The 55,888-nt window shown below is 46.8% G+C and carries 62 protein-coding genes, 1 tRNA gene and 6 pseudogenes (2 of these 69 only partly in view); 58 read left to right on the plus strand and 11 right to left on the minus strand.

All coding sequences use genetic code 11. The annotated features are described in order from the left end of the window. From ACFQ0N_RS19470 to ACFQ0N_RS19490, 5 genes and pseudogenes are all read left to right on the plus strand, one after another. Nucleotides 1–83 carry the 3' portion of a hypothetical protein gene (locus ACFQ0N_RS19470; RefSeq protein WP_379329183.1) on the plus strand. It extends 130 nt beyond the left edge of the window, so 83 of the gene's 213 nt are visible here — the last part of the coding sequence; the start codon falls outside the window, past its left edge; the stop codon is at nt 81–83. A gap of 138 nt (nt 84–221) precedes the next feature. Further along, nucleotides 222–575 (plus strand): TFIIB-type zinc ribbon-containing protein, encoded by a 354-nt coding sequence (locus ACFQ0N_RS19475; protein WP_379329185.1) that lies wholly within the window; start codon nt 222–224, stop codon nt 573–575. Nucleotides 576–720: 145 nt separating this feature from the next. Next, nucleotides 721–807 (plus strand) — tRNA-Leu (locus ACFQ0N_RS19480). Nucleotides 808–1,030: 223 nt separating this feature from the next. Further along, a pseudogene (locus ACFQ0N_RS19485) lies at nt 1,031–1,177 on the plus strand (12-oxophytodienoate reductase); the annotation flags it as partial. Nucleotides 1,178–1,326: 149 nt separating this feature from the next. Further along, nucleotides 1,327–1,806 carry a VOC family protein gene (locus ACFQ0N_RS19490; RefSeq protein WP_379329187.1) on the plus strand — a complete coding sequence of 160 codons (480 nt, stop codon included), beginning with the start codon at nt 1,327–1,329 and terminating at the stop codon, nt 1,804–1,806. 145 nt (nt 1,807–1,951) lie between these two features. Here the strand turns inward: ACFQ0N_RS19490 and ACFQ0N_RS19495 are convergent, their stop codons facing one another. After that, nucleotides 1,952–2,401, minus strand: coding sequence for an MFS transporter (locus ACFQ0N_RS19495; RefSeq protein WP_379329189.1), 450 nt, complete (start codon nt 2,399–2,401; stop codon nt 1,952–1,954). A 359-nt stretch (nt 2,402–2,760) separates the two neighbouring features. Here ACFQ0N_RS19495 and ACFQ0N_RS19500 point away from each other — a divergent pair, with 359 nt between their 5' ends. Both ACFQ0N_RS19500 and ACFQ0N_RS19505 read left to right on the plus strand, forming a co-directional pair. Then, complete coding sequence (locus ACFQ0N_RS19500) at nt 2,761–3,126, plus strand: transposase (protein ID WP_379329191.1); 366 nt, start codon at nt 2,761–2,763, stop codon at nt 3,124–3,126. 70 nt (nt 3,127–3,196) lie between these two features. Next, nucleotides 3,197–3,727, plus strand: a complete 531-nt coding sequence (locus tag ACFQ0N_RS19505) for a hypothetical protein (RefSeq protein WP_379329193.1) — start codon at nt 3,197–3,199, stop codon at nt 3,725–3,727. A 232-nt stretch (nt 3,728–3,959) separates the two neighbouring features. On the opposite strand, the gene ACFQ0N_RS19510 is transcribed toward ACFQ0N_RS19505, so the two are convergent. Continuing rightward, nucleotides 3,960–4,199, minus strand: coding sequence for a hypothetical protein (locus ACFQ0N_RS19510; RefSeq protein WP_379329337.1), 240 nt, complete (start codon nt 4,197–4,199; stop codon nt 3,960–3,962). Nucleotides 4,200–4,607: 408 nt separating this feature from the next. Between ACFQ0N_RS19510 and ACFQ0N_RS19515 the strand changes: the two genes are divergently transcribed. From ACFQ0N_RS19515 to ACFQ0N_RS19645, 27 genes and pseudogenes are all read left to right on the plus strand, one after another. Beyond that, complete coding sequence (locus tag ACFQ0N_RS19515; protein WP_379329195.1) at nt 4,608–5,540, plus strand: ABC transporter ATP-binding protein; 933 nt, start codon at nt 4,608–4,610, stop codon at nt 5,538–5,540. A gap of 23 nt (nt 5,541–5,563) precedes the next feature. Next, on the plus strand, nt 5,564–6,676 hold the full coding sequence (locus ACFQ0N_RS19520; RefSeq protein ID WP_379329197.1) for an ABC transporter permease: 1,113 nt from the start codon (nt 5,564–5,566) through the stop codon (nt 6,674–6,676). Continuing rightward, nucleotides 6,673–7,764, plus strand: coding sequence for an ABC transporter permease (locus tag ACFQ0N_RS19525; RefSeq protein WP_379329199.1), 1,092 nt, complete (start codon nt 6,673–6,675; stop codon nt 7,762–7,764). Before ACFQ0N_RS19520 ends, ACFQ0N_RS19525 begins: the two co-directional genes overlap by 4 nt. Nucleotides 7,765–7,812: 48 nt before the next feature. Continuing rightward, the gene (locus ACFQ0N_RS19530) at nt 7,813–8,913 is read left to right on the plus strand and encodes a sensor histidine kinase (protein WP_379329201.1); all 1,101 of its coding nucleotides are present in this window, start codon (nt 7,813–7,815) and stop codon (nt 8,911–8,913) included. Then, on the plus strand, nt 8,891–9,511 hold the full coding sequence (locus ACFQ0N_RS19535) for a response regulator (RefSeq protein WP_379329203.1): 621 nt from the start codon (nt 8,891–8,893) through the stop codon (nt 9,509–9,511). The genes ACFQ0N_RS19530 and ACFQ0N_RS19535 overlap by 23 nt, the downstream gene beginning before the upstream one ends. A gap of 12 nt (nt 9,512–9,523) precedes the next feature. Beyond that, the gene (locus tag ACFQ0N_RS19540) at nt 9,524–9,736 is read left to right on the plus strand and encodes a hypothetical protein (RefSeq protein WP_379329206.1); all 213 of its coding nucleotides are present in this window, start codon (nt 9,524–9,526) and stop codon (nt 9,734–9,736) included. Further along, a complete protein-coding gene (locus tag ACFQ0N_RS19545) occupies nt 9,733–9,924 on the plus strand; it encodes a hypothetical protein (RefSeq protein WP_379329208.1) in 192 nt (63 codons plus the stop codon). Before ACFQ0N_RS19540 ends, ACFQ0N_RS19545 begins: the two co-directional genes overlap by 4 nt. Before the next feature lie 43 nt (nt 9,925–9,967). Next, nucleotides 9,968–10,150 (plus strand): annotated as a pseudogene (locus tag ACFQ0N_RS19550) (MFS transporter); the annotation flags it as partial. A gap of 61 nt (nt 10,151–10,211) precedes the next feature. Beyond that, the gene (locus ACFQ0N_RS19555; RefSeq protein WP_379329210.1) at nt 10,212–11,036 is read left to right on the plus strand and encodes an SDR family NAD(P)-dependent oxidoreductase; all 825 of its coding nucleotides are present in this window, start codon (nt 10,212–10,214) and stop codon (nt 11,034–11,036) included. Between the two features lie 31 nt (nt 11,037–11,067). Beyond that, a complete protein-coding gene (locus tag ACFQ0N_RS19560) occupies nt 11,068–11,646 on the plus strand; it encodes a TetR/AcrR family transcriptional regulator (protein WP_379329212.1) in 579 nt (192 codons plus the stop codon). Nucleotides 11,647–11,716: 70 nt separating this feature from the next. Next, nucleotides 11,717–12,880: an MFS transporter gene (locus ACFQ0N_RS19565; RefSeq protein ID WP_379329214.1), complete on the plus strand. Its 1,164-nt coding sequence runs from the start codon at nt 11,717–11,719 to the stop codon at nt 12,878–12,880. A 247-nt stretch (nt 12,881–13,127) separates the two neighbouring features. Beyond that, nucleotides 13,128–13,700: a dihydrofolate reductase family protein gene (locus tag ACFQ0N_RS19570; RefSeq protein ID WP_379329216.1), complete on the plus strand. Its 573-nt coding sequence runs from the start codon at nt 13,128–13,130 to the stop codon at nt 13,698–13,700. A gap of 271 nt (nt 13,701–13,971) precedes the next feature. Then, nucleotides 13,972–14,784: an alpha/beta fold hydrolase gene (locus tag ACFQ0N_RS19575; RefSeq protein WP_379329219.1), complete on the plus strand. Its 813-nt coding sequence runs from the start codon at nt 13,972–13,974 to the stop codon at nt 14,782–14,784. A 103-nt stretch (nt 14,785–14,887) separates the two neighbouring features. Further along, complete coding sequence (locus ACFQ0N_RS19580) at nt 14,888–15,541, plus strand: DUF998 domain-containing protein (protein WP_379329221.1); 654 nt, start codon at nt 14,888–14,890, stop codon at nt 15,539–15,541. A 191-nt stretch (nt 15,542–15,732) separates the two neighbouring features. Then, the gene (locus ACFQ0N_RS19585) at nt 15,733–16,167 is read left to right on the plus strand and encodes a YciI family protein (RefSeq protein ID WP_379329223.1); all 435 of its coding nucleotides are present in this window, start codon (nt 15,733–15,735) and stop codon (nt 16,165–16,167) included. After that, nucleotides 16,164–17,429 (plus strand): RNA polymerase sigma factor, encoded by a 1,266-nt coding sequence (locus tag ACFQ0N_RS19590; protein WP_379329225.1) that lies wholly within the window; start codon nt 16,164–16,166, stop codon nt 17,427–17,429. Before ACFQ0N_RS19585 ends, ACFQ0N_RS19590 begins: the two co-directional genes overlap by 4 nt. Nucleotides 17,430–17,552: 123 nt before the next feature. Then, complete coding sequence (locus ACFQ0N_RS19595) at nt 17,553–17,975, plus strand: YciI family protein (RefSeq protein ID WP_379329339.1); 423 nt, start codon at nt 17,553–17,555, stop codon at nt 17,973–17,975. Nucleotides 17,976–18,012: 37 nt separating this feature from the next. After that, on the plus strand, nt 18,013–18,354 hold the full coding sequence (locus ACFQ0N_RS19600) for a DUF1801 domain-containing protein (protein WP_379329227.1): 342 nt from the start codon (nt 18,013–18,015) through the stop codon (nt 18,352–18,354). Between the two features lie 147 nt (nt 18,355–18,501). Further along, nucleotides 18,502–18,900 (plus strand): VOC family protein, encoded by a 399-nt coding sequence (locus ACFQ0N_RS19605; protein WP_379329229.1) that lies wholly within the window; start codon nt 18,502–18,504, stop codon nt 18,898–18,900. Nucleotides 18,901–18,973: 73 nt separating this feature from the next. Then, the gene (locus ACFQ0N_RS19610) at nt 18,974–20,164 is read left to right on the plus strand and encodes an MFS transporter (protein WP_379329231.1); all 1,191 of its coding nucleotides are present in this window, start codon (nt 18,974–18,976) and stop codon (nt 20,162–20,164) included. A 7-nt stretch (nt 20,165–20,171) separates the two neighbouring features. Then, entirely contained in the window at nt 20,172–20,714 is a 543-nt protein-coding gene (locus tag ACFQ0N_RS19615) for an AAA family ATPase (protein ID WP_379329233.1), read from the plus strand. Nucleotides 20,715–21,063: 349 nt separating this feature from the next. Next, nucleotides 21,064–21,654: an HAD family hydrolase gene (locus tag ACFQ0N_RS19620; protein ID WP_379329235.1), complete on the plus strand. Its 591-nt coding sequence runs from the start codon at nt 21,064–21,066 to the stop codon at nt 21,652–21,654. After that, the gene (locus ACFQ0N_RS19625) at nt 21,546–21,854 is read left to right on the plus strand and encodes an HAD-IA family hydrolase (protein ID WP_379329237.1); all 309 of its coding nucleotides are present in this window, start codon (nt 21,546–21,548) and stop codon (nt 21,852–21,854) included. Before ACFQ0N_RS19620 ends, ACFQ0N_RS19625 begins: the two co-directional genes overlap by 109 nt. 4 nt (nt 21,855–21,858) lie before the next feature. Beyond that, nucleotides 21,859–22,308, plus strand: a complete 450-nt coding sequence (locus ACFQ0N_RS19630; protein WP_379329239.1) for a metallophosphoesterase family protein — start codon at nt 21,859–21,861, stop codon at nt 22,306–22,308. Between the two features lie 71 nt (nt 22,309–22,379). Next, nucleotides 22,380–23,345, plus strand: a complete 966-nt coding sequence (locus ACFQ0N_RS19635; protein ID WP_379329241.1) for a glycerol-3-phosphate responsive antiterminator — start codon at nt 22,380–22,382, stop codon at nt 23,343–23,345. A gap of 378 nt (nt 23,346–23,723) precedes the next feature. Continuing rightward, nucleotides 23,724–23,898 (plus strand): annotated as a pseudogene (locus tag ACFQ0N_RS19640) (MFS transporter); the annotation flags it as partial. A gap of 221 nt (nt 23,899–24,119) precedes the next feature. Next, the gene (locus ACFQ0N_RS19645) at nt 24,120–24,572 is read left to right on the plus strand and encodes a GNAT family N-acetyltransferase (RefSeq protein WP_379329243.1); all 453 of its coding nucleotides are present in this window, start codon (nt 24,120–24,122) and stop codon (nt 24,570–24,572) included. A 236-nt stretch (nt 24,573–24,808) separates the two neighbouring features. Here the strand turns inward: ACFQ0N_RS19645 and ACFQ0N_RS19650 are convergent. Then, nucleotides 24,809–24,986: pseudogene (locus ACFQ0N_RS19650) on the minus strand (PD-(D/E)XK nuclease family transposase); the annotation flags it as partial. Continuing rightward, nucleotides 24,944–25,381, minus strand: coding sequence for a helix-turn-helix domain-containing protein (locus tag ACFQ0N_RS19655; RefSeq protein WP_379329245.1), 438 nt, complete (start codon nt 25,379–25,381; stop codon nt 24,944–24,946). The gene ACFQ0N_RS19655 and the pseudogene ACFQ0N_RS19650, both read right to left, overlap by 43 nt. 196 nt (nt 25,382–25,577) lie before the next feature. Between ACFQ0N_RS19655 and ACFQ0N_RS19660 the strand changes: the two are divergent. The 5 genes and pseudogenes from ACFQ0N_RS19660 to ACFQ0N_RS19680 all read left to right on the plus strand — a co-directional run. Beyond that, nucleotides 25,578–26,300 (plus strand): annotated as a pseudogene (locus tag ACFQ0N_RS19660) (SDR family NAD(P)-dependent oxidoreductase); the annotation flags it as partial. 607 nt (nt 26,301–26,907) lie between these two features. Further along, a complete protein-coding gene (locus tag ACFQ0N_RS19665) occupies nt 26,908–28,290 on the plus strand; it encodes a hypothetical protein (RefSeq protein WP_379329247.1) in 1,383 nt (460 codons plus the stop codon). 349 nt (nt 28,291–28,639) lie between these two features. After that, complete coding sequence (locus ACFQ0N_RS19670) at nt 28,640–29,041, plus strand: Rrf2 family transcriptional regulator (protein ID WP_379329249.1); 402 nt, start codon at nt 28,640–28,642, stop codon at nt 29,039–29,041. A gap of 132 nt (nt 29,042–29,173) precedes the next feature. Beyond that, on the plus strand, nt 29,174–29,644 hold the full coding sequence (locus ACFQ0N_RS19675) for a DinB family protein (protein WP_379329251.1): 471 nt from the start codon (nt 29,174–29,176) through the stop codon (nt 29,642–29,644). A gap of 195 nt (nt 29,645–29,839) precedes the next feature. Continuing rightward, a complete protein-coding gene (locus tag ACFQ0N_RS19680; protein WP_379329253.1) occupies nt 29,840–30,757 on the plus strand; it encodes an NAD(P)/FAD-dependent oxidoreductase in 918 nt (305 codons plus the stop codon). A 237-nt stretch (nt 30,758–30,994) separates the two neighbouring features. On the opposite strand, the gene rplD is transcribed toward ACFQ0N_RS19680, so the two are convergent. The 4 genes from rplD to ACFQ0N_RS19700 form a co-directional block, all read right to left on the minus strand. Beyond that, complete coding sequence (gene rplD, locus ACFQ0N_RS19685; RefSeq protein WP_379329255.1) at nt 30,995–31,618, minus strand: 50S ribosomal protein L4; 624 nt, start codon at nt 31,616–31,618, stop codon at nt 30,995–30,997. Nucleotides 31,619–31,935: 317 nt separating this feature from the next. Then, nucleotides 31,936–32,199 carry a CD3324 family protein gene (locus ACFQ0N_RS19690; protein WP_379329257.1) on the minus strand — a complete coding sequence of 88 codons (264 nt, stop codon included), beginning with the start codon at nt 32,197–32,199 and terminating at the stop codon, nt 31,936–31,938. A gap of 157 nt (nt 32,200–32,356) precedes the next feature. Continuing rightward, nucleotides 32,357–33,391, minus strand: a complete 1,035-nt coding sequence (locus ACFQ0N_RS19695; RefSeq protein ID WP_379329259.1) for a Cfr family 23S rRNA (adenine(2503)-C(8))-methyltransferase — start codon at nt 33,389–33,391, stop codon at nt 32,357–32,359. A gap of 259 nt (nt 33,392–33,650) precedes the next feature. Next, complete coding sequence (locus ACFQ0N_RS19700; protein ID WP_379329262.1) at nt 33,651–35,129, minus strand: Lsa family ABC-F type ribosomal protection protein; 1,479 nt, start codon at nt 35,127–35,129, stop codon at nt 33,651–33,653. Between the two features lie 360 nt (nt 35,130–35,489). Here ACFQ0N_RS19700 and ACFQ0N_RS19705 point away from each other — a divergent pair, with 360 nt between their 5' ends. From ACFQ0N_RS19705 to ACFQ0N_RS19720, 4 genes are all read left to right on the plus strand, one after another. Continuing rightward, the gene (locus tag ACFQ0N_RS19705) at nt 35,490–35,777 is read left to right on the plus strand and encodes a DUF2512 family protein (RefSeq protein ID WP_379329341.1); all 288 of its coding nucleotides are present in this window, start codon (nt 35,490–35,492) and stop codon (nt 35,775–35,777) included. Nucleotides 35,778–36,023: 246 nt separating this feature from the next. After that, complete coding sequence (locus ACFQ0N_RS19710; RefSeq protein WP_379329264.1) at nt 36,024–36,284, plus strand: WGxxGxxG family protein; 261 nt, start codon at nt 36,024–36,026, stop codon at nt 36,282–36,284. A gap of 331 nt (nt 36,285–36,615) precedes the next feature. After that, entirely contained in the window at nt 36,616–37,122 is a 507-nt protein-coding gene (locus ACFQ0N_RS19715; RefSeq protein WP_379329266.1) for a hypothetical protein, read from the plus strand. 273 nt (nt 37,123–37,395) lie between these two features. Continuing rightward, nucleotides 37,396–37,959, plus strand: a complete 564-nt coding sequence (locus ACFQ0N_RS19720; protein ID WP_379329268.1) for a spore coat protein — start codon at nt 37,396–37,398, stop codon at nt 37,957–37,959. 142 nt (nt 37,960–38,101) lie between these two features. Here ACFQ0N_RS19720 and ACFQ0N_RS19725 read toward each other — a convergent pair. Continuing rightward, nucleotides 38,102–38,170, minus strand: a pseudogene (locus ACFQ0N_RS19725) (excalibur calcium-binding domain-containing protein); the annotation flags it as partial. 479 nt (nt 38,171–38,649) lie between these two features. Here ACFQ0N_RS19725 and ACFQ0N_RS19730 point away from each other — a divergent pair. From ACFQ0N_RS19730 to ACFQ0N_RS19745, 4 genes are all read left to right on the plus strand, one after another. Continuing rightward, nucleotides 38,650–39,186 (plus strand): pyridoxamine 5'-phosphate oxidase family protein, encoded by a 537-nt coding sequence (locus ACFQ0N_RS19730; protein ID WP_379329270.1) that lies wholly within the window; start codon nt 38,650–38,652, stop codon nt 39,184–39,186. 647 nt (nt 39,187–39,833) lie between these two features. Beyond that, nucleotides 39,834–41,426: a phosphoglycerate dehydrogenase gene (gene serA, locus ACFQ0N_RS19735; RefSeq protein ID WP_379329272.1), complete on the plus strand. Its 1,593-nt coding sequence runs from the start codon at nt 39,834–39,836 to the stop codon at nt 41,424–41,426. A gap of 34 nt (nt 41,427–41,460) precedes the next feature. Beyond that, nucleotides 41,461–42,204 carry a YggS family pyridoxal phosphate-dependent enzyme gene (locus tag ACFQ0N_RS19740; RefSeq protein WP_379329274.1) on the plus strand — a complete coding sequence of 248 codons (744 nt, stop codon included), beginning with the start codon at nt 41,461–41,463 and terminating at the stop codon, nt 42,202–42,204. Nucleotides 42,205–42,225: 21 nt separating this feature from the next. Next, the gene (locus ACFQ0N_RS19745) at nt 42,226–43,458 is read left to right on the plus strand and encodes a benzoate/H(+) symporter BenE family transporter (RefSeq protein ID WP_379329276.1); all 1,233 of its coding nucleotides are present in this window, start codon (nt 42,226–42,228) and stop codon (nt 43,456–43,458) included. Between the two features lie 77 nt (nt 43,459–43,535). On the opposite strand, the gene pdxR is transcribed toward ACFQ0N_RS19745, so the two are convergent. Next, a complete protein-coding gene (pdxR, locus tag ACFQ0N_RS19750) occupies nt 43,536–44,966 on the minus strand; it encodes a MocR-like pyridoxine biosynthesis transcription factor PdxR (protein ID WP_379329278.1) in 1,431 nt (476 codons plus the stop codon). Nucleotides 44,967–45,112: 146 nt separating this feature from the next. Here pdxR and ACFQ0N_RS19755 point away from each other — a divergent pair, with 146 nt between their 5' ends. From ACFQ0N_RS19755 to ACFQ0N_RS19770, 4 genes are all read left to right on the plus strand, one after another. Further along, nucleotides 45,113–46,357: a serine hydroxymethyltransferase gene (locus ACFQ0N_RS19755; RefSeq protein ID WP_379329280.1), complete on the plus strand. Its 1,245-nt coding sequence runs from the start codon at nt 45,113–45,115 to the stop codon at nt 46,355–46,357. A 43-nt stretch (nt 46,358–46,400) separates the two neighbouring features. Continuing rightward, nucleotides 46,401–46,628, plus strand: a complete 228-nt coding sequence (locus ACFQ0N_RS19760; RefSeq protein ID WP_379329282.1) for an aminotransferase class V-fold PLP-dependent enzyme — start codon at nt 46,401–46,403, stop codon at nt 46,626–46,628. Further along, entirely contained in the window at nt 46,625–46,822 is a 198-nt protein-coding gene (locus tag ACFQ0N_RS19765; RefSeq protein WP_379329284.1) for a hypothetical protein, read from the plus strand. Before ACFQ0N_RS19760 ends, ACFQ0N_RS19765 begins: the two co-directional genes overlap by 4 nt. A 153-nt stretch (nt 46,823–46,975) precedes the next feature. Continuing rightward, entirely contained in the window at nt 46,976–47,311 is a 336-nt protein-coding gene (locus tag ACFQ0N_RS19770) for a dihydrofolate reductase family protein (RefSeq protein WP_379329286.1), read from the plus strand. Between the two features lie 100 nt (nt 47,312–47,411). On the opposite strand, the gene ACFQ0N_RS19775 is transcribed toward ACFQ0N_RS19770, so the two are convergent. Further along, complete coding sequence (locus tag ACFQ0N_RS19775) at nt 47,412–48,425, minus strand: helix-turn-helix domain-containing protein (protein ID WP_379329288.1); 1,014 nt, start codon at nt 48,423–48,425, stop codon at nt 47,412–47,414. Nucleotides 48,426–48,741: 316 nt separating this feature from the next. Here ACFQ0N_RS19775 and ACFQ0N_RS19780 point away from each other — a divergent pair, with 316 nt between their 5' ends. The 7 genes from ACFQ0N_RS19780 to ACFQ0N_RS19810 form a co-directional block, all read left to right on the plus strand. Next, nucleotides 48,742–50,199: an MFS transporter gene (locus ACFQ0N_RS19780; RefSeq protein WP_379329290.1), complete on the plus strand. Its 1,458-nt coding sequence runs from the start codon at nt 48,742–48,744 to the stop codon at nt 50,197–50,199. 476 nt (nt 50,200–50,675) lie between these two features. Beyond that, nucleotides 50,676–51,152: a GNAT family N-acetyltransferase gene (locus ACFQ0N_RS19785; RefSeq protein WP_379329293.1), complete on the plus strand. Its 477-nt coding sequence runs from the start codon at nt 50,676–50,678 to the stop codon at nt 51,150–51,152. Next, nucleotides 51,145–52,188, plus strand: a complete 1,044-nt coding sequence (locus ACFQ0N_RS19790) for an HAD-IIIC family phosphatase (protein WP_379329295.1) — start codon at nt 51,145–51,147, stop codon at nt 52,186–52,188. Before ACFQ0N_RS19785 ends, ACFQ0N_RS19790 begins: the two co-directional genes overlap by 8 nt. Then, the gene (locus ACFQ0N_RS19795) at nt 52,178–52,462 is read left to right on the plus strand and encodes an acyl carrier protein (RefSeq protein ID WP_379329297.1); all 285 of its coding nucleotides are present in this window, start codon (nt 52,178–52,180) and stop codon (nt 52,460–52,462) included. The genes ACFQ0N_RS19790 and ACFQ0N_RS19795 overlap by 11 nt, the downstream gene beginning before the upstream one ends. Continuing rightward, complete coding sequence (locus ACFQ0N_RS19800; protein ID WP_379329299.1) at nt 52,459–54,345, plus strand: endonuclease MutS2; 1,887 nt, start codon at nt 52,459–52,461, stop codon at nt 54,343–54,345. Before ACFQ0N_RS19795 ends, ACFQ0N_RS19800 begins: the two co-directional genes overlap by 4 nt. Nucleotides 54,346–54,775: 430 nt before the next feature. Continuing rightward, nucleotides 54,776–55,231 carry a MarR family winged helix-turn-helix transcriptional regulator gene (locus ACFQ0N_RS19805; RefSeq protein ID WP_379329301.1) on the plus strand — a complete coding sequence of 152 codons (456 nt, stop codon included), beginning with the start codon at nt 54,776–54,778 and terminating at the stop codon, nt 55,229–55,231. Nucleotides 55,232–55,287: 56 nt separating this feature from the next. Beyond that, nucleotides 55,288–55,888, plus strand: partial view of an MFS transporter gene (locus ACFQ0N_RS19810; RefSeq protein ID WP_379329303.1) — the 5' end (the start) only. Its footprint extends 689 nt past the window's final position; the window shows 601 of its 1,290 coding nt (coding positions 1–601); it begins with the start codon at nt 55,288–55,290; the stop codon falls past the right edge of the window.

A 55,888-nucleotide genomic window follows, 5' to 3' on the forward strand; every position in this document is an offset into this window, starting at 1 on the left:
GCAAAGGAAACCGGAGAGTCGTGAAATTAAGCCGCAGCTATCTTTATGAGCCTGCAGCCGCGCCGCGGACGGAGCTTGGCTAGTCCGAATAAGCATAGTTTGCAGAGCAAATAATTTTTGAAACGAGAAATAGCGTTCAAGCGTATTGTTCATATAGCCTTTTTTGTCGGTTATAAGCTGAAACGAGATTGCTCAACCTAATCTTAGGAGGTTTACGGCAAATGAAGTGTCCTGTATGTACAGATGTGCGTATGCGTGAGGTGGAGAAGGACGGTGTCATGATTGATATCTGTCCGGATTGTAAAGGGGTATGGCTTGATCGGGGAGAGCTCGATAAGCTGATGCAAGGAATGCGGCGTATTCAGGACGAGTATGATCGTATAGAAGAGCAGCATTATCGAGGAGTGGATCGGCAGGGCGATTATCCTGAGCGTGGACATGCCGGCTCACATCAAGAACGCGAGCCGTATGGGTATGAAAAACGCGGCGATGATAAATACAAAGAGTATGACAAATATGGAAGACCCAAAAAGAAAAAATCCATGTTCGATATGCTAGGTGATATTTTCGACTAGAGCAGTTGAGCTTAGAAGGGCTGTCCTTCCTTAAAGTTTGTAAGGAGGATGGTCTTTTATTCATGAGAACTGCTTGACAAAACTTGTCTCAGAATGTTATGATATTTCTTGTGATTATTAGTGTTTACAACTAAGTAAACATTTTGCGGTCGTGGCGGAATTGGCAGACGCGCTGGCTTCAGGTGCCAGTGGTAGCAATACCGTGGAGGTTCGAGTCCTCTCGACCGCACCACTTCATCAATGACAGGTTTCTAATCTGCTTTTTCTAGCAGAGAAGGAACCTTTTTGTTATTCAATATGTTTAAGCTGGTGCTCATTACCTGGGCAGAAGAAACTTGAGCCGCTGACAAATGCGGGTGTTGACATTTATCATTGTTCAACCGGCGATTCTGAACGAAGAATTCATTCGTTCCTTCGCTTCCGGTCAAGTAACCCAGGTTACCGGTCTTGATAGATTGATTGAGAGACTTGAGAGGAATGAATTTGATCTGGTGGCCGTTGGTCGCTCGTTGTTAGTAGACCCAGAATGGGCGATGAAAATCCGGAACGGACGGTTCGGCGAACTGAATCCCTTTACAGTTGAATCATTGGGCACCCTATAAATGATAACAGCCAGGTGTAAAAGAAAATAAACTATTAGACTGGAAAAATAAAGTGTTAGACTCAGAAAATAAAGTTGTAGACTGTTAATCTCTTAGAAGGTAATGGTAATGATCGGGTTGTAAATTTGTACACATGAGGAGATAAAACTATGGCAAAAAACAAATTACTAAGAATGGACAATGTCGGCATCGTTGTAGAATCCCTTGATGACGCAATCTCTTTCTTCCAGGAGATTGGCTTGAAGCTCGAAGGGCGAGCCACTGTCGAAGGTGAATGGGCTGGTCGCGTAACCGGACTGGGTTCTCAGTGCGTAGAGATTGCTATGATGGTTACCCCAGATGGCCACAGCCGACTTGAACTTTCGCGATTTCTCAACCCACCTACTATATCAGACCACCGGACTGCTCCTGTAAACGCCCTAGGATACCTACGCGTCATGTTCACCGTTGAAGACATTGACGAAATGGTATCCAGACTCACTAGGTATGGTGCTCGGCTCGTTGGCGAAGTGGTTCAGTACGGGGACTCGTATCGGATCTGCTACATTCGTGGAAATGAAGGACTTCTAATCGGTTTGGCGGAACAACTCGGTAATAAAGAAGGAAAACTAACGGAGAATGACAAATAATAGATTATTTCGGAGCAGGTGCTACGGCAACCTGCTCTTTTTTTCAGTAGCATTGTTAGCGTCGTTTTTTCCTTTTATGTGGTGGTGACCCTAATAAAACGGTGTATATTTTAACCGCTTATCGAAAAAACGGCTGAGATTAAAACTATCCGCATGTTTCTGTTTCGGAGTATACCAAAAAAGTCGGATACACCAAGCCCTTTTTTCGTAGGGAGATTTGGAAGAAATACGAACTGTAGAATAAAAACGACAAAAGCAAATATTGTTGAAGCAACGAATGTAATTCTCCAGTTAAAATGGGAATACCGCTTGAGACAAGCAGCATCAGGGTAGGTCCCAATAAAACATTTCGTCTGTCCAAACGGCCAATGGCAATCGTAGTGACTGGAGCCCCGATAGCCGCCAACAAACCGGTACCGGTGACCATCAAGCCAGCTGTCCCTTCGGTTACCTGCAGATCTTTACTAATTTCGGTTAGTAAACCCACAGGCAAAAGCTCGGCGATGACTAATGAAAAAGCTCCTAATGCAATTGCCACGACCGAATACCATGATCGTCGCTCTTTTCTCTTCGATTCTTTAAGTGAAGTTGCCATATCGTGTTTCCCTCCAATATAAATTAAATTCTGGCTTCATATCGAAATTATTTTTGCATATCCGGCCAAAAAAATATAGACTTATAATTCACGGTTTGATATGATGTTGAATGAAGTGTGAAAAAAATTTCAGACTTAAGGAATATTCGGATAGAAGAACAAAGTCGCCCTTTCCTTTGTCAGTGAGACAAAGGGAGGACGACTTTTTTATTATGGAGACCAACTTTTTTGGGTACAAGGTATGGAAAAGAAAGGAAGCCAGATGAAAATGACCATAAGGTATAGAGAAGGATTCACTAAACCAGCTCTCATTTTAAATCGTCGGCTCTTGCAAATCGCTTTATTTTGTCTCGAAAAGCATGTATATTAGATTCTGTAAAACACATTCATACTCTAGGGTGTGTTTTCAAAGTATACTAATGTCCAATGCTCTGGGAGCGCCCTGGTGCGACCTGCCCCACTATTATGGTCCCTGGCAATCGGTGTATACACTATTCCGCCGCTGGGAACAGGCGGGAATATTCGGCCGCATGCTAAATGTCCTATCTGCTGATCCCGATGACGAAAGTGTGATGATTGATGCCTCTATTATCCGCGTTCACCAGCATGGCGCAGATGCAAAAAGGGGCGCTCCGCGACAGGACTCAATTGGCTTTTTTTATCTGAATCATGACAGACAGCTTATTTTCGAAGACTTCGCTTCATATTCTCAAGATTTCGTTTAGTTAGAAACCATATCGCTGTCAGCGATGAGGATATGAACAAACAGAAGTTTCTACCGAGAGGAGGAAATTTATGGACTATATACGCGACTACGCCATGTATGCTTCAATATTCGGCATGTTCAGCTTCTGCTGGTTTGGCTGGGCTCAAGAAAACCCGCGGCCAAGCTGGCGCAAGTATCTTGGCATGGCTTCGGGAGCTGCGCTTCTACTCTGTTTGGCAGGTGTCTACATAAGCGTGACCAATTGGCATGCAGCCTCGGCACTTTCGGAAACGAAGGCATTCAGCACCTACTTAATTACAGTTTATATTGAATTCATCGTGGCTGGTATCGGGGCATTCGTCCTCATCAAGCGAAAACATAAAAATTATGTCGCACCCTGGATCGCATTTATCGTAGGCATTCATTTTATTGGACTGACAAAAGTGTTTGATGATAGCAGCCTCTATATTTTAGCCGCACTGCTGGTTGCCGTTTCTGTCCTGTCATTATGGATATCGCCGAGATTACAAGTAGCAAATAGTGCGGTCACTGGTATTGGCGCCGGTACAGTGTTGTTCATCTTTGCCTTATTAGGATTTATTCGATATTTATCTGTATAAATGAAACAAGAATCGCCGCCCCTTCTACCAAAGGAGCTGAATTCGTTCATGAGATCCGCTCCCTTGCCTATCCCTCACTGGATGCCAATTTGCTGCTGGAAGGCGGTTTTCAGGCTGATGGCACTGTATAAGCCGCGCTGGGGCACTTTCTATCAGACAAGGCTGAGAGCCTGTTCAAAAAGCTCATAACCATCCTGGCAGCTTCTTAAGAAGCGCCAAAATAAGGCCTATTTCAATGGGAAGCCTCCTTTTCATTTCCTCTCTTGAAATTCCCCGTTACCTTAGCCATCACAAGCTGTTGCTCTTTGTGATTACTTGCTTGCTCCATCTTGACCAGGAACTTCTCAGCTTCTTTCCCCTTAAGAATGGTCACTTGCTTTCCATACCAGTCGATAAAAACCGTATTGTTTTTCGTTACCCGGTAACTGAAAACCTCTTCATCCAATCGATTTTTTTTATCGATATTCTCCAGATCAATCACACCTTTGCGATAGTTTGTTTTCAGACTTCCTCGAGAAAAGAAGGTTAGTGTATACGAGTCAATCGGTTTCTGTCCATACTGCTCATTATAGTACAAAAAAACTCGTGACAGGCAAGGAACTGGCCGAGCATTTCGAAGTGTCACTGCGCGGCGAAAGTAGTCAGGAGAATGATGAGTAGTTACAAATTGCATAAAGCAATTCATCTGATGAGCAAGTTCGGCTTCCGGTAAGGGATAGAGGCTGACACTCCTTGTATCTCTCAAGCTTGCAGGCTTAATGGTTTTCCCAGGGCATATGACATTTGTCATGTGCTTTCATGCTTTTGGTCACTATGAGCACGAAGTTGAACAGAGTAAGATAATCTCAGATTAAAAAATTTAAAAAGAGGAGTATGCAGGATGATTGTAGAGGTTAAAAACCTGATCAAGCGATATAATGATTTCCTGGCATTGGATCATATCAGTCTCTCCATTCAGGAAGGGGAGATATTCGGTTTGCTTGGCCCGAATGGCGCCGGCAAATCGACGACCATGGGGATTCTTTCCGGACTTACGGAGTACGACGGCGGAGAAGTGCTTTTTCTGGGGAAGCCGGTCGGCCGCAAACAGATGGAGTCCAAACGGGAGCTTGGGATTGTGCCGCAGGATATCGCGTTGTTCGAGGATTTGTCAGCGCAAGAAAACCTTGACTATTTCGGCAGGTTGTATGGACTAAAGGGCAGCTTGCTGAAGGAGAGAATCCAGGAGGCTCTGGCCTTTACAGGACTTACGGAGCGAAAAAACGATAAGCCCAAAGGCTATTCAGGCGGGATGAAGCGAAGATTGAATATTGCCTGCGCGATCATACACCATCCCAAGCTGATCATTATGGATGAGCCGACAGTCGGAATTGATCCCCAGTCGCGGAACCATATTATGCAATCGATCAAAGAACTGAATCGAATGGGTTCGACGATTATTTACACCACGCATTATATGGAGGAAGTGGAGGAAATCTGCACGAAAATTGCCATCGTAGACAAAGGCAGAGTCATCGCCCAAGGCACGAAGGAAGAGCTGAAATCGCTTGTTTCCTCTGAAGAGAAGCTGATCATCGAGTTGTCATCGGTCAATTTTACGATGGTCGAAGCCATTAAGAAAATTCACGGCATTAGTGAATGCGTCGTAAATGGAAACCTATTGGAAATAATCGGTAAGAAGGGCGAACACAATGTTAGCCGTATTATCCAGGTCATATCCGAGATGGATGGGGAGATCTTGTCCCTGAATGTGGAGAAGCCCAGTCTTGAGGCTGTCTTCCTGACGCTTACGGGCAGATCGCTCCGGGATTAAACCTGAGAGAGGAGAAAATGGACGTGTCACTATGTACAATTGCTTACTACACAGCTTTGCGGCATCTTCGAGATGTCAAGGCAATGGCTGCATTTCTGCTGCTGCCGCTGGTAATGATGCTGCTGCTGGGCACGATGCAGAGCAATAAATTTACGCCAACGACAATCGGAAAAATAAAAATAGGCTTTCTTAATGAAGATAGTGGTAATATAGGTACCTCATTAGATCGTTATTTGAGCTCCGCGTCGATGAAGGGACTAATCGAACGAGTAGAGGTTCACGACGTCGAGCAGGGCAATGAACTTCTTAAATCAGATAAAATCACAAGTTTCATTCATGTGCCGCCGGAAATATCCAGTGAACTGCAGTCCGGGAACGAGGGACAAGTCGGATTCTACAGCAAGGAGGAACACCCTTACCTTCAGCCCTTTGTGGAAGGTTATATACTTACGATCAATCAGCGCATGACCGGGTCTCATGAGAATCTGGAAGCGGTTGATGCGTTGAATGCAAGCATTAACAGCGTGGAAATAACCACTGCAGGTGAAATCCCGACTGGCATTGATTATTATGCGGTCACGACGATGTTTCAATTTTTACTGCTTGGCGCGCTTTTCGGCGCGTTTGCCGTAACCAAGGATATCGGCAACTATACGTATTCAAGACTGCTGGCTGCGCCCATACCTGGAAGCCGGGTCACGCTGGGCAAGCTTCTCGGGAGCGTTGTTACGCTGTACGGCGTCTCCATCTTTCTGTTCCTGGTATCCAAATACGTCCTCGGGGCGAACTGGGGAGGCAGCTTGCTCGTCATTTTGCTGGTCCTATTCCTGTTCGCAACCATATCCATCGCGCTTGGAATGCTGATGGCTTACTTGACCAAGAGCACGATGGTTTCCTCGATCACCCTTCTTATCGTTTCAATTGCGCTTACGATGGTATCTGGCGGTATTCAACCCGTTGAGGGAGCCATATTCGATTTTTTAGGCCGGCTTGCACCTAATTCATATGGCCAAAAAGTATTGTTTGACAATATTTATGAGGGAACCATTGCCGGGACAGCCTTGTCAGGATTGATTGTGTATACGTTAATCATGATCCTGATTGCCATGATTTCCGGAAGGAGGAGAGTGGCTTGAGTATTTTCAGACATACGGTTAAACGAATTTTCAAGCATAAACTTCAGCTGCTTTTCATCGTTCTGTTTCCGCTTATCTACATGTCGCTTGGTTTGGTTGATGACAAGATCACAATGAAAGCTGCTATTATTGATCATGATCAGACGGAATTGACGAAAAGCTTGACAGCCAGGCTGGAAACAATGGCCGAGATCCGAACGTTGAAGGAGGATCAGATCAAACAAGAGCTGAAGGAGCTTAAGGTTGACTATGTGCTCGTCATTGATAAAGGATTTACTGATCGTCTCCTTCAGGGTGAGAAGGGAGGGCTTACCGAATATTCAATCCGGGAATCCAATTTATCGCAGCCAATCAGCTTTTATGTGCAGCAGTGGGTAGGGCAAGCCGAGTCCATCGCGACAGCAGCCGGGAATCAGCCTGAACGCTTCTACACCGCTTACGAGCAATACAATGAGCACGGTTCCTTGCGGTTAGAACATAACTCTGTCCAGGATCAGACCAAATCGCGTAAGGTGCTTGGCTTCCTTATAACCCCGATGTTGTATACGTCGCTAATTGCAGGCATCCAGATTATCTCGAATCGAAATAATCGCACCCTTTACCGAACACTGATTGCACCGATGCGCATCAGCAGTTATATGTTCCAAATGATTGTCAGCTTCATCTTTGTAGCGATCATCCAGCTTACCTTCGCCATGCTCGTACTGAAATTGGGCTACGGCATCGATATGGAGCATTCAGAATGGAGTTTGTATGCCTTTCTGATTCTATTCTCGGTCGTGGCTGTTTCATTCGGGGTTGCGATCAGTTCGATTTCCAAATCGGCCCTTCAAGCCTGTCTGATCGGCATTTGCCTGTATGAGCCGATCTCCATGCTGGGCGGCTCATACGGTCCTCTGGATTGGGCGCCGGATGTCGTCAAGACGATCAGTCAATTTACTCCGGTGTACTGGGTGATGAGGGGGATCGATCAACTGCTGCATGGACAAACGCTCCTAACGATTGGCAAAGAAGCGCTCATGCTCTTGCTGTTCGCCGTCATTTTCTTTCTTCTGAGCACCATAAAAAAAGTAGATATCGCAAAATGATGCGATTTCGATATAATAAGTTCAAAAGATGTTATGGAAGGAACCGGTATGAACGCCATTGTCAAAATGATCATCTTCGGTTATCTCATTATTGAGCTTATCCTAAGAGGAGATATCCCGTACGAGCAATTGCTCGTTGTGATGATCTCAATCATTATCCAGCTGGTTAAGGAACGATACTACGATTCGTCCTGGTTGACCATCGCAATGCTCCTGCTCACGTGTGCAGGCGTTGCGATGGATTTTCGATTTGCCGTATTATTTGCGCTTGCTGCTTACGATTTTATGCTCAAGAAGTCATGGGTCGGTCTTGGCGCGGTTTTTGCATGTGCGTTTTATTTCCTGGCCAAGTCGCCGCAAATTCATTCGTTTATCGTCTGGATTGCTTTTTGTATTCTCCTCGCATACGTGATACGGAAGAGCAGCGAGGAGGCAAGCCGTTTCACGTCTACGCTGGACAATGAACGGCGCTTGCGTTATGAGCTGGAACAGGCGAAAGCCCAGCTCCTGCATGCATCCAAGGAAATTGCCGGAATTACAGAGGTGAAAGAACGCAACCGGATCGCACGGGAAATTCACGATAGCGTGGGGCATAATTTGGCGGGAACTTTAATCCAACTGCAGGCTGCTTATAAAATACATGGCAAAGATACTGAAAAAGCCATGTCCATGATCAGCAAGTCAATAGATGGTTTAGCTCATGCAGTGGATTTGCTTCGAGACACCGTCCATAATATTAAACCTCGGGAAAGTCTTGGCGCGGATTATTTTCGCTCCATGATTGGGAATTACCGGTTTTGTCCCGTCGACCTGAAGCTGAGCGGAGACTTCAACACGATACCTCCGGCCCATTTGGAGCTGCTCAGCGCCACGATTAAAGAAGCTCTAACCAATACAGCCCGTTACTCCTTCGCGACAATGGTTAATGTCACAATCGACGCTAACGAGAATTTTACGAGATTGTACGTTAAGGATAACGGGAGAGGGTGCGAGAATATCAAAGAAGGCTTGGGGCTCAGCGGGATGAAGGAGAGAGCTCGGAATTTAGGAGGAAACCTCTCCATTCATGCGACCGACGGGTTTATGATTGTATGTGTAATTCCGAGACAGGAAGGCGGGGAGATTGTTGAGATTGCTAATCGTGGATGACGATGTATTAATTCGGGAAGGGCTTAACATTCTGATTGGAATGGAAGATGACTTTGAGGTAATCGGCACGGCTGCCAACGGGCAGGAAGCCTTTGAAATGTGTCAGTTGAAGCAGCCTGATCTAGTGCTCATGGACATTCGTATGCCCGTTATGGACGGCGTCCTGGGCACACAGCTGATCAAACGTCATTTTTCGGATATGAAGGTTGTTCTGCTGACGACTTTCAAGGATGAAGAGTACATCAAAGAGGCTGTTAAGTCGGGAGCGGAGGGTTATATTCTAAAAAACCAACCCCCCGACAGCATCATGGAAAGCCTGCGAGCAGTGGGGAACGGCAATACCGTCTTCGAAAAAGAAGTGGCGCAAACCATATCCGGCATGCTGAAAGATCAGAAGAAAACACCGCTGCCGATGGATGTGAATCCTCGTGAACGGGAAATCCTGGCGCTTGTAGCAGATGGGTTGTCGAATAAGGAGATTGCGAGTCGCCTCTTTCTAAGCGAAGGAACCGTCCGCAATTATGTGACAGCACTTTTGGAGAAGCTTCAGCTCCGCGACAGAACTCAATTGGCTATTTTTTATTTGAATCATGACTGACAGATAGCACAGATGAATACTTGGGTGTTGACGGCTTATTTGATGCTCATCGGAGGCCCGATTCTATTATTGGCAAGCATCGTAATCGAACAGCCGTATTTCTCGATTAGCTATTCGACTGCATTGCCGCTCGCGCTGGTACTCGTTTGGCAAGTGCTCTTTGGTTCGATCGGCAACTTTGCAGGCTTGTTTTATTTATTGAAACATGCGGATCGGGAAAAGTGAGCGCTTTTCTGTTCCTGGCGCCTTTTTTCACTGCGGTCTCGGGATGGTTCATGCTTGGGGAGCCGATTGGGCGGAACATGGCAATCGGCGGCATTTTTATTGCGGTAAGCTTGTTTCTGGTCAACTGGCCTGCCAAACAGCGGAAGAAGCGGGCCGAAACCGGAGTGAAATTCGATGCCGGCTTATGAAATGCTGGTTGTAAGACTTGCAGGGGAACCGCCTCGATTGACGTCTCAATTGCAAGGCATTCGAGAAGGATTCGGTTATCTGAAAGAAAATGCATAAATCCAGCGGTTACTCGTGTTCTAGGTTATCGCCATGTTTTTATTCAGTCCAGCCGCTTTTCTAGCCCCTTTAATGGTCAGCCGCTTTTTAGGCCCGGAAGTGATGCGACTCTCGGCAAGCGAACTTACTTCAAATCATTATTGAATGTTCATTAAAAAACTGGTAAGCTACTTGGTAAAGGAGGTGCCAAGTGAAGAATATTGTGATTTCAGGCGGAACCGACGGGATAGGTAAGGCGCTCGCGCTTACTTATCTAATCCGAGGGGATAACATCATCGTCATTGGCCGTAATAAGGAGAAGGGAAAGGCGTTCATCGAAGCTGCCAACGAAATTGACGCTGGCACGAGGGCTTATTTCATCCAAGCAGACCTGAGCCTGGTCAGCGAGAACAAGAAGGTTATCGAGGAGATCAAGTCGAAATTCTCTGTGGTGGACGCGCTCGTACTTTGCGCGCGGCATTATCGTACGACACGGTTGGAAACGGCGGAAGGGTTCGAGGACAATTTTGCGTTGTTCTACCTCAGCCGTTTTCTCCTCAGTCACGGTCTGGTCGAGTCGTTGGAGAAGGCCGATAACCCGATTATCATGAATGTGGCCGGGCCTGGAGCCGACCTATCCGTGATCCACTGGAACGATCTCTGGCTTGAGCAGGGCTACAACGGAGGCACGGCGTTGACCCAAGGCGGCAAGTTGAACGACCTGCTCGGTGTCTCCTTCGCTGGCAAGCACGGAGCGGGCCGAATCCGATACGTTCTGTTCCACCCGGGCACAACGTCTACCAGTTTCTCCGGCGAGTACGATGAGCCAACGGCGGCTCACATCGTGGCGATGAAGAAATTCGGGAAGCCGGTGGTGGAGAGCATCGAACCGATTGTCGTTATTATCAACGCTCCGCCGACCGAGCCGCTGAGCGCTTTCGTGGAAGGCAAGCGGATCAGCGTGGAGCACAAGTCCTTTGACAAGGACGCCGCAAAGCGGCTCTATGACGTCACCGGGGAATTACTGTCAAATTGACTTAAAGTTGTTTGTACGAGGAGGGAACATAGTGGCCAGACCCAGAGAGTTCGATACGACAGAGGTTCTTTCCAAAGCCATGGATTATTTCTGGAAGTATGGTTATGAAGGTGCGTCCATGCAAGAATTGGTGAATCATGTGGGAATCAAGGCGCAAAGTCTTTACAATACTTTTGGGGGCAAACGCGACTTGTTCTTCGCGGCGCTCAAGCATTATGTCAATCAAAGTACGGTGGTTCATACGCTCGAACATACGTCTTCGGGAAAAGAAGCCATCACTCAAGTGTTCCGTGAATTGCTGGCAGATCTTGCCCGTTCGGATCGAACGAGGGGATGCTTCATAAACAATACTTGCGTAGAACTCGCACCGCATGACTCCGAGATTGCCGATTTTATAGAAAAGGAAAGAATCCGTCTTGAACGCGCTTATTACCTTGCATTGATCCGAGCCAAGGAACAGGGAGAAATCAATGAGCGCTATCAGGATCTTATGGCACTTGCGCGATATTTGAACAATGCGCAAGGGGGATTGATGGTTACTGCCAAGACAGTAACGGATATGACGGTTCTGGAAGACATCGTTGAGGTCACTCTTTCGATATTCGATTGAAAGATGGCCCCTTTTTTTCTTCTTTTTTTAATGAATGTTCAATAATGTGATGGATAAAGGGAGATTGAAAATGAACAAGAACTTGGTCCTTTATTTACTTGCCTTTTGCGTTTTTGTCATGGCATCTGCCGAAATTGTTGTAGCGGGTATTCTGGGAATGATTGCACAGGATACGAATGTGTCCGTAGGTATGGCCGGGCAATTGGTGACCGTATATGCCATTGTCATTGCGGCTGGATCCCCCGTTCTGCTATCACTAACGTCAGGGATGGAAAGGAAAAACCTTCTTCTGCTTACCTTTTTTGTTTTCGTCATCGGTAATTTGCTTGCCTTCTTTAGCGCTAATTTCACCATTCTCATGGCTTCCAGAATTGTTCAGGCGGCAAGTGCGGGTGTGTTTACAGTAGTCGCTTTGACTGTAGGCGCAAGTATGGCAGCGCCGGAGAGGCGGGGCAGTGCTATCAGCATCATAATCATGGGTGCAAGCACGGCCTTGGTCGTCGGCGTTCCGCTTGGGACTTTAATAGGAGAATATTGGGGGTGGCGTTTTGTCTTTTTGTGTATCAATATTCTAGCCCTGTTTTCAATCATCGGGATTGCTGCATCTGTTCCCAAAATGGAAAGTCAGGAATCGGTTTCGTTAAAAACTCAGCTTGCGGTATTGCGGAATCGCCGAATCATTAGCGGATTGTTCATTACGTTTTTTTGGGTCATAGGGTATCAATTACTATTTACCTATATATCCCCCTTTCTACAGGAGGCTGCAAGCCTCCGTACAACACAGATCAGCGCAGCTCTATTCATATGCGGAATATTTGCAGTAATAGGTTCGCGTATCGGGGGATACGGCGCTGACCGGTGGGGGATTTACCGGACTCTGCTTGTCAGTCTGCTGCTCCACGCTGTGTCGCTAGCGGCACTTCCCTGGGTGGGAATAACATTTATAGGGGCTATAATGATCCTTGCCGTTTGGATAGGATCTGCCTATATGACAACGCCTGCACAGCAGTACTATCTTGTGTCGCTTTCTCCGAACTCCTCCGGTTTGGTACTCAGCTTGAACAATTCCGTGCTTCAACTTGGAATAGCTATTGGAGCCGGTGCAGGCGGATGGGTGGTAAACCAAACATCAGTCATGAATCTGGGCTGGATTGGAGCAATTAGTATTGTGATCGGCATGTTTACCGTATTTTACTCGTTTTCATTAAAAAGTAAATCACTAAAAGAAGCCTAATGCAGCCTCATAAAGGAATCGATTAACCTGAAACGGGACGATCACTCAACAAGCTGAGTATGGGGTGAGGTCGTTTATATCACTATATTCAAGATTGCCACAAAAAGAATGGCAGGGATGTCGATTTGCCCTTCTCTCGTTCGTAGTCTTTATAGCGGCGAAGTTCAGTTGACCTTGGATAAAGGATATTCGGGGGATACGCAGCGTTTTGGAATCGACCGCACGACACGAAGGGACGGATATAACAATGGGAAAAATCATCATGCAGCAATTCATTACGTTGGATGGAGTCATGCAGGCACCGGGCGATCTTCATGAATTCGAGTATGGGGGCTGGCAGCGGTCATATGTTGGCGAGGAGCACCTGGCGCTCATTGTCGAGCAGGCCCACGCGGTTGAAGCGCTTCTTCTGGGGCGTAAAACTTACGAGAGCTTCGCGGCAACATGGCCGTCAGCGACCGGCATGCTGGGGCTGGCCGATCGGATGAACGGCATGTCGAAGTTCGTGGCTTCGAGAACCCTGAGCCATGCGGATTGGAATGCCACTATTATCCATGGCGACGCGGCCGAAGAAGCAGCGAAACTCAAGCAGGAGCTCAAAGGAGACTTGCTGGTCGTAGGCAGCGGCGATCTTGCACAAACGCTGATGAGTCATCATCTCATCGACGAATACCGGCTCTGGGTTCACCCTGTAATCTTGGGTCGCGGACAACGGCTGTTCAGAGAGGGAAGCGAGAAGGCTGCTATGCGCCTGATGGACGCCAAAACGCTAAGATCAGGTGTCGCGATTCACATCTACCAGCCCGAGATAGGCCATTAACAACAAAGCCATCTGAATTCATTCAACCAAAGACGTCTCCATCATCGTTGCGTAAGTGGAGATGGAGACGTCTTTTTGCCCATTCAGATGAGGATCATGGCTCGACACGTTGGTTGATCCAGTAATATCATTCGCAATGACTGCTAAGGAGAATACGGGGGCATACGGTACCATAAAAAAAATTTGCGAGTGTGTCGAATTCGCCGTTATCGGTTCGTCGTCTAAATAGAGGCTCAAATTAAATCAGGTTTAACTGAAAAGGAGACATACGATGCACACAGTAACTTCGAAGGACGGTACAAAGATTGCCTATGATAAAGTTGGTCAGGGACCGTCACTTATTCTGGTTGCGGGCGCGTTCAGCTATCGCAAATTCCCTGGACAAGTGCAGTTGGCTCATCTGTTGTCAGAGCATTTCACGGTCTACAATTACGACCGCCGCGGCCGAGGCGATAGTGGAGATACACCGTCTTACACCATCGAACGCGAGATGGAAGATCTTCAGGCCATGATTGATGAAGCCGGTGGCTCGGCCTTTGTTTGGGGATTGTCATCTGGCGCGGTTCTGGCTCTGCAGACAGCGGCGGCAGGGGCTAATATTAAGAAACTCGCTTTGCATGAACCGCCTTTAGTAGTCGATGATGCGGGTCACAAGCCGCCAGAAGATTTCGTCAAGAGCGTTTCAGTGCTTATATCCGCGAATCGCCGGGGCGAGGCCATTAAGTATTTTATGACCAAGGGGATGGGTGCGCCTTCATTTGTGGTCAGTTTGATGCGCGTGATGCCAGGCGTGTGGTCCAAGCTCATGGCTGTTGCCCATACGCTTCCTTACGACGCTGCCTTGCTCGATGGATATATGGATGGAAAGGCACTACCTGAAAAATTGTGGGATGCCGTTACGATGCCAACCCTTGTGATCGAAGGAACGGAGAGTCCGGTTGCGTTGCGTCATGGTGCCCATGCACTGGCTGGAAACCTTCCAAATGCAAGGCTGCTGAGCAAAAAGGGACTTGGTCATACCAAAAAACTCGATACCAAAAAGATCTCATCCGAGCTTGCAGCATTCTTTATGGGCAATCGCTAAGCTCCGGCATGTAAAGGGCTATTTAAACCTCACTTCTAAAACTGCAATTACGTCCGGACATAATAGATCATAAATTGGACAATGAGAGGGGAAGAAGATTATTATGTTTACAAACAAGCGGAATACAAGGGCGATTCGTCTGCTTCTGATGGGCGGGGTTGTTTCAACACCGCTGTTCTACGTAGCAGCCATTATTCAATCGTTTACACGTACAGGATTCGATATCAGGCGACACGCCATCAGTACCCTTACGTTGGGGGATATGGGATGGATTCAAAGCGCTAATTTCTTCCTTACAGGATTGCTTGCTGTATGTGCAGCGATTGGAGTGCGACGTTTACTTCGAGGGCGTATGGGAGGCACGTGGGGTTCGTTGCTCATTGGAGTCTATGGGATTGGCATGATCATGGCAGGTCTGTTTCGCCCGGATCCTGGCCTCAGCTTTCCCTCAGGTGCCCCTGCGGAAATGCCGACATCGATGAGCGGCCATGCAGCACTTCATTCCGTGGCGTTCTTTACAGCATTTATTTGTCTAATTGCGGCAAGCATTGTCTTTGCACGTCGGTTTGCTACACAAGGCGAACGTGGTTGGAGTATCTATTGTATTGCATCTTGTATTCTTGCGCCTGTGCTTATCGTTATTGGCTCGAGTATCGCTACTTGGATTGGCGTTATCATGGGGTGCGCCGGAATTGTTGCTTTCGGTTGGGTTTCGGTTCTTGCCGCTAGATTACGTGCTGAAGCTCTTCAGGTTTAGGTTCACCAAGAGTGAAGAGTGAATTTTGCTGCTTGATGCATAACATGGTGAAATCAATCTGCATTAGGTTATGCCCTTAACACGACGGCTGGAAATTCATTTCTGTTCATCTTATACTTTAGTGCCACTTATATAGTTGATTTTTTAAACAAATAAGAAAGCTTCGCCATAATATTAGGAGGTATCGACCTATGAGATTTATGTTAATTGTCAAAGCTACAACCGATTCAGAGGCGGGAGTCATGCCTAGCCAGGAGTTGATCGATGCCATGCAGAAGTATAACGAAGAATTGGTCAAGGCCGGCGTGCTGCTGGCGGCGGATGGACTGCAGCCTAGTTCAAACGCAATCCGGATTTCTTATCCGGAGCCCGGGGGCAAGCCCAAAATGATGGATGGCCCGTTTACAGAGGCAAAAGAGTTGATTGCCGGATATACGCTGATTGAGGTCAAATCGAAGGAAGAAGCGATCGAATGGGCACTGCGTATGCCGGATCCGCATGGATTTGGGCAGGGTGAGATTGAGCTCAGACAGGTGTTCGAAGCGGAGGACCCCATGGAGAATCCCGAAACGCTGGCCAAGGAAACGGCCCTTCGCGAGCAAGTCAATGAGCAGAAAAAAGCATGAATTCGTTTCAGACACATCGAACCATTGATGCCATATGGCGAATGGAATCGGCGAAGCTTATCGCGGGACTGACGCGAATGGTAAGGGACGTGGGTCTCGCGGAAGATCTGGCCCAGGATGCCTTGGTGATTGCCCTTGAACGATGGCCGGAGATCGGCATTCCGGACAATCCGGGTGCCTGGCTGATGACAACAGCGAAGCGGCGCGCGATCGATTTTATGCGAAGGAGCAAGCTGCGCGATCAGAAGTATGTAGAAGTTGCCCGCACGATGGATTTGTATACGGAGGATGACGAGAACCTTACTTTAGACGGAGAGATCGGCGACGATCTCCTTCGTCTGATCTTTATGACCTGCCATCCGGTGTTATCGCAGGAGGCTCGGGTGGCGCTGACCCTTCGCTTGTTGTGCGGACTTACTACGGACGAAATCGCACGTTCTTTCCTCGCTGCTGAATCCACGGTCGCCCAGCGGATTGTCCGGGCAAAGAGAACTCTCAGCGCCGAGAAGGTCCCTTTTGAGGTACCTGCGGGGAAGGAACTTAAAGACCGCATGTCTGCCGTACTCGAGGTCATTTACCTGATGTTCAATGAAGGGTATTCAGCAACTTCCGGGGATCAATGGGTTCGGCCGCTGTTATGTCAGGAAGCGCTTAGGCTGGGACGCATTCTCGCTGAAATTGCGCCTGATGAACCGGAAGTCCACGGCCTGGTTGCTCTCATGGAGATTCAAGCATCGCGGTTGAAAACTCGCGTTAACGCGATCGGAGAACCCGTCCTTCTCATGGATCAGAACCGTGCGAAGTGGGATCAACTGCTGATCCGCCGCGGCTTGGCGGCGCTGGAGCGCAGCCGGAAGCTGGGACAGCCGCTTGGGCCTTACTCGCTTCAGGCTGCGATTTCCGCTTGTCATGCCCGGGCGAGTTCCGAAGCTGAGACCGATTGGATCCGCATTGCGGCCCTTTACGAAGCACTTGCGAGGAAGGCTCCTTCGCTCATCGTTGAATTAAACCGTGCGGTTGCCATATCCATGGCTTTCGGTCCGGCCTTCGGGCTGCAGATCGTCGACGAGTTGAATACCGAACCTTCTTTAAAGGGATACCACTTGCTTCCAAGCATTCGCGGCGATCTTCTTGCGAAACTGGGGCGGTACGATGAAGCCCGGGCAGAATTTGAACGCGCTGCATCGATGACCCGAAATACCCGGGAGCGGGAACTTTTGCTTCAACGGGCAACGGAATGCGGGTTAGGCACATCCAAATAATTTTTTCTCCTTATGTCGATGACGGGGTTTCCCGTTCGTCGTGTTAGTAGGGAAGGGGATAGCAGCTGCGGGCTGCTGTCTCAAGTCAGCTTCCCACAGAAGGAGGAAACCCAATTGCGATTTATGTTGATAATCAAGGCGACCGGGTACTCGGAGGCTGGGGTCAATCAAAGTCAGGAACACATCGATGCGATGATGACGTACAAGAAGTCTTTGGCCAGAGTCGGTGCGCTTCTAGCCGCCGAAGAGCTTCGCCCCAGTTCCAGCGGAATGAGGATATGTTATCCGTTGGCAGGCGGGGAGCCGGAGATACAGGCCGGCCCTTTTCCGGTAGATCAGGAGCTCGTTGCGGAATATACGGTGATCGATGTAAGGTCGGAGAACGAAGCTCTGAAATGGGCACTTCGGATGCCGGTTCCAGCGGGCCGCGAGTGTACGATTGAAATACGAGGGCTGGAAGAGAATGCGAATTCCCTGTCGCAATCTGGCATGCAGACCATGGAAGCTGATTTGCAAGATCATCTCCACATGCTAAGAAGATTATAGTGATTACAATTTTCAAATTTAAAGGAGCGTATGAAGAATGAATCAGGAAGTAACCGATTTTATCGAGGCGTTAAAAGAACCGTGGCACAAGGAAGTTACCGTCAGTCTTCGTGAAGTGGTCCACCAAGTGATTCCCAATGTACATGAAAGAATTCAGTATAAGAAGCCACACTTTTTGAAAAATGGAAAATATGCCGCAGCTATCTCGACAGCGAAAGAAACGGTTAGTTTTACCATTTTTAATTGTTCAGATTTAATGTTCCCGGGGGGCATGTTCGATGGTCCTCCAGAAAGAAAAACATTGAAGCTGCGCAAAGGGGAGACGTTTGATTCAGAACTATTGGTATCGCTGCTAAGTCAGACTTCTAGCTCGCTTTAGTTGTAAAGGCGCCGCGGGCAAAGTCGCGATAGACATCGGAAATTGACTTATCCTTTGGCATGCATGTCGATTTTCATGTCCTGCGTTCGTCGTCCTTATAGATGCCGGATCTGGGAGCACAAATCAAACCATGAGAGGAAGATTCCAATGAATGCAAAGTTAACTCCGTACATCGTTTCGACAGACGCAAGAGCACAAGCCAAGTTTTACATCCAGGCATTGGGTGGCGAGGTCCAATCCGTGATGACACACGGTCAACTGCCTGGCGCCGCTGAGGAGATCAAGGACAAAGTGATGCACATGGTGCTGTCGGTAGCCGGGGGGAACGTGCTGTTTCTGTCCGAAGCCTTCGGTCAGGTCGGCACGGAGGGTAGTATCGCCTTCGGACTGACCTTCAGTGATCTGGAAGCGGCAAGGCAAGCTTATGCCAACCTCGCAGAGGGCGGTACGCAGACGTATCCGTTGGAAATGGGGCCTTGGGGAGCGCACTATGGCGAGGTCGTAGACAAGTACGGGATCAACTGGAAGATCTCGCAGCAAGTTTAATCTAATTTCAATACTGTCATTCTCGATCTACAAGAAGAATGAGATCACATTCAGTGTATCGTTGAGGAAGGACATGAAACAACTAATAACTAACTCTGTATTTATTAAGCTTACCATTTCAAGTATATTGCAATCCGCTGGGGTATGGATCCGAAATATGACATTGCTGTTTTTTGTGATGGATCTGACAGGCGGCAATCCGTTGGCTGTTTCCATGCTAACCGTTGTGCAGTATGCCCCGATTTTTATTTTTTCCATAGTGGGTGGAGTGCTGGCGGATCGCTGGCGTCCCAAGGCGACGATGATTTACGGGGAATTGTTCAGCTTTTTATCTATTCTCCTGATCATGGCAGGTATCCGTACGGGATATTGGCAGGCCGTCTTTGTGACGGGTGCCATATCCTCTATTGTCTCGCAATTTTCTCAGCCTTCTGCGGCAAAAATCATCAAGCAGCACGTACCCGAAGAGTTGATTTCAACGGCCATGGCCGTATCACAGACGCAGAAGTCTTTATTTCTGATTGGCGGTCCTGCTTTAGGGACGGCTTTCTACAACGGATTCGGACTGGAAGTATCAATTGGTAGCTTGCTGATCCTGTTTTTGCTTTCCGCCCTTTGCCTGAGTTTTTTACCGAAATCCGTATATGAAGAAAGGAGGGATCGGTCTTCTTTTTCATCCGAGTTTACAGAGGGTTTTAGATATTTGCAGAAGAACCGAGATTTGGGAGTCTTTCTAATCATCTTTGCACTAGTAGCACTGGGGGAGGGGTTATTAAAGCCAGTGGAAATTTTTCTGGTCCGAGACCGTTTGCAACTGCCCGTAGAAAATGTTCAGTGGCTGACGGGATCCATGGGCTTGGGAATGCTTGCAGGCGGAATTTGCGCAGGTATTTTCGTTCGCTCTATTTCCGGGAATAAAGGGGTTATTTACAGTCTCTTTCTTCTTGGAGGATTGACGATGATTGAAGTGTGGTCGATCTGGCCGTGGTTGACCGGATTCGTGCGATTTTTGATGGGGATCGCCATCGCTCTTGTCCAGACCTTCCTATCTTCATTTATGCTTACAGCCGTGGAAGGTGCTTATATCGGTCGGATGAACGGTATGATCTCTCCCGTGTTTACAGGTTCCCTGCTTATCGGATCTTCGGTTTCCGGAATGTTCTTGAATGCAACTTCTTTGTTTTTCGTGTATGTTACGGCAGGTTTCATTTTTTTAATCGCCGCGTTCTTCAGTTTCAATATTCAATCGATCAAGGAAAGGTGAGATAGCTATGCTTCCACAGGAAAAAAGAGGAATTTTTGTAATCACTGGTGTTATGGCCTCGGGAAAGTCGACGGTCGCTCAACTGCTTGCTGAAAAATTTGATAAAGGCGTTCATTTGCGCGGAGATACATTCCGAAGGATGATCGTGAGCGGAAGAGAGGAAATGTTGCCGGACTCGGAAGGAGAAGCGATCAATCAGCTTCGCTTACGTCACCAAATTACCGCTGCTGCCGCAGATGCTTACTTTGAAGCGGGGTTTAACGTCGTGATACAGGATGTTATTATGGGTTCCATGCTTCAGGAAACCGTAGCGTTTATTCGAAATCGTCCGTTGTACGTTGTTGTGCTGACGCCAAATCAGGAAGTGATAGCAAGCAGGGAAGCAGCTCGACCGAAAAAAGGGTACGGTTTGTGGACGGTAGCTGAGCTTGACCGCAGATTGCGCGAAGAAACGCCTAAGATCGGTATGTGGCTTGACTCATCGGATCTATCCGCCGGGGAAACCGTGGAGCAGATTTGGCAGAAAGCATGGTCGGAAGCTTTTGTTTGAATATAAATGACATATGTACCTTTGAGGAAGGATTTGTACCGAAAACGGAACATGATGAAAGGAAGGGACGGTCTTCTTTCCTGGCTATCTAAGAGACATCTCGCAAGGGAAGCATGAGAACCAAACTCAAAATCTGCGGACTGGATCCCAATAATTTACTCAAAGTTCTTCAAATACCATCAAATCCGTAAGCGATTGCCCTGCGCTCGCGCTGGCCCCATTGCCAAGCTCCGCATCTTATGCCATAATGAGGGTGATTGTTTAGGGTGAAGGATGAGAGAAAGCTCTAGACGGCAAACGGAACGCGATCCGAATCGCGGCTCTATTTGCCGTTCGGGGCTTTTTTTGCGTGAAGCCCTCAGTTGAAGGGGAGGGAGGGAACGGGTGGTTGCGGTCAAAATACGAAACGGTGGAGGAATTGCTGAGGAGGGCCGACGCCGTCGCGCCGGGGGCGCGGGACGTCGTGGCGCGGCTGCGAGCCGCGGGCAAGCGGATGGCGTACGTCACCAACAATTCCCGGCATTCTGCGGCCGAGATCGCCGCGAAGCTGCGCGGGCTGGGCCTTGCGGCGGAAGCGGAAGACGTCGTTGCGGCGACCGAAGGCGTCGGACGGTATGCGCGGGAGCGCTACGGCGCGCTGCGGGTCAAGGCGGCGGCAGGACACGAAGTTGTCGGCATCGACGACGAGGCTTGCCCCGAAGCGGTCGTCGTCGGCCTGGACCGGGCGTCGCGTATGCGAAGCTGGCTCGGCTGGTCCGCGACATTGAGCGGGGAGCGAAGCTTATCGCCGCTAACGCCGACCGGTCCCATCCCGGGTCGGGCGGGGCGAGCGTGCCTGAGACCGGCGCGCTTGTCGCGGCGATCGAAACGGCCGTCGGTGCGCGCGCGGAATTCGCGGGCAAGCCGGAACCCCATCTGTTTCGGTACGCGCTTGAGCTAGGCGGTTGGCAGGCCGGCAACTGCGTCATGGTTGGGGACAATTACGGCACCGACATCGTCGGGGGCAAGCGGGTCGGCATGCTTACGGCGTGGCTTAGCGGGCTGGACGAATCGGCAGCCGCATCTTCGGCAAGCTCGCATCCGGACGCGGATCTGATCGTTCGGCATTTGCCGGACATCCATCACTTATTAGGAGGCTGAGGCAATGAAGTTCAATCATCTTCTCGTTTCTAGCGACAAGCAGGCGATCATCGAAGTGGAGGGGCTGGCGCGTCCGCTGACGATTTTTCACCTGACGGACTGCCATATGAACGAGACGGACGATCGGGAAGGTGCGGGCGCGCTTGTCGAGTCGATTCGCGCATACGGCCTCGACGCGCTCGATACCCGGCACCGTTTCGAACGGGCGCTCGCATACGCCGATGAGCATGCAGTCGATTGCGTCGCGTTGACCGGCGACGCGGTGAATGGCGCCACGCAGGGGAACCTGGATTACTTGACCGGACGTCTTGAGGCGCTTCAGGCCCCATACCTCTATACGCCGGGCAACCATGACTGGGAATATCCGTTCGAGCCCTGGAACGAGGAGACCCGCAAGGCCCAGTACCCGAAGTTTGACCGGCTGAGGGAGGCAATCCGGCTTTTCGGGCGCTGACGCTTCAAAGGGTCGACCTGCTCGCGGTCGACAACAGTACGTACCAGATCACGGACGAGCAACTGGCGTTCGTGGAAAAGCGGCTGGCAGGCGGCGCACCCACGCTACTGTTCATGCATATCCCGATTTACGTTCCGAGCTTGCTCGGCGATGTGATGAAAAACTGGAGCGCGCCGATCATGATGGCGGCTGAAGGCTGGGATCCCGAGCTGCAGGCCAAATGGAATGTGGCGGACGCAACTCCCGCCACCCGGGCTTTTTACGACTTGCTCATGGCCAATCCGCACGGTAACGTGATGGGCGTGTGTTCTGCGGGCACGTTCATTTCGCCCACGCGGACGCGTTCGGCCGGGGTTCGTGCCAATATGTCGCGCAGGCCGGCTTCGCAGGCGGATACCGGATCGTTCGCCTCGTTCCGCTGCGCTGAAGCGAGAGGAGATTCCGTGATGTCGTTACTGTATCAAATCGGGCAACGCCCCATCATCGCCGCGCTGCGATCGGTCGATCGCCTGGACGGCGCCTTGGAAAGCGGAGCGGACCATTTGTTTTTCATGGGCGGAAGCGTGAACGAACTGGTTCCCGCCGTGCGCGCGGCGAAGGAACAGGGCAAGGGTGCGTTCGTCCACATCGATCTCGTTCGCGGGCTGTCCAGCACCGACAAGGAGAGCATCGACTTTATCCGCGGCTTCGTCGGCGCCGACGGCATCGTGACGCCGAAGAGTCATTTGATCAAGGAGGCGAAGCGGGCGGGCTTGTACGCGATCCTACACTTGTTCGCGCTCGATTCGCTCGCGCTTGACAACGGCCGGAAGCTGGCGCAGTCGGCGCGTCCGGACGCGGTCGAGCTAATGCCCGGAGTCATTCCGAAAGCGATCGCGGCGCTGGCCGACGCGCTCCCCGACATCCCGGTCATCGCCAGCGGCCTCATTCAAACGCAACAGGAGGCGGCGGCCGCGCTGAACGCCGGAGCCACCTCGCTGTCGGTCAGCGAGCCGTCGCTGTGGGGACTCTCGTTCGAGGATTTGCGGCAATCTTGACCGGATTGGGCATAAAGGCGGCGGACGTTCCCGTGGAGGGGGTGGCCGCCGTTTCCGTGCCGTGGAGGAAGACGCTATCCTGGCGGTCTATCCCGGCGACAAAGGTCAATGGCTTGTTTTCCTTTCTCATGGACATTCCTGATTTGAAGTAATACCCTTCTTTTGCTTTTGGTTGATCTTACGGGATTTTCGGAGCGGCGCGCATGCCGGTGTAGCAATAGACAGAAGATTTTCACAGAAATAATGGCAGGGATGTCGATTTGCCCTTCTCTCGTTCATAGCCTTTATAGCGGCGAAATTTAGCTGACCTTGGATGAAGGGAATTCGGGGGTACGCAGCGTTTTGGAACCGACCGCATTAACGTTTTTGGGTGCCGTTACGCTGGGTTGGATGCCGCTCATTTTTGCCATCTTATTTTTACGGAGTGCGGTCGCCAATTTCTTCATTCCGGCCGAAGCGGCGATGGTGCAAGGGGTTTTGCAAAAAAGATGAGTATACGACTGCAGCGGGATTAAACCAGATGGTCATGAGCGTTTTTATGCTGTTCGGTAACACACCTTTGCGATAGTTTGTTTTCAGACTTCCTCGACGATCCAACATCTTTGCTGATCTATGTTATTCTATGAATGAAACGGATGATTGAAAGCGTCAAACTACTTGTTTAACGCGTTGTTTCTAAAAATAGCGGCATCCCACTTTCAGAATTTTGTTGAAAAATGTATATCATGGTAATGAGGGATCTATTATTTTATCAATGAAATATTGGAGGTCACTATGGAATTTAAAACTGCAACTGTAAACCATCTTCCCGCAATTGTTCGTCTATTAGCAGATGATGAATTGGGTTCTACCCGTGAGCGTTTTGAACACCCACTGCCAAAAGCATACATTGATGCTTTTGCAAAAATTGAACAGCAGATTGGGAATTCCATAATCGTTGCTTTGGATAACAACGAAGTTATTGGTTGTCTTCAGCTTACCATTATTCCGGGGATTGCAAGATTAGGAATGACACGTGGTCAAATTGAGGGTGTTCGTATTGACAGTGATTATCGAGGCAAAGGAGTTGGAGAAGCCTTATTTCGTTATGCTATTCATGAAGCTAGAGCTATGGGTTGCGAGATGATTCAACTGACAACTGATAAAAAACGTAAAGATGCCCATCGGTTCTATGAACGACTTGGATTTGTTGCTAGTCATGATGGTATGAAACTTTTACTCGATTAGTTATTGAACTATCGGGATCGATAGTTCAATGAGGCAGGCTATACCTTTATTATTCAGTTTAGATCCGTGGATTGCTTCATTACTGACGTATAGTCTAAAACTAGTTTACAAATACCTGTTGATTTAGAAGACCGGGTCCTTGTGCCATAAGGGGTTCCGGTCTAAAACATTGTTATTACTGAACACAAGAAATCGAACGGTGTTATGGAACGTATCCGTCAGTTCGGCCCATGAGTTAGATACTTCTGTCTGTCTTCATACAATCGGCGGGCCTCAGCATCCTGACTAAGAAATTCCAATTGTGTCCATTGCTTTTTTCAATACAGGCTTATTCATCGTCAGCACCTCCCAATTGGATTTACCGACACCTTTCAAGAAGAGTAACCAGCTGACCAATCCACCGCTCTCAACGGGAGCTGCGTGACACGAAGCAGACGCACACAGGGATACGGCATGCTTTGAACCATTTGTTTAAATGCCGGGGTTAACTTATGCTGCTGCGTACTTCTTTCCTGAGCGACGTAACGTCCCGCAAGTTTGTGCATATATTCCCGTTCGGGTGACGTTAAACCCAGGACATGGGCAATGCTGTTCAACACCTCCGGTGAAGCGGTTACTTCTCTTCCTTGCTCCAACCATGTATACCAAGTGATGCTAACATTCGCGAGGTGAGCTACTTCCTCGCGCCGTAAACCCGGGGTTCTGCGATAAGTATGGCCTGTGGGTAAACCAACTTGTTCGGGAGATAACCGGTTTCGATGGGATCTCAAAAAGTTCCCCAATATCTTGCGATTTTGTTGGGCGTTCATTTTGCGTCCCCTTTCTGTCAACGTAGTTAATTTACTAACTGGTTCAATTATAAAAGGTCTGTTATTCTCTACTCATATTTACTCTCGGAGGGATCCAGAATGAAGCCGATCGACAAACAAGTAATCCTCGTTACAGGTGCCACAGACGGAATAGGAAAACAGGCAGCCATAAACTTAGCCAACTGGGAGGAATCGCGAAAGAAGCGAAACCATAACCGAAGAAATCTATCAACTGACGGGTAATTCAACCGTTCAAAGTTATTATGCAGATTTTGCGTCGTTACTTGAAGTGAAAAAAATGGCCGATCAAGTCAACCGCGATCACGCCCATCTCGATGTGTTAATAAATAATGCGGGGGTTGGTGGAGGAGACCTGAGGGAAACGACCCGCGATCTTAGCAAGGATGGTTACGAATTGCGGCTAGCCGTAAATTACTTAGCCCCGTTTCTCCTTACAAATGAACTGCTTCCTCTTCTGACTAAAGCTCCTTCAAGAACCGTAAATGTCGCATCTATAGGGCAAAGTTCCGTTGATTTAACGAATCTTATGCTGGAACACGATTACTCTCGTTTACATGCTTACACGCGCAGTAAACTGATGATGATTACCTGGACATTCGAGTTAGCCGAACGATATGGAACCAAACGAGTGGTCTTTAATGCGCTGCATCCCGGGAACCAACTTAATACGAAGATGGTGAGTCAAAGTGGATTCACACCAATAGAGAACGTGCAGTCAGGTGCCGATTCCATCCTACATCTCGCTATATCCTCGGAGGTAGACGGGCTTAATGGGAATTACTTTAATGAGAAGCAACCAGATCAAGCTAAAGAGCAAGCCTATGATCGTGATTTCCGTTTAAAGCTTTGGGAGGCTAGCGAGACTTTAATCCGCAAAATCGTAACAATAAGCAAATAGCATGTACGTAGATATCGCTGCGCTCTCCCTGTCTCTGATTATCGTAACTACCAAAGAAATGCTCTAAAATTTAGTATTTTTTTTATCGGATATTTATTCTAACTAAATTTAATACTATTGATCCGACAAAAGCAATATCAGAATTGTCAGGAACGATGTTGGCAAAGTTTATGACGATATCAAGGATGAAGGAAATAAGAAGCTCATGCGGCGGTCTATTTTGAAGATCCGGATGGTAACGTGTTGGAACTGATCGCTCCTTTGGGATGGACGTTGAAGAAGATTTTGATATGATGACCTTGGAAGAATGATTGAACCAGATCGTGTTCAATGCATTTCATGTTTGTCCGTTGCATGGTAAAATAGAGTGAATTTGAGGGATGTGAATGCATGCCGTAAACCAGTATATGTTATGTTCAAACAAGGATGCGGCATCATCATCTTGTTCCTTATGTCGACAAGCCGGTTCATCTCGCTCTGCTTCCGTGCCCGATGACATGGCGCCCACGTTGAGAATTGCTTTCGGTCATGTGAAGCGGCAGGCATCGGCATGCGCAGAAGGAAATAACGCTGCATTATAATCCTGCAAGGGGTGAGGAGGTACGACATGCCTGAGAAGTTGAAACGTAGAACGCTGCCTGACGAATTGATGTTTGCCGACCCCAGGAAGTGGTTTCGGGCATACAGTAAACTGCCGGAAGGCGAACAGTACGATTGGATAATGGAGACGCTGGACTGGAAGCTGGCGCCCGATTTTTTTGAGACGTTGCCGTTTGCCGAATGTATCTTTGAACTTGCTGAGAGGAAAGATCCCTCCAAGTATGCGGCGTTGATCCGCAAATTGCGCTATCATCCTGATTTTCACCGGGAAGAATTTCAATATTTCGAGGATGAGTTGGCCGCTTACCATCTGTTTCTCGATGAAGAACACAAGGCTGCGGAATCGCTGCGGTACTACATGGAAGCTCCGGTGAAAGGCATTGATCAACTGATTCAGTTGGTGCAGCTTCTTGTGTATTACCGTAAAATGGATCTGGCCGTGGAGTGCGCGCGGCAAACTTACGAGGAAATCGTGGCCTCGCCGGAGTTGCTTGACGGAGCGGGGGAGCCGTTCGCCGACCTGATGTTCATGTGGCGGTTTCAACAAGCATATGTGCACATCAAAAATGGACAGGAAGTCGATTGGCGTGCGCTGCAGCAAGAACTGGAAGGTTATGATATCGTCATGGAAGACGAAGTTCTTGAGCGGAATCGAGCCGCGGTCAGCCGACTGTCGTCAGAAGACGAAATCCTCTTGAGCGATTATCCGATCGATGAAAGGAACGGTTCGGGTTTGTTCAGGCGGGACAACATGTGGAAGTTCGTTAAACAGATGCACGACCGAAAGCAGATGGATTTCCCTTTGGGCGAGGCGATATGGCTCGGAGCATTCCGATTTTTAATGGAACGGAAAAAGAGGAAGCGATCTATATTAACATGGGAAGACTGGTTCATTTTTTCAGAACGTGAATTGGAAGCCTATCTGGCAAGGATGGCCGGAGGATTTTTTTCAAACCGCCAGGCTGAGACGTTTGCCGTGCTATGGGGCATGCCTTATGTCTATGATTTCTTGTTCGAGCGTAATGTTATTTCAGAAAAACTTCATATCAACGCATTGCGGCAGGTTGCCCGGTTGAAGACCAAAATGAGAAACGCTTATCGGGATGAACTTTGGAAGTATGCGTTCGTTGACCGCTGGCCAGCTGCAGATTATGTTGAGCGAGAGTTTTTGGAGACGGAAGATAATGAAGAAGATGACCTGGATTTGCTTTATAATGAAGACGATGATTATGATCCGGAGTATGACGATGAAGATGGCGACAAAATATGGTCCAACCCGTCCTACGGAGAGCCGTTAAAAGAACGCCGCGGCGACAGTACCAAAGTGAAGCAAAAGAAGAAAAAAGCTCGCAAAGAAGCGAAAAATCAACGCAAGAAAAACCGGAAATGAACTAAATGAAAGTAAGATTGCAGAGACTTCATTAAATTCCACTTATGTTACGATGACGTAGAAGTTTCAGGCACTTGTGCGGAAGTCGAGGATGTAGGCCCGAAAGCCGCGTATTTACGCGTACGGTTCAGGTCCGTGTGGGCTAACCCTCCGTGGAGGTTCGAGTCCTCTCGACCGCACCACTTCATCAATGACAGGTTTCTGATCTGCTTTTTCTAGCAGAGAAGGAACCTTACCTTTTTGTGATTCCCGACGGACTTTTCCGAGAAAAGCGCATGTTTTATCCTTGACGTAATGAAACATATTAGTTATTCTAGATATCTAGAGTCCTTGTTTGAGGTGATTATGAATGAAGTTCTCAAAGGCTACTGATTATGCTCTCCATACAATGCTCTTTCTTACTGCGGCGACTCCGCAAAAACCAATGAGTGTGCAGCAGTTGGCGGAGCGTCAAAGAGTGTCTCCAACCTATTTGTCCAAAATACTGACCAAGTTGGTGAAGGCGGGCATGATTGAATCGATAACGGGTGTGAATGGCGGCTATCGACTCAAATTAAATTGGGAAAATATTTCGTTCCTAGATATTATTCATGCGATTGAAGGGTCGGCCTCCTTGTTCGATTGCAGTGTCGATCATGGACCAGGATGCCCGATTCAAAAGGTGGTGTTATCGGCAGAAGAGAAGATGGAAGAAGAGTTGAGAAATCAGAAAATGTCAGATCTTGTGCGGGAACTGAATATAGGTATATAACACTTCTTTTTATAAGCCAATTAAAGATAACTCATACCTTTAAAAGCTGAGATATTGAATTTTAGATGGGAGAGTAGTACAGCTTATTATTCAATCCTCACAGAAGAATCGTCAAAAGGAGAGAGGGAGAAGATGGATGTATTCGAAAGTCAGTATGAATTGATCCAACGCACAAGGGAATCATTATTTCGTTATTGCGAAAGTTTGTCACCCACTGATTATGTTAAAGAAGTTGAAACCTTAGGCGGACTTTCTATTCGCAGTCTGCATGCTCATGTAGCCGATTGTTATCGGGTATGGTTGGGGAATCGTGCCCTTGGTAAATCACTTCCCAAAGTAAAACCAGAATCCGTTGAGAATGTACAGAAAATGCGTGAAGTATTTAAGAAAACGGATGCCCTGGTTTATGAATTTCTGAATGAATTTAAAAACAAATGGGATCCTACCATTCAAGCATCCTGGCAGAGTGGCAGCGTAGAGTTAACCGAATTATGGCTATTTACGCACACCATCACGCACGAATTTCATCATAGAGGACAAATTGTAAAAATGGGCAGGCAACTCGGGTATATCCCGCCGAAAATGAACCTCGCTAAACCTTAGTATTTCATGGAGATACTTTCTATAAGCCAATTAAAGATAACTCATACCTTTAAAAGCTGAAATATTGAATTTTAGATGGGAGAGTTTGCAAAACCAGAATATGTACAGTAGAGAAGATAGGGGTTAGCCCTAATTTTCAATAAAAGCCGAATAATTAACAAATGAATTTCGAGACTATCAAGGAGGGATACAAAGATGGACAATGTGAAGCTTCTGGACGTAGCGATTATAGGCGGGGGACCGGCCGGTTTGAGCGCCGCTCTCATCCTGGGGCGCGCGAGAAAACAAGTTTCCGTCATTGACGAGGGCCGTCCCCGCAATGCTGTGACACGCGAGGCGCACGGATTTCTGACACGCGATGGGATCAGCCCGAGCGAATTTCGCGGCATCGCGAAAGAACAGTTAAGCAATTATCCGTCCGTGACGCTGGCAGAAGATTCGGTGGTGTCGATTGAGGGAGAGGATGGTCGCTTTCTTTTGAAGACGACGCAAGGGATGACGATCACCAGTCGCAAGCTGCTATTTGCCGTCGGCATGAAGGATCGGCCGCTGGATATTCCGGGCCTGTCCGAGGTATACGGGAAAAGCGCATTCGTCTGTCCATATTGCGACGGTTGGGAATTAAAGGACGAGCCGCTGGTTGTCATAAGCAGAGGGGCCGCGCTTATGCACTTCGCTCCGCTTCTGTCGGGGTGGACGAAGCGGTTTGTTGTCTGCACGAACGGCCCCGACGAGCTGAGCGAGGCCGAGCGTGAGGAACTACGCAACCATCAAGTACCACTTTTCGATTCCTCCATTCGTTCGATTAATTCCAGCGCCGGAATGGTGAAGCAAGTCGTACTCGAAGATGGGACGACGCTACCGTGTACGGGAATCTTTTTCAAACCTGAGCTGGTACCGGGATCAGACTTGCCGCAGTCGCTAGGCTGCCGCGTCTCGGAAGCGGGGGTTGTTTCAGTCGACGAATTCGGAAAAACGAGCGTTCCCGGCATTTACGCTGCGGGTGACGCAACCTCACAGATGCATCAAGCTATTGCTGCCGCTGCCTCGGGAGCAATAGCTGCAGCGTCGGTAAACAATGAACTGAACAAAGAGGCTTGGCTGCGAGAATAGCTTGTTCATACGACGCTGTGTTGGCAGGTAAGAGGATAAGTGGAGCGGCCTACAGTTCCGTCGGCCGCTCATTTATTTTTTACACGCGAAACATAAAAGGATTATAGGATTGTACGATATCAGTAGAAAACTGATACGGTTTGACGTTCAGTTAAGACTAACAATGCAATACTTAGACAATTGCCTTTTAGGAAATATGCTCATACTGATTCTAGAAAATTCTGGTATTTGCCTTCGTTAAGAGTACATTTCCGTAATCATAGTGACAGCTTCTTTAGCGATTATTAATTTATCGCAATTCAGAATATTATATACATTAAGTGAATCAGCTACAGCGGTTTCTACACCAGGGATGTTATTGGCGCTTTTAAAAACAAAGTTATTTATCAAAGGTGTAACAATTAGCACCTTATTCTCCGCCCCAAGAGCCTTAAGCATAGCTGCGATAGACTTTGTCCTGTAATTTTCTAACTTGATCTCGTCAACGACAATGAATTCTTTGTTCTGTACTTTGCTAGATAATGCAGATTTTATAGCAAGCCGCTTAACCTTTTTATTGAGTTTGTAGCTGTAGTCGCGAGGTTTAGGAGCAAACACAACTCCTCCGCCACGCCAATGAGGCATACGAATCGAACCTGCCCTGGATTGATCAATTTTATTCTGCTTATATGGTTTTCTGCCACCGCCTCTAACTTCACCACGTGTTAATGCAGATTGTGTTCCACTGCGCTTATTTGCCAGATAATTTAGAACTGCATCATGCATAACCGATTCATTGGGAATAAGACCAAAGATGGATTCTTCGAGCTCCATTTCACCAATATTAATACCTTCCATATTAAAAATAGTAACATTCAACATTATTCTTTCCTCCAGATCCTAAACTTTCACGATATCGATACCCACATCCGCATTAAAAGCTTCAGTGTATTAGAAACCCTATTAATTAACGTTCTTTGTATATTTACGATAGCATCCATTATTTTAACCTCCGTTTGCCCTGCTACATTTTAGAAGAACCCTTTGTTATAAAGGTAACAGATAGAAATCACATAAACTATATACAAAACGGTTCTGTAATGTCTGGTATAACCTTTAAGAAAAAGTCCATAAAGGTAGTTTAAAAAAAAGATGATCCCGTGTGAGTACAGGGATCATCTTCTAAAAGCGTAGTGTTATTATTTGTTATAAATGATTTTTCTGATAGCATATACAGAAAGGTAGTAAGATTCTGCAAGTTCTTGAATCGAATTACCAGATGTATATGCTTGTATTATTTCACTATTTCGCTTATCAATCTCTTCACGAAAACCGGATAATTCTCCCCAATTTTTATGTTGATCTTTTATTGTGGGAATGTAGATATATTCACCTTGTACAAAATTTTGTAATTTTTCAACTAATTCTTTTGGGAGAATTTCATTAGCGTTGATATATTTCATGTAGACTCACTCCTTGACTAAATTTAATATCTCAAGTAGCAAAGCCAGCATGATTGGTGATGATGTTTTTCCATACAAATATCACCAAATATCTGTCTTTGCATGGAATCGAACATGGGTGATTGTAATATTCTTATGAGACAAAATTCATTCTCCTTTATTTGTTGTGTCCGTATAGCTGACCGCATGCTGCATCAATGTCCGTTCCGAATTGAGTTCGCACAGTGACTTTGATTCCCTTCGACTTTAAGATACTGACAAACTTTTGAACCCGATCTTTGTCCGATTGATGAAAGCTTTCAGGCGTCACGTCGGTTGAATTGTAGGGGATCAGATTGACGTGATATAAATGTTCCCAAGGACCTCTGTGCTTTAACAAAGCAGCAATGGCTTCCGCATGCTCATTTGAATCGTTTTCTCCTCGAAGTAATATATACGCAATATATACTTTTCTACCTGTATCACGAATATGCTGATCCAACTTGTTTAACACATCATGAAGCGGAAACCGATTGTTAATGGGCATTAGCTCGCTCCGCTGTTCGTCGAACGGAGAGTGCAGTGAAAAGGTCAGGTTAACCTGTGGGAATTCTTTTGTCAGACGATCGATACCCGGCAAAATTCCGATGGTGGAAACTGTAATTCTTCGATGCCCCAAGCCAAAGGTTCGTGGATCTGTTAGAATCGTAAGCGTGTCGAAGAGATTAGGATTGGCTAGCGCCTCTCCCATGCCCATAAACGAAACACTATCCAAGGCTTGACCATTTAAATGAAAGTATAACAGTTGATCGGTAATTTCATCAGCGGTTAGATTTCGTTTCAGTCCGATTGCACCTGTAGCACAGAAGCGGCAACCATATCCGCATCCGCACTGGCTGGAAATACAGTATGATTTCCAGCCGCGCTCATAGCTTAGTTGAACTGCTTCTATGCGTTCACCGCCCTCAATGGAAAAAAGCACTTTATTCACTTGTCTGGATGTCTTTTGCATGACAGGGGTTAAGTTCAAAACGTGTTCGCCAAGGTGCTTAATTAATTCGTTTCTTATACCCTTGGGTAGTATGGTCATTCTGTCATATTCACCAATTCTTTGCTTGAAGATCGCATCCGCAATTTGTTGAAACCGATATGCGGGTTGTTTCAATTCTGTCAATATGCGTTGAATCATTTCGTATTTCGAAGTTGATTTCATGTTTTTTCTCCTCTTGAGCCGGAGAAAATGCCTTAAGCACCAATAGAAGGTGCTTAACATCTACATTAACCAACTACATAAAACTCACGATGCATGCAGCTCTAGTCGCTATGTGCATCTATCGATAGATGGATAATGCTCCGGCATCCGTTTAGTTTGATCGTGAACCGTACCAACGGACAATGAACGGTTCATATGAACATTTACAACTTCAAACATTTATTTCAACCTCCTAATATAAAATAAGCATAAAGTTATATTACAGTTCGACGATTTTGGTGGCGATATTTTTACAAAATTCACTATCGTGCTCTACAAAAAGTATTGTCGGACAATGTTCCAGCAATAGTTCTTCAATCTGCATACGGGAAATGACGTCAATAAAGTTTAACGGTTCGTCCCATATATGGAGATGTGCCTTCTCGCATAAGCTCTTTGCGATCAGTACCTTCTTCTTCTGTCCGCCGCTGAATGAAGACATATCTTTTTCAAATTGTATGCGCGAAAAATCGAGTTTTCTTAAAATCGCTTTGAACAAGCTCTCGTCGATATCGTTCTGGCTCGCATAATCTGATAAGTTGCCCTGTAGATGTGAGGTATCTTGTGATACGTATGAAATTTTTAATTGACTACCTTTGCGAAATGTTCCTGTAAAAGGGATCTCCTCGCCAAGAATAAGTTTGAGAATACTTGATTTTCCCGAACCGTTTGGACCCGCAAGTGTAACGCGTTCTCCTTGTTCAACGGTAAAGGTTACGTCGTGGCATACTGTGTGTTCTCCGTAATGGATCGAAACATGCTCTAATTCCACCATTTTCTTTTTGTTATAAGCAAGTTGAGTGATTTTCAGGCTTTCCGAGCTTTCGATGTTTTTCAGGAGTTTGGAACTTTCCTCAATCGAGGATTGCTGTCTCTGTTCAATCGATTTGGAACGTTTCATCATTTTGGCGGCCTTGTGTCCGATATACCCTTTATCGACTTTCGAACCGGAATTGCGAGTGCCGTTTTTTGTTTTTTCTACTTCGTGCGACCAGTTACTCGTTCTCTTTGAGGCTTCGGATAGCCGTTTAATGTCTTTTCGCAGCTTGTCGTTCTCGGCTAGTTCATAGTTATCCTGCCTTTGTTTATTCTCCCACCAATCCGAGAAATTACCTTTTTGGACCTCAATATCAGTTTTGTTTATCGAAAGAATGTGATCCACGCAATTATCTAGAAATGCGCGATCGTGTGAAACCAAAATAAATCCATTCTTGGTTTTTAGATAATCGCTGACCAGCTTCCTTGCGTGAATGTCCAAATGATTAGTTGGTTCGTCGATAAGCAGGAAACTGTTTTCCTTCAAAAACAAGGTTGCTAGTAATACTTTCGTTTGCTCCCCGTTTGACATGGTTTCAAACGGCCGATACAACACATCCTCTGACACCTTCAGCAACGAAAGCTCACGTACGATCTGCCAATGCTCATAGTCGGGATAAATTTCGTCAATAACATCCAGGGTATTAAATTCCTTGTGTTCAATATGGAAGGGGAAGTATTCAAAGCTGACATTTGCTGAAATGGTTCCGCTGTAATCATATTTACCAAGCAACAGGTTCAGAAATGTTGTTTTGCCTCGACCGTTTCTTCCAGTAAACCCTAATTTCCAATCCGTATTAATTTGAAAACTAACGTTTTCCAAGATGTTGTCGTAGCTACCGTCATAAGCAAAAGTTAGGTTGGTCACATTGATTAAAGACATTGTCAAAAACCTCCATAAAAAATAAAGAGCTACAAGAAAGTTACCTTTCTTGTAGCTCAAATAAACAAATACTAAAATCTAACCCAATGAATGGATTAGATATTGTTATTTTATTTGAGTGAAGAGAATAAGTAACTTTCTTGCTTCAACAAAGAATAAAACAGTTTTTGTTTTATCATTCGTAAAATAAGCAAGAAATTTTACATTATTCTCTTCATCTCCCTTTGATTAATTACTTGCATTGTAGCACAACCAATTTCACATTTCAACTTTGTATCCATCAAGAAATCCACTTGATAAGATATAAAAAGAACCTAGGTTGTAAACCCAGGTTCCTTGCTCTGCAATAATCATCTGCTTTTGTGGCTTACAAACGCTACCTTCTGGGAGGCCGCCTTAGCCTCGCTTGTCCTAAGTGTTATCGCTTATTACGCGGGTGATCAACTTGTCTTACGCTCGACTAACAATACTGTTGCCACTCTTGCAGATGCTGTATTGGTATTTGTCTATTTTTGGGTTGTAGCGTATTTCTTAAACTGGGATTTGAGTATTGGAGGGTTATTGATTATTACAGCAGTTCTTGGCGTGATTGAGGTATTCTTTCATCGTTATATTGCTGGCGGGGGAAAGAAGGCTGCAACCACATGACAAAATTGACTAGAATAGAACTTCCGGAAACTTGGTTGCGAGTATAAAGATGTCGAAACGAAAAGCATATAATGTAATGAAAGTACCATCAGGTCGATGTCCACTGCGACTTGACCTTCCCTATTTAAAAACCCCGCTGGCGTTTGCTGGCGGTTTTTTAATTATTATCATGTACTTTTAATAATCCACTGCCGTTTAGGGAATACCAAGAAAGCAAACCAATATAACACACTGGAGGTTTTAGTTGTGAAGAAGCGAGTTATCTTCCTTCTTGTCTGTTTGACCTTATTACTGGCAGTTCCGGCATTTGCTCACTCGAATAATGCAGTGGCTGAATCAAAGCAAACATCGGAAAACAATATGTACATGGATGGAACGCGAGATGGATATGGGAACAATTACCGGGCTTATGCGAACGATCGTACTGGCTTCAATTGGGGATGGCTCGGGCTTCTCGGTTTATTTGGTTTAGCTGGTATGCGTGGCCGTGATCGCAACAAAGCTTAGTAAAGATCAAAAAAGAACCTAGGTAAAAACCTGGGTTCTTTTTTACTCTGCAACAAGCGGCTGCTTTTTCTGTGCATGGTAAGGAGGAATATAAGAGGAATCTTTTCCTGGATGCTGTCATTTAGTCGCATCGTCCCATTAAATAAATTGACCAATTTCGTTGCATTTCGTGTTAGAGAATGGGCATGTAATAGCTTACTGGCGGAAAAGCCAAATCCTAACGGTCATAAAATCATCTTGTCCCTCCAACACTATCAAAGGTTTCAAAAAGAGCCGATTCGGCTGCTGCCTGAAGCCTACATCCATGTTGATTTATTGAGGAGGAAAACACGTGTACCAAAACAACCAACAATTCAATCAACAACGTTTCGGTCAGCAACAACAGTTGCAAAAGCAATCGTACCATTCCCAATCGCCAGGGCAATTGCATTACCAAGGCAGCAGCTCTATTTCGGCGCAAAACAACGTCGGTCCAGTCATCTCCCATTTCGGATATACAGCGGGGCAACAAAACCAAGCTGTCGGACGTAGCCAAAACTTTCAACAAATTGCGCAATCCCAATCGAACCAGCCGGTGCTTTCCCGCCTAGGTTCGACTGCTGGACAAAGAAACTCGCAGCCTGTTATTTCCAATGCTGGTGGTTACTCGGCCAACCAATCGCAATTCGGGGGCATGCAGTCTATGGGCAGCAACTTCGCATCCGTGCAAGCATCGACGCCGTCTAAACCGGTTTACCAAGCTATTGGCCAATCACAGCAAGCTGGCCCGGTGATTTCCCATGTGGGAAGCTATTCGGCAAACAAACAATCACAGCAATTCGGCCAGAACCGTTTCTAAGACGTATAATCACAAGCAGAGGGCGGCGGACTGAAATGGTTCTCCGCTTTCTGTTTGACCAAAAAATTAGGAAAGTATCCGCCGAACTATAATCCTAATTAGCTTCGGTCACACCGGAGAACGATTTTACTGATCAACACCTTTCTAATATACTGGGATTTTTTGAGAGGTGTCCTGCGCTTTCCTAAGTCTATGTTCACACTTTGTTGCATACTTACTCAATTTCCTGTGTAATCTAAAAACGAAGATAACATTAGGGAGGTCTATACTAGTATGCAATTGGCGGCACACGAAGCACAAGACTTACATGAATTGGCAATGAGCTGTGTCAACTCTATTACGAATATGGCTTGCTTTATTAATCAGGTTCAAGACTCCGAATTAAAGGCCATTTTACAAAGGCATTTTCCGCTGCACATTCAAGACTACAATATCAAGGCGGAATATCTGGGTAAAGCGGAGGGGGCAAACTCTAAATTAATGGTTCCAGATTTGCAACCTGCCCTACAGTCTTTTATACAAGCTCCAGTACCCCCTGTATCTGTTACGCCAAGAACGACGGTTCCACAATTTAATGACCGGGAGATCGCTACTGCCTATTTACTCACATTGAAGCGTGCTGGGAGAGAATATGCTTGGGCGGCAATGGAAATGAGTAATCCAGAAATTCGAAGCTTCTTGGAAGATGCATTTCGCATGAGTTCACACCATGCCTATGATGTGTGGCAATGGATGGTGAAAAAAGGGTTTTACCCGCTGGAAGCAGCTCCTCAAACAACATTAAACACTTTAGGCCGTTTTTATGAGATTGTTCAGGAGCCAGTCGCCATACAGTAATGCAATAATGGTGGGGATGTTCCAAAATAATTCAGAAGAGTCAACTGTTGTGAACAGCATGTTCAACAGTTGTATGATCAGACCAAACTTCTTTAAAAACCCCGTTGGCTGGCAGTTGGCTGGCGGGGCTTTTCCACTTTATTTATTTCTCGCAAGCCACTCCATCGCCATCACGGTCCAATTTCTTATGAGAACCAGGATCGCCCTTATAGAACGGATCGGCCCATCACTTCCAGGATGTGTGTTCGAAATAGACCAATAGGGACTGCTTGCCTCTTATAAACTAGGCATTGATCTACATTGCTTAAAGATAAAAAAATCCCACTCGGTTGAGCAGGATCAGGGATTCTAATCTTCAGCTGTCTCAGAACGTTTCATTTGAAGTGGGGGACGAATGATCGCCAAAGTAGGAGCAGGAGTTCTTTTGGATGTCCACTTAATATACCCATTATTTTTAGCTCCTTTTAGCTTTATTGTTAAAAACAGAATTATTCTGCTCAGGAAAAGAAAATTTATGTGAGGTGTAAACAGGCTTCCAAATCGTATGCGCTGATTATAAGGTCTGACTTAGGGAGCGTCGCTTAATGTCAGATATGGATTGCTGCAATTCCGTAATTATGGACTTTTATGTTCATTCCAATGACTGATAAACTTACATAATAATACTTTAATTCAATAGGAGCGATAACAATGGATGGAGTGCGTTACAAAATAAGAGAAGTGCTGGACAAGAGCAAGATTGAGACATTTCTGCAGCAAGCGCGAATTGGACATCTTGGAATGGTCGATGGTCATTTGCCGTATGTTGTTCCGCTCAATTTTGTTTGGACAAATGGGAAGCTTTATTTCCATGGAGCCACCGGCGGGAGAAGAAATCAGGTTATGAGTGCTAATCCGGAGGTCTGTTTTACGGTTTGTGAAGAATATGGAACGATTACTGATCCGGTGCCAGCCAAGACGGACACAGCGTATATGAGTGTAATGATTTTTGGCAAGGCACAGCCCATCGTCGATCTGGATGAAGCTACACACATGTTGCAAGAGATGATTTATAAGTATGTGCCTGGTTACTATAATCGGCCGTTACCCCGGCAGCATGTAGACAAATACCGGTCAGCAGTTTTCGGAGGTCCGGTTCAGGTGTACCGAATAGATCCACATCATATCACCGCGAAAGAAAATCCGATTGAAGAAGAAAAAATGTTCAAACCTGGAAAAACCGTATAAGACCCCGTGTCGAGCAAAAACAAAGAGCCACGAGTCCTGATAGCAGAGACGGTGGCTCTATTATCCGGGGAAGCGGCCGATTTTCGGTGAATAACGATCGGCAAACCTTTAGGTCGCTCATCCTCGAAGGACTTCGATAGAATTTTTTCTCAATAATTTATAAAATTTTGGCTGGTGTGGCCAAATCTAACGGATACCACAGCCGCTATTTGCAAAAATTCGACCGATTTGAAATTGTAACGGTACTGTGCGCACCTATTTGATGATGATGAGCCCGATTTCGCAAGAAAATGTCGAATTAAGATCGCTCATTTCCGTTAGATTTCAAAAAGGAAGAGAATTGACGTAATAAGGTCCGTGGTTTCCATTAGATGAAATCGCTTTGCAGGCGCCCCTCCTTCAGAGCTTTTTCCCCCTGAACTCCGGTATTAGAAGAAAAAACTTGACGATAGTACCAAGGACGCCGTCAGGCGTTTTTCTTATATACTGGAATGAAATATGCACTTTTTTGGATTGCGCAAATAAACCAATATTGGATATGTCTAACCAATCCATTTGTTGATAAACTAGCATAGTGTTCTTCAACCATGCAATGTTATATATGCTGATTCAATCAACAGTCTTCATATAGAGAAGGAGGAAGGTCAATGTTTAAAGTTTTGGTATCGGATCCCATAAGCAATTTTGGATTGCAGCAACTGATGCGTGCTGAGGATGTGGAGGTCGCCAAAATAACAGGGTTGAGCGAGGAGGAGCTCATTTCCATCATCCGTCCCTATAATGCGCTGCTCGTTCGTTCTCAAACGAAAGTCACTCGGCGTATTATGGAGGCCGGTGTTCATTTGAAAGTCATCGGCCGGGCAGGAGTCGGTGTGGACAACATTGATTTGGATGCCGCAACGAGCCGGGGGGTTATCGTGGTCAATGCACCCGACGGCAATACGGTTACGACGTGCGAGCATACCTTTGCGATGATGATGGCATTGGCCCGGCATATTCCGCAAGCCTATGCCAAAACCATTGCCGGGTTGTGGGACCGTAAATCATTCCTTGGCGTAGAATTGCGAAACAAGATACTCGGTGTGCTCGGGCTTGGCCGTATTGGGATCGAAGTGGCCAAACGAGCAGCGGCGTTTGGGATGACCGTTATCGGCTACGATCCCTTTCTATCAGAAGAAAGGGCAAACAAATTGGGTATCAAGCTGACGACAGTAGATGAAATCATACGGACAGCTGATTTTATGACGGTTCATACGCCGCTAACGAATGAAACGCATCATATGATCGCCGGGCCGCAATTCGACGTCATGAAACGGGGAATGCGAATCATTAACTGCGCCCGCGGGGGGATTATTGACGAGTCGGCTCTTGTTGAAGCGCTCGAAGAAGGGATTGTGGCAGGCGCCGCTTTCGATGTCTTTGAACACGAGCCTCCAGCGCCAGATCACCCATTTCTAAGGCATCCTAAAATGATTGTTACCCCGCACTTGGGCGCGTCCACTTTGGAAGCACAAGAGAATGTAGCCCTTGATGTTTCCGAACAAGTTATTCATATCCTGCGAAATGAACCGTTTAAAAATGCAGTCAATATACCGGCCGTTCCAGCCGACCTGCTGAACAAATTACAGCCATACTTCACATTGTGCGAAAAACTCGGAAAAGCGCTTGCTCAGATGACCGATGGCGCCGTACGGGAAGTCACAGTGGAATGTTCAGGCGAACTTGCTGATTTGGATACATCGCCGCTGATCCCTTATGTGCTCAAGGGTATACTTTCTCACCATCTCGGTGCGGAACAAGTCAATGTTGTCAATAGCGTTCACCTGGCGAAATTTCGTGATATTCACCTCGTGGAGCGAAAATCTCTGTTAACCCAAAGCTCGTCCAACGACATTACGATTCGATTAAAGTCGACGATCGAGGAGAGATGGGTGACAGGGTCTGCTCTGCCCGGCGTCGGGGAACGACTTGTTCGAATCGGTCCCTATCCGGTTGATATTTCACCTGAAGGATATGTTTTGTTGATTTCACAGAAGGATAGGCCGGGCATCATTGGGCGTGTTGGAACATTGCTTGGTGATAGCGGTATTAATATTGCCACGATGCAAGTGGGACGCAACGAAGTTGGCGGTTCGGCGGTCATGATATTAAAAATCGATAAAAAGACGTCCAAGAACGTGATGGAATCCTTACTCGCGATATCGGAAATCAAACGCGTACGGGAAATCTCCTTTGACTAACTTAACTATGATCAGCAGAAAGAGGGTAGGAGACATGGGCCATCTAGTTGAAGAGAATCTCAAAACCGTGAGACAGCAGATGGAACTGGCTTGCCAAGCCGCGGGGCGCAAGATAGAGGACGTGCAATTGTTGTTGGCGACCAAAACTGTACTGCTTGAAAAATTGCAAGTGGCCATACAAGCGGGTGAGACTCTATTTGGGGAAAACAAAGCACAAGAACTTCGGGGCAAATTTCCGCTTATGCAGCAGTATAATCAGGTGGAATGGCATTTTATCGGACATCTGCAAACGAATAAAGTGAAGGACGTTGTCAAATATGTTACGCTTATTCATTCTGTGGACCGTTTGAAATTGGGGCAGGCTCTGCACAATCAGCTCGTCAAAGAGAATAAGACCATGGATATTCTGGTACAAATCAACACGTCCTACGAAGAAAGTAAATTTGGTGCTTCTCCGGAAACGGCACTGGAGTTGGTGGAACAATTGTCCCAGTTCGAAACGTTAAACGTGAAAGGCTTAATGACGATTGGAAAACTGAGTGCTACAAACGACGAGACCCGGCACTGCTTCCGATTATTAAAATCTATTCAAACACACATTAGAGAGAAAAAGTTTCCGCGTGTAGAAATGGATATCCTCTCGATGGGCATGTCCGGTGATTTCAAGGTGGCCATCGAAGAAGGAGCAACCATCATTCGCGTAGGGACAAGCGTATTCGGCCAACGTTACTTGCCGGACGGCTATTACTGGAACGAAAATGCGCGCCAGGACGATTAGGAGAGAGGCAGGAGAACGCTTATGAACACAACATCATCCCCTTCGCTGCGCGGCCGCGATGTGATATCGCCGACCATAGCCGCTTTAATATCTGTCATTGTCAACTACGGGGGCACCTTTATTCTCGTGTTTCAGGCAGCAAAAGTCGCGGGTTTAAGTCCCGAAATGACCGCTTCATGGATCTGGTCGATCTCCATTGGAGTGGGTATAACCGGGATATGGCTAAGTTATCGATACCGGGAACCGATTATTACGGCTTGGTCAACACCAGGCGTGGCTTTTCTCGTTTCGGTATTAGCGGTAACCCCTTATCCGGAAGCAATTGGTGCTTACATGATCTCTGCAGTAGGATTTATTGTTTTAGGATTATCGGGCATGTTTGAACGTTTCGTCCGGCTTATTCCTCCAGGCATCGCTTCCGGGTTGCTAGCAGGCATTTTACTGCAGTTTGGCATTTCAGCCTTTGGAGGAGCGAAAGTTGACCCATTGCTTGTCGTTGTACTGTTTGCCGCTTATGTCGTGCTAAGACGGTTTACATCCCGCTATGCGATTGTTGGCATACTGGCAATCGGACTGATTTATTTGATTTGTGTGGGGAAAGCGGATTTCAGTACGATCCAATTGACGATTGCCTCACCGGTATTTGTCGTTCCGGAGTTTTCGTTACATGCTTTATTGGGCGTTGCATTGCCGCTGTTTATCATTACCTTGACGGGACAATACATGCCTGGAATGCTCGTATTGCGGAATGACGGGTTTAAGACGAGCGCGAATCCGATTTTGACCATAACGGGTTTGGGTTCGCTCCTTGCAGCACCATTCGGCTCGCATGCTTTTAATGTAGCAGCCATTACAGCAGCGATTTGCACAGGGAAAGACGCGCATGAGGATTCGACAAAACGTTATATTGCAGGCATTGCCTGTGGTATTTTCTACATTGTTGTCGGCATTTTTGGCGTGACGTTGGCTGCTTTGTTTTTGATTCTTCCTGCCACCTTTATTGCAACGTTAGCGGGATTGGCATTGCTTGGCACAATTGGCGGCAGTCTTGCGGGCGCTTTAACGGATCCCAAGGGACGTGAGACCGCATTGATTACGTTTTTAGCAACAGCCGCGAATGTGACTTTGCTTGGTGTCGGCGGCGCATTTTGGGGACTTGTCGCGGGTTTGGCAGCACATCTAATGATACATGGGAAATTTCATAAAAAGCAATACGTGCTGAGTGGAGTACAACAAGCCGATCAAAAACAATAGATCGGGTGCTGAGGGAACTGGATGGCAGCATAAATTGACTGTAAGAAAGAGCGCAAATCCGGGTGGGGATGCTTGTATTATAAAAGCATCCCCGCAAGACGATGAATGCCTTCTTCAATGGCAGCTTCATCTACTTTAGCAAAACCCAATACCCATCCTTTTCGATCGCTTTCCAAACAATATGTGCTAAGCGGATAAACACGGATTCCTTTTTCGAGCGCCAGGTTCGTCATGGCTGCTTCGTCAAACGATTGTTCAGCTTCAAGAAGCATATGCAACCCTGTTTCTACGCCGCTTAGTGTGAAGTGTTCGCTCAGACCTGTCGCGATGATTGCCTTCGTCATCGTTTCGTGTCTGCGCCGATATAGATTTCGAACTCGTCTCATATGACGCATGAAATGACCGTGTTCGATAAAATGAGTAAGCGTCAATTGCTCCATAATCGGAAGATGGCGGTAGGTTAATTCATGGACATGAGCAAGCTGACGAATGGCCTCTTTGGGACCAATGATCGCCGATATCCGAATACCAGGAGCAACCATTTTGGAAAAACTCATCATATATAACGTACTTTGAGGCTGCTGGCTGAACAAGGTTGGAAGCGGGTCGCCGCGATATCGAAATTCGCTGTCGTAATCATCCTCAACAATCCAAAACCGATGCCCGGCGGCCATGTGCAACAATTGTTGTCTGCGAGGCTCCGACATAATAACTCCAACCGCGCACTGGTGTGATGGTGTAACAAACACAAGTTTGGATTGTGGGTGAATGCGGTCTACACAAAGCCCGTACTCGTCGACAGGAACGGGGACAACTTGCATACCTCGATACTTCATCGCCATCCAGGCAGCAGGGAAGCCGGGATCTTCAACCGAAACCGTTTCTCCTTCATGTAAAAGGGCTTGGGCGATCAAATCGATGCTATGCTGTGCGCCTGAGGTTAATATGATTTGATCGATATGCACATGAACGCCCCGTTCAAGTGACAGATAACGTTGAATCTGTTCTCGTAGCGGCAGGAATCCATAGGCGTCGCCGTAAGCCCAACTGTCCAGGTCTGTTTCTGTGGAGGCCTGTAAAAACGATTGTCTCCAATTTCTTTGAAAATGTTCATCCAAATAAGGCTCGTGGGGACTAAAATCGATCTCTACTTTTCGATTTTCTTTGTCTCCGAACCAACTGTGCAAATGGCCGACTGCAGCGTTCAATAAAGGCAATTCTGGGGGGACGGGCCCTTGGGGGGCAACATCCTCTGAAGAACGAGTCGTATATATCCATTCGCTAACTCTTGTCCCGCCGCGGCGAGAGGTTACGGTGTACCCGCGGCTGAATAATTCCTCGTAAACGATCTGTATGGTTGAACGGGAAACGCCAATCAATAGAGCGAGTTCGCGGGATGGGAGCAGCAATTCGCCCGGCGGCCATTTTCCGGTCGTAATATTATGGATCGCTTGGTCCAGCAGTTGCTGCCAAATGGGACGTTTATCATCCCGGTTAACTTTTAGCATTCGATTCACCTCCAGTGTTTATATCGAAATTATGGATTGTTTGAATCGATTCAGTATGGATGTTTCATGACAATCCATTGATTGATATACTACCATGACAATAGTTGTTTTTGCAACGAAATAAGCGGATAGAGAGGAACATCTTCATGAAATATTTGGAGCAACAAGACAAAGCAGTGGCGAGCGCCATTCGGCAAGAGATTGCACGGCAGCGGGATAAAATAGAACTGATTGCCTCAGAGAACTTTGTAAGCCAGGCTGTTATGGAAGCCACGGGTACGGTACTGACCAACAAATACGCTGAAGGATATCCGGGAAGAAGGTATTATGGCGGATGTGAGTATGTTGATATTGTTGAGCAACTTGCCATTCAACGTGTCAAAGAGCTTTTTGGCGCTGAACATGCCAATGTACAGCCTCACTCCGGCGCTCAGGCGAATATGGCGGTCTATTTTGCATCAGTTGAGCCCGGTGACACGATTTTGGGCATGAATTTATCCCATGGCGGCCATCTTACACACGGGAGTCCGGTGAATTTTTCCGGAAGATTCTACAATTTTGTTCCTTATGGTGTCGATGCACAAACGGGGCGCCTTGACTTTGACCAAGTGCGGAAGCTCGCTCATAAGCATCTTCCGCGCATGATCGTTGCTGGCGCCAGCGCTTATCCACGAACGATCGAATTTGAGTTTTTCGCCCAAATTGCGGCCGAAGTTGGGGCCCTTTTCTTTGTGGATATGGCGCATATTGCGGGAATTGTCGCGGCGGGCCTGCATCCCAACCCGGTGCCGCACGCGCACTTTGTTACGACGACAACGCATAAAACGTTGCGAGGACCAAGAGGCGGTGTCATCATGTGCCGTAAACCATGGGCGCAAGCCATCGATAAATCGATTTTTCCCGGGTCACAAGGCGGCCCGCTTATGCATGTCATTGCGGCAAAAGCGGTTGCGCTAGGCGAGGCGTTGCATCCGGATTTCAAAACATATATGGAAAAAGTTCTTGAAAACGCCAAAGTATTGGCTGAGACATTAATAAATGAAGGGTTATCCGTAGTCTCGGGTGGAACAGATAATCATATAGTTTTGGTTGATTTGCGCACGATTGGACTTACGGGCAAAGAAGCTGAAACAATACTCGATGAAGTGGGGATTACGGCTAATAAAAATGCTATTCCTCATGATACGGCAAGCCCGTTAGTAACGAGTGGCATTCGCTTCGGGACCCCTGCTATGACGTCTAGAGGATTAGGGCCCAAAGAAATGAAAGAAATTGCCCGGCTTATTGGACTTGCCTTTAAAAATCCCAAGAGTTCGACAGTTAAAGTTCAGATATTAGGAAGTGTGCGTGACATTACGTCTCAATTTCCTTTATATGAAGGACTTCAATAGTTGGATAGCACGAAAATTCGTTACATTACAGGAGGGACCGCCGATGACCTACGCCTATAATTTCAATGCCGGTCCCGGGGCATTGCCTCCGGAAGTATTGCAAGAAGCACAGGAAGAATTACGAAATTTTCATGGGATCGGTGCATCGATTCTAGAAATATCCCATCGAAGTAAACCATACGAAGCTATTCATAATGAAGCACAGCAAAGGATTAAAGAATTGTTGACTCTTTCTTCTGATTACGCCGTTTTATTTCTACCGGGGGGATGAACATTACGTTCGAAGCATTCAGTCCAGCAATCGAAAATAAGCTGCTTAATGAGCTGGAGCAAGAAGGATTTATGGGCTTAAAAGGACATCGAGATGCAGGACATCTGCGTGCTTCCATTTATAATGCTGTACCTTATGAGCATTGCAAATCATTCACGGATTTTCTTGCTGATTTCCAAAAACGAAATGGTTAAAAATACAATACCTGCGCGAACAGATATGCTGAACAAAAAATAAAATTTTTTTGGATCTGTCGATTTTATCGTTCTCCGTTCGTTGGATTAGTAGAGGCCGGGTAAAACAAAGTAGCTGAAGGAGTTGTTCTTCCTGATGATTTTGCCGATAGAATGAACAATTACCCCAAGTTTGTTGTTTCTACGACCTTGCAAGAGGCTTCGTGGAATAATTCCCAGCTCATTAAGGGGAATCTCGTGGAAGAAGTTTCTAAGTTAAAACAGCTGCCTGGCAAGGATATTCTAGTCGCCGGCAGTTGCCAATTAGTAAACACATTGATGCAACATGATCTTATAGATGAGTATCGACTCATGGTGTTTCCTCTTGTTCGGGGGAGGGGAAAGCTCCTATTTAGTGACACTATTGATAACAAGACTTTGATACTTGCTGATACAAAGACGTTCAGTACAGGCGTCGTTGTTCTCACCTATCATCCTCGCCGGTTGTAACCTAAACTGGACTTTCTTATTAAGGAAGCAAAAAAACTTCAAGCATGCAGTTATATCATCCGTTTCTGAATGATATGTTCTGCTTGCTTGAAGTTTTCCGCTAGTTGAGACCGTTCTGCAGCATGTTTCGCTCCGAATCCAGTTGGCTAATACGTTTTACATATTCGCTTGGATTGCAGCCATAATGCTTGCGAAAGGCCGTCGTGAAATTGCTGGCGTTGCTATAACCGACTGAAGCAGCGATTTCGCCAACGTTCAAACTTGCTGCTTCCATATACCAAAGGGCTTTCTCCATCCTTTTTTGACGCACAAGCTCAAAGATCGTCATGCCAAACAATTCGCGGAATCCTTTCTTAAGCTTGAATTCATTCATTCCAACCCGCTTGGCTAACTCGCGGATAGACAGTGGTTGTTCGAAATGATTTTGCACCAACTCGCGGGTTTGCTGTAATTTGGTAATATCATCACGGCGAAGCAGCATGCTTCCGCCAACAGAACCATATTCGTCCGACTCGCCAAACAATGCGATAAATTCAAGCGCTTTGCTTTCCATATATAGCCGTTTCATCGTTCCTAGATGTGTGCAATGGATCATATCGGAAACACATCTTTGGATGGCTGGAGTGTCTGGGTAACGATCAATATTTCCACGATAGTGTCTAAGCCAGGTTTCCATTTGTTTTTTCTCCGTCAAATCTCCTGCATAATACAGCAGTTCGTCCGGAGTGAACCTGATTTCCAGCAACTGATTTCGAATGCCCGCTTTTTTCTCTTCATAGACCCGAACATCTTCCAGGAAAGTAACATTGCCTATTTTTGAACTCGTATGGCTTTTCTTACCGTTCCATTCGTAATTCATTTCTCCGCTTACGCAATAACTCAATTCAAATAACTGGCAGGATTCCTGGAGCTGAAGTTTCATATCTTCTTCGAATGTAATATCCGTCATCATGATCTCCATCCCCGGACGAATTCGCGTCCTTGTCACGTATCCCTTACCTATATGAGCAGGAATGGTAAGCCTCTGTTCCCAATTGGTTTGCTGAACGTGTCCCTCTACCATTCTCGTAAATTGATCAAATAATTCATGAATCGTGGTTATATTTAAAATCATCGTTAATATCACCTCCTTGACGCTTGCATGATTGCATTGTACTGTATCCCATGATTTACTTTCAACATTTTCAATGTAGATATCCTTCGGAAACGAACGATAGATCTACATTGCTTGAAGTTTTTTTCTCCCTTAACAAGGAGAGGGGCTCCCTCAACAGGTAGAGAAAAAACTCAATGTGAATGATAATCATATTTGTCGGAATGATTAGCCCGAACGGTGGATTGAGGCCCATATCCTACCAGTTGATTTCCATTCATTTCAGGCGACATAAAACGGTTTTCAGGCAAGTTTAGCATTTGAGGAGGAAATACAATTGACCAATCATCTTTCGACTTCATTACAAGCAGACGAAAAACTGGAGCAGCAGGTTGATCCGCGCCGCTGGTATGCGCTGGCGGTTATTCTGCTGCCAATATTGCTTAATTCATTGAACACCTATATGATTCAGGTCGCGCTTCCGTCTATACAGAACAGTCTGAAAGCCAGTTTTTCGGATGCACAGCTGATCGTCGCTGGCTTTTCTCTCAGTCTGGCCGTAGCACTCATTGTCAGCGGGAGACTTGGCGATATATACGGCAGAAAACGGCTGCTGCTTATCGGTGTGAGCGGGTTTACGCTCATGGCAATGCTAGGTGGATTGACTTCGAATCCAACTCTGCTGATTGTCATTCGGATTGTACAAGGGCTCGCCGCGGCACTCATTCAACCCCAGGTGTTATCCATGATGCAGGTTAATTTTCTGCCGCGGGAAAAAGGCCTTGTTTTCAGTATTTACGGCGCATTGATGGGATTCGGGTTCGCATTTGGTCTTATCCTGGGAGGAATTCTTGTCAATTGGAACGTGTTTGATCTTGGCTGGCGAACCATATTTTTTTTCAATGTTCCCTTCGGTATACTTGTTCTTCTGTGTTTGCCGCTTCTGCCGGAGTCGCGCGGCGGGCGGACGCAAAGAATCGATTGGATCGGCACCTTCTTAATCATGAGCGGGTTGTTTCTGCTTGTTTATCCATTGTCTGAGGGGCAAAAACAGGGATGGCCGCAGTGGATATGGGGTTGTTTGATCCTCTCGCTTCTGCTGCTGCTTGCTTTTATCACAGTCGAGATTCGAAAACAAAAACGGGATGGGGACCCCCTTGTTGATTTGACCATTTTCAAACAACGCTTATTCGGAGTGGGGATGACTTCAGTTGTTTTGATCTATCTCAGCATGTTCTCTTTCTTTTTCCTCTTAACTTATTATTTGCAGTTTGGCCTGCATTTCGATGCACAAGAGACGAGTCTCGCTTTTTTGCCTCTGGGCGGCGGTTTTTTCCTGACTTCTCTGCTGTCATCGCGAATTGTTAGCAGGTGGGGGATGGTTGTGCTGAGAATAGGCGCTTTGGTAACAGGGATTTGCTTTTTTTTATTCATTGTGTTGCTGTATATGGATGCGATACATCTGCTTAGTATTCAATACATTGTGCTTTTGCTTTTATACGGTTTGGGACTTGGTCTGGTCACAACGCCTCTCACTCGCGTCGTACTGGGCACGGTTCCGATGAAGGATGCAGGGACAGGTTCAGGCTTGTTTAATACGTTCATGTATTTGGCCAGTTCGTTAGGAGTAGCGTTGATCAGTATTTTGTTTTCTGCCTCACTGGGACAGTCTTTGGCAAGTGCTATCCTGTCAGACTATGCAAGGGCGTTTTCTGTCTCTTTAGCCGCATGCGGAGGACTTGCTCTGACTGCATTTGTTTGCCTTTGTTTCCTGCGTGATCGGAGAGCCTCGTAAGAGCGATATTTGTTGCCGGAAATCGTGGAGCCGGCCTCGATCTACTTCTAATATACTTCTAATATTGCAGTCCTTGACGGCAGAAAATGAATGTAGTAATATAAACTTAATTTAATTAAGGGGAGATTTTGATGTCCGGGGTCGTTCTTAACTAATCAATTCCATATTTGAGGTCTTTTTTGCCCTTGAAGTGCCATTTGCTGGAATAGCATGGTTTATTTCTTGCTGGCTTAGGAAGGCTTCAGAATTAGTTAAGAACAACGGATATAATCTAAGCCCTAGGGCCAATTCGTATGATTACCCACATCCGTGCTGAGTTCAGCGCGGATTTTTTTTCGGTAACGATGCGGAAGGCTTCTATTTAAAGGCAGGGATGACGTATGTTCATCTCTGCCTTTTTTTGTGTTTTTAGGAGGGTTGAGGGAGAAGTTGCTTCAGGATACAACTTGGACTGAGGGGTTGGAGAAGGGAGAGACATGATGGCCATCCGATTGATTGAGGCGAAAGATTTACAGGAAATAGCGGGCTGGGAGCGGGAGATCGCGATCATTTCATTTGGCGAAGAAGCAATAACGGATATTGCTTTTCATTTGCGAAAGCTGGAGAAAGCAGTGCAGCGTGAACGATCGGGGATGCTGGTTTGGGAGACAGATGAATGCATCGCAGGATGGATGTGGATGAGCGGCAGGATGAATTCCGTTACGCAGGACGTATACATGCAATTCAGAAGCTTCTATATTCGTGAAGCCTACCGCGGTACGCCCGGGGTGGACGCCTTGTTTGGAGCGGGGATGCAATGGGCGGTAAATGAAGGCTGCCAAAATATTGTGGGGCATGTCCATGTTCATAATCTGCCGATGCGTGCCTTGTACAAGAAATATGGCTTTACCCCTACCCACCTCACGATGGAATATCGGGTAGGCCGCAAAGAAGAGGAGGCACAAAATGATTAAATGCTTGATATGGGATCTGGATGATACATTATGGCAAGGCACATTAGCGGATGATGAACGTGTCATGCTTCGTCCGGGAGTCCGGGAGGCATTGCTGGAACTGGATCGCAGAGGGATTATGCAGAGCATTGCCAGTCGTAATGATCCGGATCAAGCAAGCCAAAAGCTGATTGAACTGGGGATTGACCATTATTTCCTTTATCCGCAATATAGCAGAGGATCGAAGGTTGCCTGTATCCGAAAGATCGCTCTGGAGATGAACATCGGCATGGATACACTTGCCTTTATCGATGACAATCCGTATGAACGATATGAGGCAAGTACGTATTTGCCAGAGCTCTATGTATACGATGCAAGTGCTGCCGCTGAGCTTCCTCGGCTCCCGGAACTCAAGAGCAGCTTATCGCAGACAGGAGCTGAGCGCCGGCAGCAAATGATGTTGCGATGGGAGAGACAGATTGCGGAGCGTATATTCAGTGGTACGCGAGAGGAGTTCCTCCATTCATGTGAGATGGTATTGTCTTTGCGCAGCGCACAGGAAGGAGATCTTTTACGTTTAGTCGAGTTGGCGACACGTACGACTCAGTTCAATAATCTTGTTCAGGCTCCGACCCTTGCTGTGATGGAAGAATATTTGCACGCGAAGCGACGTCACATTTATTTAGGGCAGATGAAGGATCGTTTTGGCAATCATGGCATCGTTGCAATGGCTATGGTGCAGGTACGGGAAGCAGCAGCAGAAATCGAGCTGTTCTGTATTTCCTGCCGGATGGAGGGGCGGGGTATCGGGACGGCTTTTATGGGAGGCGTTATATCCCGTATACACCAGGATTGGCCGTCATTGGACGAAGTCATCTGTCGTTATCGGCCGCAGAAGCGGAATCGTCCAGCCCTGCTCTTGCTGCAATTGTTGGGATTTAGCCGGTGTATACAAGAAGATGAGGTATGGACTTATGCGCGAACGTTTCCTTATGTCCACACAGACTCGACATGGATTCGCCTGGAAATGGAAGGAGCATCTAGGAATGAAGGGTAACATGCATTCGTTTGATTTTAGGGAACTCGAGACTAGAGTGATGGCCAGCGTGCAAGCTTTGTTAGTTGTAGCAGACATAACACCAACTACCTGCTTGCTTGGGCAACAGGGGGTGCTTGATTCTGTCACGACTGTAGCATTGATCGTGGAATTGGAGCAGGAATTCGGAATAAGCATAGGCGATGAGGATCTTACATTGGAGAATTTGTCTAATGTAACACAAATCGCAACCTTTTTGATGAACAAACTACATGAAGGAGAAATAAAACTATGAATGAAATAAATTTAAAAAAATTGGAATATGACAAAATAAAAAATCAGCTGATTGCTTTCACCGTTTCATCCGGTGGGAAATTCCTTGCAGAGCGGCATCAGCCCAGCTCGGATGAGGCTGTCGTCAAAGAATGGCTGAAAGAAACGACAGAGGCTGCAGCATTGCTTCAAGCAGGAACAAGTGTGCCTTTGTCGGCAATGGAAGGAATCGAGCCTTTCCTATCTGATCTGGGTAAAGGGAAAATCTACACAGAGAGAGAGCTGGGTCATTTGGCCAACTGGCTCAGTTCGGTAGGTCATATGAAGCGTTATATGAATGACAAGCGGCAGATTGCTCCGACCATTAGCGGCTACTCCGATTCGATGAATGATTGTCCAGCCATGCGAGAGCAGCTGGAACGATGCATACGAAACGGTGTTCTTACTGATCAGGCCAGTGCAGCTCTAGCCGATGCCAGAAAACATATGATGTTGACGGATTCTAAAATCGAACGTAAAGTGAGCCAAACATTGACCAAATATAGGCATTCGCTGCAGGAACATCTGGTCAGCAGGAGAAACGATCACTATGTACTACCGGTGAAGCGGGAGTATCGGAAGCAGGTACCGGGTACGGTGTGGGATGAGTCGGCAAGCGGTCAGACTGTCTTTATCGAGCCGGACGATGTTGCTGAACTGCACGCAGAAATGCAGATGTGGAAGGCTGTAGAGGAGCGCGAAAGGATGATCGTACTTTCCGGGCTTTCGGAAATGGTGGAAAGTCAAGGCGAACAGTTGAAATGGAATCTGGAAGTGATGGCCTCCTTCGACTTCATTTTCGCTCGCGCCAAGCTTTCACGCACTTGGGATGGTATTCGCGTTCGACTATCGGCTCATCCCATCATCAAGCTTGTGGATGCTAGACATCCATTGCTAGGCAAGGCATGTAAACCGCTGAGCGTATCACTTGGTCGACAATGGCGGCAGCTCATCATCACGGGACCGAATGCAGGAGGAAAGACGATTACACTCAAAACAATGGGGCTGCTGGCGCTCATGGTACAGTCGGGTCTATTGATCCCTGCGGGAGAAGGAACGGTCTTCGGTATTTTCGAGCATGTACTGGCCGATGTTGGTGACGGGCAGAGCATCGAACACTCGCTAAGTACATTCTCCGCCCATATGGCGACCGTTAAGGAGATGTTTGATGTGGCGGGAAGACGCTCGTTGTTGCTGCTGGATGAATTGGCAGCAGGAACCGATCCTGGCGAAGGGATTGCGTTATCCATTGCACTGCTGGAAGAATTGCTGGAACGCGGATCACTCGTAGCGGCGACTACGCATTTCAATGAGATCAAACGATTTGCCGCGCAGACTCCGGGATGTGCGAATGCGCGAATGGCATTTGATCCCGTCACGCTCCGCTCCTTATATCGATTGGAAATCGGCGAGGCCGGCGACAGCTTTGCCTTTGCGATCGCCCGTCGCTTCGGGCTGCCGGAGCATGTGGTAGCGAGGGCAGAAGAACGGGCGACAACAGGAGATACAGACAAGAATGGAGAGCGGCTGAACTTGGAGAGTAAGGCAGCCTTTATTCCGTTGCCAGAGGAAGATGAGGAAGAGGATGATGGATTTGAGGGGATTAATGAATCCCCAGCCAAGGAGCACAACGGGAGACAAACAACGGTTTCCGGGGCAGGAGGTGAACAGGAGGAATTCGATGCCAATCAAGGGCCGCCCGCCAATCGCCCGCTGCAAGTCGGCGACAGCATATGGATTCCATTATTGAAATGCACAGGAACGATACAGCAGTTGGAAAACAGCAAGGATGAGGTAGTTGTGGAGGTTATGGGCAAAAAACTGACCCTGAGCAGCGGCCAGCTGTCACGGGAACTCCCTTTGTGAAAATCGCATGCAGACTAGTGGGTCTTGTAGTCCCATGCAATCGAACCAATCTGAAGGACAAAACTTATTGTATAACAATCGGCCAAAGCGTTGTTTGCTTTGGCTGATTGTTGAGATAAGCCCATGAGTTTGATTGCCCCTTTGCAGTCAAGCATTATGAACAAATAGTTATTGGATTCGCCAAGCTCAAACTTATCAAGGTACTTGCATGTTGACTCCACTCCGGCAGAAAAATAAATTCGGCAATCGATCTTGTGGGACCAGCCCACCGCGGGCTTCCCATGAGGTTAAATGAAACGCGGCCCTATACTCTACTGGAAAGTGAAACGAAAGCGGCTTGGCTATAGAACGATTCCCAGGAACCGTATTGACGTGAACTCAAATTTGGTGTATTTTATTTGTTGTACATACAAAGGAGGTAGCTGAGAAGATGACACTCAACGATGATGCTCAAGTAATTACGAACAAGGATGAAGCATTTTTGCACAATTGCATGTACTTTACAGCTAATCGTTTGAGCAGGGCGATCACTCGAATTGCTGACGAGGCATTCGCAACAACAGGGCTAGCCCCAGCCTACGGATATTTGATTCGCCTTGTAATCGGCACACCGGGCATTACGCAGAAGGAGCTCTCCGAGAAGCTTTGTATTACCCCTTCTACGTTAACGCGCTTTGTTGATAAGCTGGAGGGAAAGCAGCTTGTTTTACGGCAAGTGCAAGGGAAAACTGTTCTTGTCTACCCAACTGATAAAGGCAAGGAATTGGAACCATCCTTGCGTGCAGCCTCCCGCAAATTGAAAGAAATGTACGAGACGGTACTTGGTAAGGAGCTTGCCGACCGGCTGACGTCTGATATCGGAATAGCTGGCAGACAGCTGGAGTAATCATTTTTCATTTTGTTTTGTATGTACAAACAAATATTGGTGAGATGAGGAACGTTATGAACACAACAGATTCCCATGATACAATGATAAAAAAACCACGCTTCTACTATGGCTGGATTATCGTTCTGCTTACCTTTTGCACCTTGCTTGTGTCAGCGGGCATCCGCTCCCTGCCAAGTATTCTGCTTGTTCCTTTTCAGAATGAATTTGGATGGAGCAGAGGGGGCATATCCAGTGTAATCTCCATCGGTATTTTTTTATATGGCTTAACCGGGCCATTCTCGGCCTCATTAATTCTTCGTTTTGGTGTCCGCAGAGTGGTCATCATTTCATTATCTGTATTGGGTGCAAGTCTGGCTGTCACGCCTTTTATTCAATCGCTATGGCAGTTTGAGCTGCTGTGGGGTGTTGTTTCAGGTCTTGCGACGGGCATGATGGCCAACGTACTTGGGGTCACGGTCAGCAATATCTGGTTTGTCAAGCGCAAAGGCTTAGTTATCGGCTTATTGACAGCAAGCGCTGCTACTGGCCAACTCCTTTTTCTCCCGTTATTTGCCAAAATGAGCTCTGATTTCGGTTGGAGATACGCGATCTACACCGCAATAGCAGGTATTATAGTAGTTCTGATTGCTGTGGCAGCAGGGATGCGAAACCATC

Origin of the sequence: Paenibacillus sp. GCM10027626 (assembly GCF_042676285.1) — a bacterium.
Lineage (GTDB): Bacteria > Bacillota > Bacilli > Paenibacillales > Paenibacillaceae > Paenibacillus_Z.

What these genes read in the sequence shown, in the direction of transcription:
- ACFQ0N_RS19475 (WP_379329185.1), top strand. Translation starts at nt 222, where the DNA reads ATGAAGTGTCCTGTATGTACAGATGTGCGTATGCGTGAGGTGGAGAAG.
- ACFQ0N_RS19490 (WP_379329187.1), top strand. Translation starts at nt 1,327, where the DNA reads ATGGCAAAAAACAAATTACTAAGAATGGACAATGTCGGCATCGTTGTA.
- ACFQ0N_RS19495 (WP_379329189.1), bottom strand. Translation starts at nt 2,401, where the DNA reads ATGGCAACTTCACTTAAAGAATCGAAGAGAAAAGAGCGACGATCATGG.
- ACFQ0N_RS19500 (WP_379329191.1), top strand. Translation starts at nt 2,761, where the DNA reads ATGTATATTAGATTCTGTAAAACACATTCATACTCTAGGGTGTGTTTT.
- ACFQ0N_RS19505 (WP_379329193.1), top strand. Translation starts at nt 3,197, where the DNA reads ATGGACTATATACGCGACTACGCCATGTATGCTTCAATATTCGGCATG.
- ACFQ0N_RS19515 (WP_379329195.1), top strand. Translation starts at nt 4,608, where the DNA reads ATGATTGTAGAGGTTAAAAACCTGATCAAGCGATATAATGATTTCCTG.
- ACFQ0N_RS19530 (WP_379329201.1), top strand. Translation starts at nt 7,813, where the DNA reads ATGAACGCCATTGTCAAAATGATCATCTTCGGTTATCTCATTATTGAG.
- ACFQ0N_RS19540 (WP_379329206.1), top strand. Translation starts at nt 9,524, where the DNA reads ATGAATACTTGGGTGTTGACGGCTTATTTGATGCTCATCGGAGGCCCG.
- ACFQ0N_RS19565 (WP_379329214.1), top strand. Translation starts at nt 11,717, where the DNA reads ATGAACAAGAACTTGGTCCTTTATTTACTTGCCTTTTGCGTTTTTGTC.
- ACFQ0N_RS19570 (WP_379329216.1), top strand. Translation starts at nt 13,128, where the DNA reads ATGGGAAAAATCATCATGCAGCAATTCATTACGTTGGATGGAGTCATG.
- ACFQ0N_RS19575 (WP_379329219.1), top strand. Translation starts at nt 13,972, where the DNA reads ATGCACACAGTAACTTCGAAGGACGGTACAAAGATTGCCTATGATAAA.
- ACFQ0N_RS19580 (WP_379329221.1), top strand. Translation starts at nt 14,888, where the DNA reads ATGTTTACAAACAAGCGGAATACAAGGGCGATTCGTCTGCTTCTGATG.
- ACFQ0N_RS19585 (WP_379329223.1), top strand. Translation starts at nt 15,733, where the DNA reads ATGAGATTTATGTTAATTGTCAAAGCTACAACCGATTCAGAGGCGGGA.
- ACFQ0N_RS19590 (WP_379329225.1), top strand. Translation starts at nt 16,164, where the DNA reads ATGAATTCGTTTCAGACACATCGAACCATTGATGCCATATGGCGAATG.
- ACFQ0N_RS19595 (WP_379329339.1), top strand. Translation starts at nt 17,553, where the DNA reads ATGTTGATAATCAAGGCGACCGGGTACTCGGAGGCTGGGGTCAATCAA.
- ACFQ0N_RS19600 (WP_379329227.1), top strand. Translation starts at nt 18,013, where the DNA reads ATGAATCAGGAAGTAACCGATTTTATCGAGGCGTTAAAAGAACCGTGG.
- ACFQ0N_RS19605 (WP_379329229.1), top strand. Translation starts at nt 18,502, where the DNA reads ATGAATGCAAAGTTAACTCCGTACATCGTTTCGACAGACGCAAGAGCA.
- ACFQ0N_RS19610 (WP_379329231.1), top strand. Translation starts at nt 18,974, where the DNA reads ATGAAACAACTAATAACTAACTCTGTATTTATTAAGCTTACCATTTCA.
- ACFQ0N_RS19615 (WP_379329233.1), top strand. Translation starts at nt 20,172, where the DNA reads ATGCTTCCACAGGAAAAAAGAGGAATTTTTGTAATCACTGGTGTTATG.
- ACFQ0N_RS19630 (WP_379329239.1), top strand. Translation starts at nt 21,859, where the DNA reads ATGAAGTTCAATCATCTTCTCGTTTCTAGCGACAAGCAGGCGATCATC.
- ACFQ0N_RS19645 (WP_379329243.1), top strand. Translation starts at nt 24,120, where the DNA reads ATGGAATTTAAAACTGCAACTGTAAACCATCTTCCCGCAATTGTTCGT.
- ACFQ0N_RS19655 (WP_379329245.1), bottom strand. Translation starts at nt 25,381, where the DNA reads ATGAACGCCCAACAAAATCGCAAGATATTGGGGAACTTTTTGAGATCC.
- ACFQ0N_RS19665 (WP_379329247.1), top strand. Translation starts at nt 26,908, where the DNA reads ATGCCTGAGAAGTTGAAACGTAGAACGCTGCCTGACGAATTGATGTTT.
- ACFQ0N_RS19670 (WP_379329249.1), top strand. Translation starts at nt 28,640, where the DNA reads ATGAAGTTCTCAAAGGCTACTGATTATGCTCTCCATACAATGCTCTTT.
- ACFQ0N_RS19675 (WP_379329251.1), top strand. Translation starts at nt 29,174, where the DNA reads ATGGATGTATTCGAAAGTCAGTATGAATTGATCCAACGCACAAGGGAA.
- ACFQ0N_RS19680 (WP_379329253.1), top strand. Translation starts at nt 29,840, where the DNA reads ATGGACAATGTGAAGCTTCTGGACGTAGCGATTATAGGCGGGGGACCG.
- rplD (WP_379329255.1), bottom strand. Translation starts at nt 31,618, where the DNA reads ATGTTGAATGTTACTATTTTTAATATGGAAGGTATTAATATTGGTGAA.
- ACFQ0N_RS19690 (WP_379329257.1), bottom strand. Translation starts at nt 32,199, where the DNA reads ATGAAATATATCAACGCTAATGAAATTCTCCCAAAAGAATTAGTTGAA.
- ACFQ0N_RS19695 (WP_379329259.1), bottom strand. Translation starts at nt 33,391, where the DNA reads ATGAAATCAACTTCGAAATACGAAATGATTCAACGCATATTGACAGAA.
- ACFQ0N_RS19700 (WP_379329262.1), bottom strand. Translation starts at nt 35,129, where the DNA reads ATGTCTTTAATCAATGTGACCAACCTAACTTTTGCTTATGACGGTAGC.
- ACFQ0N_RS19720 (WP_379329268.1), top strand. Translation starts at nt 37,396, where the DNA reads ATGCAATTGGCGGCACACGAAGCACAAGACTTACATGAATTGGCAATG.
- ACFQ0N_RS19730 (WP_379329270.1), top strand. Translation starts at nt 38,650, where the DNA reads ATGGATGGAGTGCGTTACAAAATAAGAGAAGTGCTGGACAAGAGCAAG.
- serA (WP_379329272.1), top strand. Translation starts at nt 39,834, where the DNA reads ATGTTTAAAGTTTTGGTATCGGATCCCATAAGCAATTTTGGATTGCAG.
- ACFQ0N_RS19740 (WP_379329274.1), top strand. Translation starts at nt 41,461, where the DNA reads ATGGGCCATCTAGTTGAAGAGAATCTCAAAACCGTGAGACAGCAGATG.
- ACFQ0N_RS19745 (WP_379329276.1), top strand. Translation starts at nt 42,226, where the DNA reads ATGAACACAACATCATCCCCTTCGCTGCGCGGCCGCGATGTGATATCG.
- pdxR (WP_379329278.1), bottom strand. Translation starts at nt 44,966, where the DNA reads ATGCTAAAAGTTAACCGGGATGATAAACGTCCCATTTGGCAGCAACTG.
- ACFQ0N_RS19755 (WP_379329280.1), top strand. Translation starts at nt 45,113, where the DNA reads ATGAAATATTTGGAGCAACAAGACAAAGCAGTGGCGAGCGCCATTCGG.
- ACFQ0N_RS19760 (WP_379329282.1), top strand. Translation starts at nt 46,401, where the DNA reads ATGACCTACGCCTATAATTTCAATGCCGGTCCCGGGGCATTGCCTCCG.
- ACFQ0N_RS19765 (WP_379329284.1), top strand. Translation starts at nt 46,625, where the DNA reads ATGAACATTACGTTCGAAGCATTCAGTCCAGCAATCGAAAATAAGCTG.
- ACFQ0N_RS19770 (WP_379329286.1), top strand. Translation starts at nt 46,976, where the DNA reads ATGAACAATTACCCCAAGTTTGTTGTTTCTACGACCTTGCAAGAGGCT.
- ACFQ0N_RS19775 (WP_379329288.1), bottom strand. Translation starts at nt 48,425, where the DNA reads ATGATTTTAAATATAACCACGATTCATGAATTATTTGATCAATTTACG.
- ACFQ0N_RS19785 (WP_379329293.1), top strand. Translation starts at nt 50,676, where the DNA reads ATGATGGCCATCCGATTGATTGAGGCGAAAGATTTACAGGAAATAGCG.
- ACFQ0N_RS19790 (WP_379329295.1), top strand. Translation starts at nt 51,145, where the DNA reads ATGATTAAATGCTTGATATGGGATCTGGATGATACATTATGGCAAGGC.
- ACFQ0N_RS19795 (WP_379329297.1), top strand. Translation starts at nt 52,178, where the DNA reads ATGAAGGGTAACATGCATTCGTTTGATTTTAGGGAACTCGAGACTAGA.
- ACFQ0N_RS19800 (WP_379329299.1), top strand. Translation starts at nt 52,459, where the DNA reads ATGAATGAAATAAATTTAAAAAAATTGGAATATGACAAAATAAAAAAT.
- ACFQ0N_RS19805 (WP_379329301.1), top strand. Translation starts at nt 54,776, where the DNA reads ATGACACTCAACGATGATGCTCAAGTAATTACGAACAAGGATGAAGCA.